54 protein-coding genes and 2 pseudogenes (1 of these 56 cut by a window edge) are annotated in these 56,197 nt (G+C 64.9%); 9 read left to right on the forward strand and 47 right to left on the reverse strand.

Annotated elements, in window-relative coordinates:
- Positions 1 to 32: 32 nt before the first annotated feature.
- The 13 genes from DAT37_RS39195 to DAT37_RS39255 all read right to left on the reverse strand — a co-directional run bounded on the left by DAT37_RS39195 (position 33) and on the right by DAT37_RS39255 (position 17,079).
- Complete coding sequence (locus DAT37_RS39195) at positions 33 to 659, reverse strand: AAA family ATPase (protein ID WP_157978907.1); 627 nt, start codon at positions 657 to 659, stop codon at positions 33 to 35.
- A 401-nt stretch (positions 660 to 1,060) separates the two neighbouring features.
- Positions 1,061 to 2,179: a recombinase RecT gene (locus DAT37_RS39200; RefSeq protein ID WP_109530020.1), complete on the reverse strand. Its 1,119-nt coding sequence runs from the start codon at positions 2,177 to 2,179 to the stop codon at positions 1,061 to 1,063.
- A gap of 88 nt (positions 2,180 to 2,267) precedes the next feature.
- The gene (locus tag DAT37_RS39205; protein WP_157978908.1) at positions 2,268 to 3,128 is read right to left on the reverse strand and encodes a PD-(D/E)XK nuclease-like domain-containing protein; all 861 of its coding nucleotides are present in this window, start codon (positions 3,126 to 3,128) and stop codon (positions 2,268 to 2,270) included.
- A 150-nt stretch (positions 3,129 to 3,278) separates the two neighbouring features.
- Positions 3,279 to 3,929, reverse strand: coding sequence for a hypothetical protein (locus DAT37_RS39210; protein WP_109530022.1), 651 nt, complete (start codon positions 3,927 to 3,929; stop codon positions 3,279 to 3,281).
- A 501-nt stretch (positions 3,930 to 4,430) separates the two neighbouring features.
- Positions 4,431 to 5,369: a bifunctional DNA primase/polymerase gene (locus tag DAT37_RS39215; protein WP_109530023.1), complete on the reverse strand. Its 939-nt coding sequence runs from the start codon at positions 5,367 to 5,369 to the stop codon at positions 4,431 to 4,433.
- Positions 5,370 to 5,750: 381 nt separating this feature from the next.
- Positions 5,751 to 6,803 carry a DUF6744 family protein gene (locus DAT37_RS39220; protein ID WP_109530024.1) on the reverse strand — a complete coding sequence of 351 codons (1,053 nt, stop codon included), beginning with the start codon at positions 6,801 to 6,803 and terminating at the stop codon, positions 5,751 to 5,753.
- Between the two features lie 16 nt (positions 6,804 to 6,819).
- Positions 6,820 to 8,439, reverse strand: a complete 1,620-nt coding sequence (locus tag DAT37_RS39225; protein WP_109530025.1) for a VWA domain-containing protein — start codon at positions 8,437 to 8,439, stop codon at positions 6,820 to 6,822.
- Positions 8,436 to 9,662 carry an AAA family ATPase gene (locus DAT37_RS39230; RefSeq protein WP_198654669.1) on the reverse strand — a complete coding sequence of 409 codons (1,227 nt, stop codon included), beginning with the start codon at positions 9,660 to 9,662 and terminating at the stop codon, positions 8,436 to 8,438. The genes DAT37_RS39225 and DAT37_RS39230 overlap by 4 nt, the downstream gene beginning before the upstream one ends.
- 156 nt (positions 9,663 to 9,818) lie before the next feature.
- Positions 9,819 to 10,532, reverse strand: coding sequence for a deazapurine DNA modification protein DpdA family protein (locus tag DAT37_RS39235; RefSeq protein ID WP_157978909.1), 714 nt, complete (start codon positions 10,530 to 10,532; stop codon positions 9,819 to 9,821).
- 383 nt (positions 10,533 to 10,915) lie between these two features.
- Positions 10,916 to 11,134 carry a hypothetical protein gene (locus DAT37_RS39240; protein ID WP_109530028.1) on the reverse strand — a complete coding sequence of 73 codons (219 nt, stop codon included), beginning with the start codon at positions 11,132 to 11,134 and terminating at the stop codon, positions 10,916 to 10,918.
- Positions 11,135 to 11,147: 13 nt separating this feature from the next.
- Positions 11,148 to 11,564 carry a hypothetical protein gene (locus DAT37_RS39245; protein ID WP_109530029.1) on the reverse strand — a complete coding sequence of 139 codons (417 nt, stop codon included), beginning with the start codon at positions 11,562 to 11,564 and terminating at the stop codon, positions 11,148 to 11,150.
- A gap of 319 nt (positions 11,565 to 11,883) precedes the next feature.
- A complete protein-coding gene (locus DAT37_RS44550; protein WP_157978910.1) occupies positions 11,884 to 13,452 on the reverse strand; it encodes a peptidoglycan recognition protein family protein in 1,569 nt (522 codons plus the stop codon).
- A gap of 141 nt (positions 13,453 to 13,593) precedes the next feature.
- Positions 13,594 to 17,079 carry a hypothetical protein gene (locus DAT37_RS39255; RefSeq protein ID WP_157978911.1) on the reverse strand — a complete coding sequence of 1,162 codons (3,486 nt, stop codon included), beginning with the start codon at positions 17,077 to 17,079 and terminating at the stop codon, positions 13,594 to 13,596.
- Between the two features lie 539 nt (positions 17,080 to 17,618).
- On the opposite strand from DAT37_RS39255, the pseudogene DAT37_RS39260 reads away from it, so the two are divergent.
- Positions 17,619 to 17,971, forward strand: a pseudogene (locus DAT37_RS39260) (integrase core domain-containing protein); the annotation flags it as partial.
- A gap of 23 nt (positions 17,972 to 17,994) precedes the next feature.
- On the opposite strand, the gene DAT37_RS39265 reads toward DAT37_RS39260, so the two are convergent.
- A complete protein-coding gene (locus tag DAT37_RS39265; protein ID WP_109530032.1) occupies positions 17,995 to 18,249 on the reverse strand; it encodes a hypothetical protein in 255 nt (84 codons plus the stop codon).
- A 257-nt stretch (positions 18,250 to 18,506) separates the two neighbouring features.
- On the opposite strand from DAT37_RS39265, the gene DAT37_RS39270 reads away from it, so the two are divergent.
- Positions 18,507 to 19,826: an alpha/beta fold hydrolase gene (locus tag DAT37_RS39270; RefSeq protein WP_157978912.1), complete on the forward strand. Its 1,320-nt coding sequence runs from the start codon at positions 18,507 to 18,509 to the stop codon at positions 19,824 to 19,826.
- Between the two features lie 48 nt (positions 19,827 to 19,874).
- On the opposite strand, the gene DAT37_RS39275 is transcribed toward DAT37_RS39270, so the two are convergent.
- From DAT37_RS39275 to DAT37_RS44560, 4 genes are all read right to left on the reverse strand, one after another.
- Positions 19,875 to 20,255, reverse strand: coding sequence for a hypothetical protein (locus DAT37_RS39275; protein ID WP_157978913.1), 381 nt, complete (start codon positions 20,253 to 20,255; stop codon positions 19,875 to 19,877).
- Positions 20,256 to 20,272: 17 nt separating this feature from the next.
- On the reverse strand, positions 20,273 to 20,464 hold the full coding sequence (locus DAT37_RS45120; RefSeq protein ID WP_109530035.1) for a hypothetical protein: 192 nt from the start codon (positions 20,462 to 20,464) through the stop codon (positions 20,273 to 20,275).
- A 49-nt stretch (positions 20,465 to 20,513) separates the two neighbouring features.
- On the reverse strand, positions 20,514 to 20,975 hold the full coding sequence (locus DAT37_RS45125) for a hypothetical protein (RefSeq protein WP_109530036.1): 462 nt from the start codon (positions 20,973 to 20,975) through the stop codon (positions 20,514 to 20,516).
- A gap of 759 nt (positions 20,976 to 21,734) precedes the next feature.
- Positions 21,735 to 22,337 carry a hypothetical protein gene (locus tag DAT37_RS44560; RefSeq protein WP_157978914.1) on the reverse strand — a complete coding sequence of 201 codons (603 nt, stop codon included), beginning with the start codon at positions 22,335 to 22,337 and terminating at the stop codon, positions 21,735 to 21,737.
- Between the two features lie 32 nt (positions 22,338 to 22,369).
- On the opposite strand from DAT37_RS44560, the gene DAT37_RS44565 reads away from it, so the two are divergent.
- Complete coding sequence (locus DAT37_RS44565; protein ID WP_157978915.1) at positions 22,370 to 22,576, forward strand: hypothetical protein; 207 nt, start codon at positions 22,370 to 22,372, stop codon at positions 22,574 to 22,576.
- Between the two features lie 1,098 nt (positions 22,577 to 23,674).
- Here DAT37_RS44565 and DAT37_RS39300 read toward each other — a convergent pair.
- From DAT37_RS39300 to DAT37_RS39315, 5 genes are all read right to left on the reverse strand, one after another.
- Positions 23,675 to 25,711 carry a hypothetical protein gene (locus DAT37_RS39300; RefSeq protein ID WP_109530039.1) on the reverse strand — a complete coding sequence of 679 codons (2,037 nt, stop codon included), beginning with the start codon at positions 25,709 to 25,711 and terminating at the stop codon, positions 23,675 to 23,677.
- Positions 25,712 to 26,470: 759 nt separating this feature from the next.
- The gene (locus DAT37_RS44570) at positions 26,471 to 26,728 is read right to left on the reverse strand and encodes a hypothetical protein (protein ID WP_157978916.1); all 258 of its coding nucleotides are present in this window, start codon (positions 26,726 to 26,728) and stop codon (positions 26,471 to 26,473) included.
- Between the two features lie 319 nt (positions 26,729 to 27,047).
- Positions 27,048 to 27,239: a hypothetical protein gene (locus tag DAT37_RS39305; RefSeq protein WP_109530040.1), complete on the reverse strand. Its 192-nt coding sequence runs from the start codon at positions 27,237 to 27,239 to the stop codon at positions 27,048 to 27,050.
- Between the two features lie 37 nt (positions 27,240 to 27,276).
- The gene (locus DAT37_RS39310) at positions 27,277 to 29,619 is read right to left on the reverse strand and encodes a hypothetical protein (protein WP_109530041.1); all 2,343 of its coding nucleotides are present in this window, start codon (positions 29,617 to 29,619) and stop codon (positions 27,277 to 27,279) included.
- A gap of 28 nt (positions 29,620 to 29,647) precedes the next feature.
- Positions 29,648 to 30,472: a class I SAM-dependent methyltransferase gene (locus tag DAT37_RS39315; RefSeq protein WP_157978917.1), complete on the reverse strand. Its 825-nt coding sequence runs from the start codon at positions 30,470 to 30,472 to the stop codon at positions 29,648 to 29,650.
- 129 nt (positions 30,473 to 30,601) lie between these two features.
- Between DAT37_RS39315 and DAT37_RS39320 the strand changes: the two genes are divergently transcribed.
- Positions 30,602 to 31,666, forward strand: a complete 1,065-nt coding sequence (locus DAT37_RS39320) for an IS630 family transposase (protein WP_198654670.1) — start codon at positions 30,602 to 30,604, stop codon at positions 31,664 to 31,666.
- Between the two features lie 53 nt (positions 31,667 to 31,719).
- Here the strand turns inward: DAT37_RS39320 and DAT37_RS44575 are convergent, their stop codons facing one another.
- The 4 genes from DAT37_RS44575 to DAT37_RS39335 form a co-directional block, all read right to left on the reverse strand.
- Positions 31,720 to 31,890, reverse strand: a complete 171-nt coding sequence (locus DAT37_RS44575) for a hypothetical protein (RefSeq protein ID WP_157978918.1) — start codon at positions 31,888 to 31,890, stop codon at positions 31,720 to 31,722.
- Positions 31,891 to 31,941: 51 nt separating this feature from the next.
- Positions 31,942 to 32,694 (reverse strand): hypothetical protein, encoded by a 753-nt coding sequence (locus tag DAT37_RS39325; protein WP_157978919.1) that lies wholly within the window; start codon positions 32,692 to 32,694, stop codon positions 31,942 to 31,944.
- A 101-nt stretch (positions 32,695 to 32,795) separates the two neighbouring features.
- Positions 32,796 to 33,551 carry a hypothetical protein gene (locus DAT37_RS39330; RefSeq protein WP_109530045.1) on the reverse strand — a complete coding sequence of 252 codons (756 nt, stop codon included), beginning with the start codon at positions 33,549 to 33,551 and terminating at the stop codon, positions 32,796 to 32,798.
- Positions 33,552 to 34,005: 454 nt separating this feature from the next.
- Positions 34,006 to 35,082 carry a Fic/DOC family protein gene (locus tag DAT37_RS39335; protein WP_157978920.1) on the reverse strand — a complete coding sequence of 359 codons (1,077 nt, stop codon included), beginning with the start codon at positions 35,080 to 35,082 and terminating at the stop codon, positions 34,006 to 34,008.
- An 85-nt stretch (positions 35,083 to 35,167) separates the two neighbouring features.
- Between DAT37_RS39335 and DAT37_RS39340 the strand changes: the two genes are divergently transcribed.
- Positions 35,168 to 36,145: a tyrosine-type recombinase/integrase gene (locus DAT37_RS39340; protein ID WP_109530047.1), complete on the forward strand. Its 978-nt coding sequence runs from the start codon at positions 35,168 to 35,170 to the stop codon at positions 36,143 to 36,145.
- Positions 36,146 to 36,186: 41 nt separating this feature from the next.
- On the opposite strand, the gene DAT37_RS39345 is transcribed toward DAT37_RS39340, so the two are convergent.
- The 8 genes and pseudogenes from DAT37_RS39345 to DAT37_RS39380 form a co-directional block, all read right to left on the reverse strand.
- Positions 36,187 to 36,423: an antitoxin VbhA family protein gene (locus DAT37_RS39345; protein WP_109530048.1), complete on the reverse strand. Its 237-nt coding sequence runs from the start codon at positions 36,421 to 36,423 to the stop codon at positions 36,187 to 36,189.
- Between the two features lie 164 nt (positions 36,424 to 36,587).
- Positions 36,588 to 37,448 carry an ATP-grasp domain-containing protein gene (locus DAT37_RS39350; protein ID WP_232840281.1) on the reverse strand — a complete coding sequence of 287 codons (861 nt, stop codon included), beginning with the start codon at positions 37,446 to 37,448 and terminating at the stop codon, positions 36,588 to 36,590.
- Positions 37,449 to 37,450: 2 nt separating this feature from the next.
- Entirely contained in the window at positions 37,451 to 37,981 is a 531-nt protein-coding gene (locus DAT37_RS39355) for a hypothetical protein (protein ID WP_109530050.1), read from the reverse strand.
- A 63-nt stretch (positions 37,982 to 38,044) separates the two neighbouring features.
- Positions 38,045 to 39,040, reverse strand: coding sequence for a hypothetical protein (locus DAT37_RS39360; protein ID WP_109530051.1), 996 nt, complete (start codon positions 39,038 to 39,040; stop codon positions 38,045 to 38,047).
- Positions 39,041 to 39,147: 107 nt separating this feature from the next.
- On the reverse strand, positions 39,148 to 39,963 hold the full coding sequence (locus tag DAT37_RS39365) for a protein phosphatase 2C domain-containing protein (protein WP_109530052.1): 816 nt from the start codon (positions 39,961 to 39,963) through the stop codon (positions 39,148 to 39,150).
- A gap of 139 nt (positions 39,964 to 40,102) precedes the next feature.
- Positions 40,103 to 40,612 carry a TIGR04338 family metallohydrolase gene (locus DAT37_RS39370; RefSeq protein WP_109530053.1) on the reverse strand — a complete coding sequence of 170 codons (510 nt, stop codon included), beginning with the start codon at positions 40,610 to 40,612 and terminating at the stop codon, positions 40,103 to 40,105.
- Positions 40,609 to 41,389: pseudogene (locus DAT37_RS39375) on the reverse strand (DUF2786 domain-containing protein). Before DAT37_RS39375 ends, DAT37_RS39370 begins: the two are co-directional and overlap by 4 nt.
- Complete coding sequence (locus DAT37_RS39380) at positions 41,386 to 42,057, reverse strand: hypothetical protein (RefSeq protein WP_157978921.1); 672 nt, start codon at positions 42,055 to 42,057, stop codon at positions 41,386 to 41,388. The pseudogene DAT37_RS39375 and the gene DAT37_RS39380 overlap by 4 nt, the downstream one beginning before the upstream one ends.
- 353 nt (positions 42,058 to 42,410) lie before the next feature.
- On the opposite strand from DAT37_RS39380, the gene DAT37_RS39385 reads away from it, so the two are divergent.
- Positions 42,411 to 43,187 carry a hypothetical protein gene (locus DAT37_RS39385; protein WP_157978922.1) on the forward strand — a complete coding sequence of 259 codons (777 nt, stop codon included), beginning with the start codon at positions 42,411 to 42,413 and terminating at the stop codon, positions 43,185 to 43,187.
- On the opposite strand, the gene DAT37_RS44580 is transcribed toward DAT37_RS39385, so the two are convergent.
- From DAT37_RS44580 to DAT37_RS39420, 7 genes are all read right to left on the reverse strand, one after another.
- Positions 43,184 to 43,456 (reverse strand): hypothetical protein, encoded by a 273-nt coding sequence (locus DAT37_RS44580; protein WP_157978923.1) that lies wholly within the window; start codon positions 43,454 to 43,456, stop codon positions 43,184 to 43,186. The two genes, DAT37_RS39385 and DAT37_RS44580, sit on opposite strands and share 4 nt — an antisense overlap.
- A gap of 188 nt (positions 43,457 to 43,644) precedes the next feature.
- Positions 43,645 to 44,442 (reverse strand): hypothetical protein, encoded by a 798-nt coding sequence (locus DAT37_RS39395; RefSeq protein ID WP_109530057.1) that lies wholly within the window; start codon positions 44,440 to 44,442, stop codon positions 43,645 to 43,647.
- Positions 44,415 to 44,765 (reverse strand): hypothetical protein, encoded by a 351-nt coding sequence (locus DAT37_RS39400; protein WP_109530058.1) that lies wholly within the window; start codon positions 44,763 to 44,765, stop codon positions 44,415 to 44,417. The genes DAT37_RS39395 and DAT37_RS39400 overlap by 28 nt, the downstream gene beginning before the upstream one ends.
- A complete protein-coding gene (locus DAT37_RS39405) occupies positions 44,752 to 45,234 on the reverse strand; it encodes a macro domain-containing protein (RefSeq protein ID WP_109530059.1) in 483 nt (160 codons plus the stop codon). Before DAT37_RS39405 ends, DAT37_RS39400 begins: the two co-directional genes overlap by 14 nt.
- 46 nt (positions 45,235 to 45,280) lie before the next feature.
- A complete protein-coding gene (locus DAT37_RS39410) occupies positions 45,281 to 45,508 on the reverse strand; it encodes a hypothetical protein (RefSeq protein ID WP_109530060.1) in 228 nt (75 codons plus the stop codon).
- Between the two features lie 274 nt (positions 45,509 to 45,782).
- Complete coding sequence (locus DAT37_RS39415; RefSeq protein WP_109530061.1) at positions 45,783 to 46,781, reverse strand: nuclease-related domain-containing protein; 999 nt, start codon at positions 46,779 to 46,781, stop codon at positions 45,783 to 45,785.
- 172 nt (positions 46,782 to 46,953) lie between these two features.
- Positions 46,954 to 47,370: a hypothetical protein gene (locus tag DAT37_RS39420; protein ID WP_109530062.1), complete on the reverse strand. Its 417-nt coding sequence runs from the start codon at positions 47,368 to 47,370 to the stop codon at positions 46,954 to 46,956.
- A 157-nt stretch (positions 47,371 to 47,527) separates the two neighbouring features.
- Here DAT37_RS39420 and DAT37_RS44585 point away from each other — a divergent pair, with 157 nt between their 5' ends.
- On the forward strand, positions 47,528 to 47,668 hold the full coding sequence (locus tag DAT37_RS44585; protein WP_157978925.1) for a hypothetical protein: 141 nt from the start codon (positions 47,528 to 47,530) through the stop codon (positions 47,666 to 47,668).
- 95 nt (positions 47,669 to 47,763) lie between these two features.
- Positions 47,764 to 49,278, forward strand: a complete 1,515-nt coding sequence (locus DAT37_RS39425) for a carboxylesterase/lipase family protein (RefSeq protein WP_109530063.1) — start codon at positions 47,764 to 47,766, stop codon at positions 49,276 to 49,278.
- Between the two features lie 370 nt (positions 49,279 to 49,648).
- Here the strand turns inward: DAT37_RS39425 and DAT37_RS39430 are convergent, their stop codons facing one another.
- The 3 genes from DAT37_RS39430 to DAT37_RS39440 all read right to left on the reverse strand — a co-directional run bounded on the left by DAT37_RS39430 (position 49,649) and on the right by DAT37_RS39440 (position 51,776).
- Positions 49,649 to 50,650 carry a hypothetical protein gene (locus tag DAT37_RS39430; protein ID WP_109530064.1) on the reverse strand — a complete coding sequence of 334 codons (1,002 nt, stop codon included), beginning with the start codon at positions 50,648 to 50,650 and terminating at the stop codon, positions 49,649 to 49,651.
- 60 nt (positions 50,651 to 50,710) lie between these two features.
- Positions 50,711 to 51,172 carry a hypothetical protein gene (locus tag DAT37_RS39435; protein ID WP_109530065.1) on the reverse strand — a complete coding sequence of 154 codons (462 nt, stop codon included), beginning with the start codon at positions 51,170 to 51,172 and terminating at the stop codon, positions 50,711 to 50,713.
- A gap of 169 nt (positions 51,173 to 51,341) precedes the next feature.
- A complete protein-coding gene (locus DAT37_RS39440) occupies positions 51,342 to 51,776 on the reverse strand; it encodes a DUF3085 domain-containing protein (RefSeq protein WP_157978926.1) in 435 nt (144 codons plus the stop codon).
- Positions 51,777 to 52,313: 537 nt separating this feature from the next.
- Here DAT37_RS39440 and DAT37_RS39445 point away from each other — a divergent pair.
- Positions 52,314 to 55,121: a VWD domain-containing protein gene (locus tag DAT37_RS39445; protein ID WP_109530067.1), complete on the forward strand. Its 2,808-nt coding sequence runs from the start codon at positions 52,314 to 52,316 to the stop codon at positions 55,119 to 55,121.
- Between the two features lie 54 nt (positions 55,122 to 55,175).
- Here DAT37_RS39445 and DAT37_RS39450 read toward each other — a convergent pair whose 3' ends face one another.
- Together DAT37_RS39450 and DAT37_RS39455 are read right to left on the reverse strand one after the other, a co-directional pair.
- Positions 55,176 to 55,379, reverse strand: coding sequence for a hypothetical protein (locus tag DAT37_RS39450; RefSeq protein ID WP_332873391.1), 204 nt, complete (start codon positions 55,377 to 55,379; stop codon positions 55,176 to 55,178).
- 278 nt (positions 55,380 to 55,657) lie between these two features.
- Positions 55,658 to 56,197 carry the 3' portion of a DUF6461 domain-containing protein gene (locus tag DAT37_RS39455; RefSeq protein ID WP_232840279.1) on the reverse strand. The gene runs 138 nt beyond the window's last position, so 540 of the gene's 678 nt are visible here — the last part of the coding sequence; its start codon lies off the right edge, out of view; it ends in the stop codon at positions 55,658 to 55,660.

A 56,197-nucleotide genomic window follows, 5' to 3' on the forward strand; every position in this document is an offset into this window, starting at 1 on the left:
TTCGGTCCTCCCTGGCTCGGATAGAGCCAGGGTCACCGACCAGATGGTCCGTTTTGAGTTGCCACGCGGTGGTCATTTTTCACGTTCCGCCGACATTGCTGGGAATACTTCACAACACGCTCGCCATCGTCGTGTGAACCTGAGGCGGAGCCAGGTCGGTGATGCCTGACGTGATTGGCCCTCGGCAGTGGCGCAGGCGGTGGAACACCGATGATGTAGTCCGCCGGTGGGTACCACGTACCGGGACGGTGAGCGTGATAGGTCTGGCGGATGACCTCGGCATCGACATGGTGCCCACCGAGTCTTACGCGGTGTGCCACTGCGGCGATGCACGCCTCGAGTGGAGCGTGGACGTCGACGATCACGCATTCGGTTCCGCGGCTGTGGGCCAGGTGCTGCCAGCGCTGCACATGTCGCGGTCGAAGGTTGGTAGCGTCGATGATCACACGATCGCCCCTGTCGAGAAGGGCGATGCACTCAGCCATCTCCCGTTCGCTGACCGCAGCCTCCTCTTCTTCGCTGAGTAGGCCTTGGCGGTGAAAGTACTTCTCGCGGATCAGGTCGCGCGACACGATAGAGGTGGTGAGGTCGAGCGCGGCGAGTTGGGCAGCGAGCCTGGACTTGCCGGCTCCCATGAGTCCCCGCAGGACAATGATCATCGGCGCTTTCGATGACCTCGGCGCAGTACTCATCGCAGAGACCCCATTCTCTTCAAGTGGTAGTGCCCAGGCAGTGGGCCTCGGACACAATCAGCGTGGTCGGCGCGCGGTAACCGAAGAAGGGCTCCGCTCGATCTCTCGCCAGTGAATCCCGCTCGATAGCAACCGATTCCGCATTCGCTGGATCTGGCTACCGCGCGATGGTTCTTGCCCGCACGCCAGCGCCTCGGGTGTCCGGCACCCGCAGCCATCTGCCGTTGGTAGGTGCGCCGGATGTCGTGGATGCCGCCGAAAGGCTGGGCCGACCGACTGCAGGAGCTGGACGCCGACAAACTGACACGACGGAGCCGAAATCGTTCGAATGGCGATTCCTCCGACGTCCACCTTGGCGGGCGGTACGGTCAGGGTTTGGTGTTGTCGCCGGATATGTCGGTGGGCAGGTTGGATCGCAGGGTCTCCAGCTCTTGGGCGGTGAGCTCGTCGAGATGACCGATCTGGCGGCCCAGTTGTTCTGTGGCCCAGACGAGTACACCTGCCGCGTCGCGGCGAAGGGCGGCGGCCGCATCGACGACGAATGCCTCTATCGCGTCGTGATCGGCGGCGGCTGGGGTACGTCTGCGAGTGGCGGTGGGGCGTGGTGGCCGCCTCGCTGAGGTGGTGGCCTGGGCGGATTTCGCTTCCGGGGCGGGAACTCCCGACGCGCCGGGCTCGGAGATGACCGGCTGTTCGTTGCGTGCGGTGTCGGCCGGTTCCGCGGTGGTGTCGGTGGGCACCGCCCTGTCGGTGGGCGTGCTCGGCTTTCCGAGCAGGTGGGTGACGCTGCGGGACGGGGCTTGCTGTGCGGCAGGTGCGGAGTCGCTGGGGTTGGTGCTGGTGTGCTCGTTGGTGATGTCGGCGCTGTCGGCGAGGCTCAGCCATCCGAGTTCGTCGGGGAACAACCGTCGCCAAGCGTCGGCTTCGGCGCATTTGGCCAGCATGTGGCGCGGCATCCTGGCCCAGCCTCGGGTGGGAGCACCGCTCTGGGTGAATTTGGCGAACTCGTCGAAGTGGACGATCCCGTCGACGGTTTCGCGGCGATTGTCCGGGTGGATGGCGGTGATCGTGTAGTGCGCGGCGACCGGATCCGTGGCGTGGGGCCAGGCGGCGTCCCAGGTTCGGGATCGGTCGTCGTAGAACAGCGGTGGGGACGTCTCCAGGATCACACCGCGCTTCTGTGCGGCGCGGGCACCCAGGATCCGGAATCCGTGGATGGAGGTCTCCACAGACCATCGTTCTTCGAACTCGGTGCCCCTGGCGTTGACGACTGGTTCGCGGCGTAGCAGCAATCGGATCTGTTCGCGGAACGGATCGAGGTTGCAGGTGACCGCGCTGTGGAAGAACAGGTTCAGCGCGGCGGTGGGCGGGGTGGTTGTCCAGCGTGAGATCAGCGCGAGCGCGGAGATCTGTGTATCGGTGAACCGTTCCTGCTCGGGGGCGATGGCCAGCGGAGAGAGCGGCGGGGGGCTCTGGGGTGCGGACATGCGTTGTCGGCTCCTTTTCTGGGAGACAGGTTCGAGTCCTGTTCAGCGACTCCGGCGTTGGGTGCCGCCGGGATCCGCTGTGGGCGGGTCAGTGGCGGTATCGCCGATTCGAGGTGCGGGGGAGGTGAATGCGGTGGACGCCGTCGCCGTGGGCGGGCCAGTCGTTGGATCGCAGGCAGCGGTCGTAGAGATCGATCGCGCGCCGGTTCTCCCGGGCGGCGTCGATGAAGTCGTCCACGTCGCCGGGATGCAGTTCGGAGACGCTGACCACGTGCGGTGGGTGTTTGTCGACGGCGGCGAACAGGAACCGGCGTACCCGTAGCCCCAACGCGGTCATGACGCGGGTGTACCAGTCCCTTTGCAGGTGGTAGCCGTAGCGCAGGACCGACCACGCGAATTCGCCGGGGTCGGCGTTGTCGGTGGTTTTCAGGTCCACGACATCGACTTCTTCGTCGTCGTCGGTGGGGTGCAGCCAGTCCGGGCGGGTCCGCAGCATCAGGCCGGTGGCCGGGTCGGGTGAGTAGAACGACGCCTCAGCCCAGCCGCGGGCCAGCAGCGGCACCAGCGCCGGATGCGCGCGGACCTCGGCGGCCATGGCTTTGGCTTTGGCGAAACTGCCGGGCAACAACGGGATCCGGCCGGCGAGGCGGTGTTCGAGCCGTTTCTGTTTGGCCAGGTTTGTCATCCAGTTCTGGAACTTGAGTTCCACCACCAGCGGTCCCGATCCCAGGCCGATGCTGTGTACGGCACGTCCGAATTCGAGGGCGTCGGTGTCGGGGGACCCGTACAGCTGTTCGTGGCGGAACTGGCGGGGGGTGATCCCTGACCAGGACAGTCGCCGCGCCAACGAGCTCGACAGACAAAAGTCGTCGTGGCGGTGATAGACGTGATCGGGCAGGTATAGGTGGATTCCTTGGGTCGGGGTAGCGGTATGCAGGACGGGAATCACGACCTCCGTGGTGTGGCTGCGGGCGAGCACGGTCGGTGGACGCCGGGTGTGAGCCCGATGAAGCGATCGGTAGCCGCGAATTCGTCGTCGCAGCAGAGAGTTTCGGAGACACCCTTGGCGTCACGGCCCTGGCTCAACTCGCGATGCAGGTCAGGGCCGGGTGGATGCCGCCGCGTCGGTTCCGTCGAGGCAGGTGGTGGCGCTGTCGAGGTGCCATTGACGGTGGAACTCGCGGGCGAACGTGTCCAGCGCGGTGGGTTCGTGGGTCTGTAGCGCGTCGAAGCGGGTATGGAACGCTGCGATCACGGCCTCGGAAAATGGCTGGCAGCGCGCCAGTTCGCGTTGGGTGCGGTCGTACAGTTCGGTGCGATGTCCAGGGAGCAAGTCTTCGCGTCGTCCGACGCAGTACTCGCACTGTGCGGCAGCCCCGCGCAGTGGAGTCGGCCAGGTTGTCGGTGGTACGCCGAGATTGCCGCTGGCCAAGGGCCGCTCGCTGTGACCGTGCACAGCGACGGCCAGGTTTGTCAGCCGGTCGCCGAGCCGTTGTCGTACCCGACGGGGCAGGGTCCGGATCACCAAACTCAAGACCGGCCCCAGGTGGGCGGCGGCCGCGCCTATCTGGTCGGCGACGAGGTCCCTGGCCCCGAAGTCGATCATGTAGGTCCGACCGTCCGGAGCGGTGACGTGGAAAATTTTGGCCCTCGAGTCGTGCGCCTCGAACATGTCGAGGGCTCTCAACGCCGCGTCGACGGGGTCTGCGCCATCGGCCTGAATGACCCAGCGGATGTCGTACTCTTCCACGGTTGACGCCTCCTCAGCGGGATAGTGGGTTCTCGACCCGAGCGGTCGAGTAGTGGATGCCGCCCAGTGGCAGTGACCGGTGGTGACCACCGAGGGGCTGCGCGGGTCGATGGCGCAGTGGCCAGAGCGCACGCGTCAGCGGCACAACCCCTGGTCGAGGCGCGAATCACAGCGGATCTGGTGAAATACCTTGCACGCTGAACCGTTCGAGACGGTGATGGTCGTGATCGCGCGACCAGCGTGTTCGCTGCGTTGGTGGAAGCGGCTGATCGCCCGAGCACCAAAGTCTCGGAGAGTTCTAGCAGGCCGAGAGGATGTGGCGGCCCTCGAGCAGCGGGGGACCGGCATGATCGTGAGGATGTCGCGCGGTTCAAAACCCATCATGGACAGAAGTCGGCGAGGGCCATACCGGCCCAGGTCGGGTCGGCGTCCGAACGCCGGTGTCGTCCTGTCCTGGTGCGGCGGCACGATCCGCGGTGGTTCGGCCCCGACGGATCCCGATCACCCACCACGCAGTCTGATCTGGCGGTTCTGTTCGCTGCCGAAATCGAGTCCGCGCGTAATGGTGCGGACAGCCTCGTCCTCGGTGAAGTCACCGTTGCCGATGTGGGTGCTGGCGGCTTCGTAGAGCACGTCATAGGCGGTTCGGTAGTCGAGGATCGGGTGACCGAGTGGGAGTCCGTGCTGGTCGAGGATGTCGGCGCCGACGAGAATTCCGAGCGAGGCGGCGGCTGACACCAGGGTGTCGTTGCGTTGGCCGCGTGGTGCGTGACGGACACGATCGCCCTGAATCCGCAGTGCGACTTTGACGTAATTGTGGGTCCGGTCGATATCCACGTGCGCAGGCGGACGGGGCGTAGAGGGCGGTGGCGTGAGGGCGGTGACGAGCCAGGTAGGCAGAGGTTGAGGTGTGCGCGGATCTTGGACGGTGTAGCCGCCGTTGTCGAGTATCGATCCGGCGGCGACGATGTAGCCGCCGGTCCCGCGGGTGTCGATGCGCCACCCGAGCGTGCCGGAGGTATTGGGCAACTGAATCGCCGGTGGGGCCTGGAAATACAGATGCAATCCAGTCGACGGGGTTGCCACAGTGTAAGTATCGCCAGGGTAGGGGTGCCCGGCCTGTTCGGCGACCGCGGCGAGGACCTCGCGGCCGTGAGACAGGCCGGTCCAGGGCTCGGGGGCGGGTTCGTCGTGGTCGGGATCGAGGTCGATGACATAGAGCCCGCTGGGCGCGCAGGCGATCCCGATGTTGAACGGATGTTGACGCCACATCCAACGGATCCGGCGTGGGTCGGCGGTGGCATGGCTGTGCCAATCACCTTTGTATGCAGGCGTTTTCGCGAGTGGCCGCAGCGGGAAAACGTGATGTCCGCGTTCGGCGGCGGTCAGAGCGGCCTGCATCAGTGCGGTGCTGGGGCGGCCGCGTCGCGAGGCGCCCATCTCGCCAGGGTAGCGCGAGTTCGGGCGTGCCTGGGATCGGTTGGATGCGGGGCCGGTGCCCGCGCGGCGCGTGGACGGGGACCTCGAGGAGGAAGGTGTGCACATGGGTGGCGGGTCGTCGAATCGAGAAGGCGATCGCGGGCGGGGTGTGGTGGGGCACTGATCGCAAACGGGTGTCGGAGGTTGCCAGGCGGAGGCGCAGCCTCGCTTCGGATGTGCTGCGAGGCTGGTGCGGTGGCGTGGGCGCGGTGAGTCGTGCCAGGGGTGCAACTGCGATGTCGGCCCCGCGTTTCGATGAAATCCGTGGTGTGGCACGGTCACGAAATTGCCGGGCGGGGAATGCAGTGGACGTGATTTGGCAGTTCCATCCGGCCCGGAGGGTCATTGCGATTTCAGCAGGGCGTCGAGCTGGGTGTGGACCAGATCGAACGAGGAGCTGGTCTCGTCGAGGCTGTTCTGCAACCTCCTGGAGTAGCTGGCGGTCTGGGCCTTGAGGCTGAGGAAGCGGTCGAGGAGCGCTTTGGTCTTGTTGGCGCTGGCTCCGTTTCGGCGTGCGGTGGCGATATCGAGCGACAGTTTCTGCAAGGCGTCACGGGAGGCGTCGATGAACGCACGAATGATCAACTGCCGCATCTCGGCTTGGTCGGGCAGAGGGATGCGGGCGAACATGCTCTGGCCGCCGACACCGGCGACGAACCGGTGCAAGCCCTCGAGTGTGTGTGCGTGGTCGGCGGTGACGAAATAGACACCGCCGGTGGGGCGCACGGGGACCGCTTCGAGACGGCGCATGTAGTCCAGCAGCATCGATCTGATCCGGTCGGCGCCGAGGTAGGTGCACTGCCACCGATACCGCTGCTGCACGGTGTCGACCAAGGCGTACACGCGCCGTTTCTCAGCGTCGGACAGTGCGGCGACCGCGGGGTCGTCGAGGCGGATCACCAGTTGGCCGGAACCGTGTTCGCCGGTGCTGCGTTCGAAGGTGACGTCGCCGAGGTGTTCGTCGTAGCTCAGTGTGGTGGCCTTTTCGTCGCGTTCCTCGCGCACAATGTGGCGGACGATGCGGTCGGAGCCTCGGCGGACCGGACGGATCATCAGCCTCGCCGACCGCACGGGCCCGCCCGGTGTCTGCGTCGACGGGCCGGACGCGGTGTCGGTGTCGAGGTGGTCGAGGTTGTAGGTGTCGCGGACGCCGTCGCTGCCGGTGACGCGCAGGAACGCGTCATCGGCGCGGAGCGGGCCGGGCAGTATGGTGGTGTCGAGCCGTAGCTGCTGGAACTGTCGGGTGGCCTCGTCGAGGGTGATCTCGCCGCCGTAGACGCTGTAGACGATGACGTAGCCCAGCACGGGACCCTCGCCGGTCTTGTCGGCGTAGGTGGACAGCAGTTCGCGGGCGGCGGTTTCGGTCGCGGGGGAGTCCGGCGCGAGAGTGGTCATGGGGAGTCCTTGAGGGTCAGACGAGGGTGAATAGGTCCTCGGCGGCGGTAGGTGCGAGGTCGTCGACGTGGGTGAGGTGGTCGGCCAGACTGGTCAGCGCCGCGGTCGCAGCGGCGGCGATGGCGATGACGAACACCCGGAATCCCAGGCGGGCCTTACGGTCTCGCCATCCAGACAGCCAGTCGCCGTCGAGGTAGTCGTCGCCATCGGTGATCAGCACGATGTCGCCGCGGGCGGTGCCGTCCCGGTTGTACTGCTCAGCGAGGATGTCGGTGGCCTGGTCGAGCGGGGCCTGGAAGTCGGTGCCGCCGTCGGCGAAACTGTCCGCGAACGCCAACACCTGCTCCAGCGGGGGATCTTCGGCGGCGGGGAACCGGAAGATTTCGATCTCGTCGGCGGCGGCGAACAGGACCGCCACGAAGTCGCGGCGCTGGCGGCGGGCCTGGTCGAGCAGCGCCAGACCGCACGCCTTGGCCCAGGCCTCCCGGGTCACCGAAACACCACCGGGACCGGAGTGTGTGTCGGTCATCGAGTGGGAGCAGTCGATGAGCGCGATGATCGCGCCGCGGCCTTCGGGCTGCTCACCGACGGTCTGGTAGATCATGAGTTCCCGCTCGATGAACCTGGCGGCGAACAACGCACGCAGGGCGGGCACCGCCAGCGCGGCCAGTTCGGAGGGAACCAGTCGCGAGATGTCGTCGCCGAGTGTCACACCGATGACTTCGTCGTGGCCGTGGGTGCTTCGGCGGGCGTACTTCCCGGCGGCCATGAGCCGGAATCGGCCGATCAGGTCGGCGAATCCGCCGAGCCGTCCATCGCGCAGCCGTTTCGCGAGCGCGGTGCGTTCGGTGAAGGACATGCCGCGCAACTGTTCGGGCGTGATGTTCCACGCCGCCATGAGCGCCCGCTCGGCACCGACGTCGTCGGCAGCCGTGGCCGTGGTGGCGCGTAGACGCGGCCGCAGCGCGGAGGCGGCGTCGTCGGCCGCCTTGTGCGCGGCCGCTGTCGCGTCCGCTGCCGCGGTGTCGGCCGCCGCGGCGTCATCGAGCATCTGGTCGAGGGCGCTGACCTGGTCGCCATCGACGAGATCGCTCGGATCGCGGCCACCGACCGCAGCGTGCAAGGCCGCCGCCACCGCGTCGGCGGCGGTCTGCGCGTTCTGAGTGGACTGGTCCGCATCGTCGGCGGCCTGCTGGGCGGTGTCGTTGTGCTCGAACCATTCCCGCAGAGTGCTCGCCTGCGCCATCACCGCCATCACCGCGGCATAGCGGTCACCGACAGTGTGGCGGCGTAGGTTTCGGAACTCCGGTGTGTCGGCGAGGGCGGACACGACCGCGCGATTGGGCAGCCGCGAGACCGCGACGTCGGTGACGTCGCGGATGCGGGGCTGGGCCTTGAAGGCCAGCAGGAACAGATCGTGCAGCAGATCGCCCGCGTGGGCGTGAACGTGGGCGATTTCTTCCTTGAGCGCGGTCAGGGCCGTGGCTTCGTCCCGGGTCTGGGCCCAGGTGTCCTCGTCGAGGCGATCACCGGCAACGACATGTCGATGCTGAGGCGCGGGTTCGCCGAGGCCGAGCCACCGTGGCGCGCGCGCACTCAACTGTGCGACCGTGGTCGGCGCCTGGGATGCGGTCACGGCTGCCCCCCACCCGAGGAAGTGCCCGCGTTGAGCAGATCGCTGGTCATCCGGCCGTGCAACTCGTCACGGACGGAGGCGACTCGGTCGATCGTGGCGGTCGATCGCCCGGCGGCGATCGCGCGGGCACGCACGTCGGCCAACGTGTCCTTGAGGGTGTTGAGTTTCTGGTTGCCTTCCTTGATCACCCACAGATACAGCTGATCCGGAGGAAGTGACTGCTTCTGCTGATCGTAATCGCGGGCGATCGCGGCGATCGCCTCCTCCGCGGTGAGCGCCGCACGTTCGTCGGGATTGACCAGTTTCAATACCTGGTCGGCGACTTTCGGTCGTTCGGTCAGGGTCGACCACAGCACGTGCGCGAGGATCGCCAGATCGGTGTCGTCGACGTCGGCGCGTCCGGCCAGCCACGCCGAGGCTCGCAGCAAGGCGACGCTCTGCTTCCAGCGTCGATCCGACACCACCACGCCCTCGGCGCGCAGCGTGGCGCGCAAGGTCGCGATCGTGGAGAGAATGCCGTCGGGGATCCGCACGGCGGGAACCTCGCTGGCGACCGCGTGCTGCAACGCGCCCAGCTCCACGGTGGTCGCGGGGGTGTTCACGGAGGTGTCGGTCTTGAGCAGGTCGAGGAAGTTGGACTCTTCTGCCAGGTAGCCGAGTTCGATCCGGACGCTGAGCCGGTCCCAGATCGCGGCGGTTTCTTCCCCGTCGGGCAGTTCGTTGGAGGCGGTGACCGCGCTGATCAGCGGGCACGTGATCGGGTCGCCGCCGGCTTCGGGGTAGTAGCGGCGTTCGTTGAGCCAGGCCAGGGTCTCGTTGAGCGCTCCGACACCGCATTTGAAGATCTCGTCGACGAAGGCGATGTGGGCGGTGGTGGCGCGACCGTCGAAGACCTGCCGGTACTGGCCCTGGGTGAGGGCGGCGACGTCGACGGGTCCGAACATTTTGGTCGGGGAGGTGAACTTCGACAGCTGGATCTCCCAGCGGCGGGCACCGGTGATCCGTTCGGTCAACGCACGGCACAGCTGGGACTTGCCGGTGCCGGGCGGCCCGAGCAGGAACGAATGCTGACCGGCGAGCATGGCCACGACGATCGCGCGGATCGCCTCTCCGCGTTCGAAGAAGTCCTTCGACAGCTCGGACACGATGGCGCGCATCGCGACATCGGTGCTGGCGGGGACCGGGGATCCGGTCGATGGCGGTGGTGAAACAGCAACAGTCATGACGACTCCGGGATGTTGTGACGGGATACGGGGAACAAGAGATCGCCGCGGTGGGCGTGGTGTGCGTGGTGCGGTCGGTGAGATCGTGTGCGGCGGCTACCGGCGGCAGTGGCGGCATGCACCGATGTAGCGAAATGGCCTGTGACGTAGGGGAGTTCACAGATTCAGGGCGAGCTGGATGCCCTGGGGGTGGTGTCGGTGAGCGTGGTAGGCGGCGATCACCTGCGCGCGCCAGCGCAGCGCGTAGGTCGCGCAGTTTCCGCAGTGGCGGTGGTGACAGCCGGGCAGCGGTGGCGCGTGTACCGCTGCCTTGGACCAGGCCATCGAATCGCTCGAGCGGATCAGGGAGCCGTAGCTTGCGATACCGGCCAGCTTGACCCCGAAGGCATGAATTTTCAGGGCGGGTGCCGCGTCGACGATCTCGGCGAAGATCCGCGCGGCCTCCGCCGACGCCTGCCGACGACAGATCGACCCGACCCCGACCAGAGGTTCGGCGGCCAGGTCGAATCCTGCTGCTGTGTAGAGGTCGATGCAGCGTAGGTAGTCATCGACGGTCCAGCCCTGCAATACCGGCATGAACGGTAACTCGGGCGCCAGCTCACGCAGGCGCGCGAAGTTGTCGACGGTGCGGTGTTGATGCCCGCGCACTGTCAGCCCGGTACCGGCGAAAACGACGCGGCCGATGCGCCCGCCCGCCAGTGCTTGGGGCTCACAGCACCAGTCTTGCGGGGAAATTGCTGAAAGAAGACCGATTTCGTCGCTGTAGCGGCGGGCGTGGTCGGCGTATTCGGCGGGTGTGGGCGCGTGGTTCCAGTTGCCGTGGCGTTGGATCTGGGTGAACGCGCCGTTCCCCAGAATTTGAAGTCTCACGAGACATCTCAAGCAGGGGATGTACTACGGTGGGCTCCGACCATAAGAAACGAACAACAGTTACCGGCCACATGGATCGTTGGGTTTCCTTACCCTGCAGGCGTTTCGTGAGCGATGGTCACCGACCGAGTTCGAGCAACAGCTACAACTCGCATAGCCGGTTGACCTGTCACCGGGGCCCAGTCATTACCTCCTGATGCAACTGCAGAGCCCGCAACGGATCCGATCTCCTAGCCACGTTGGCGATCTCGTCGAGCAAGGTCATCACAGCTCGGTACCGACGTTCTAGACGTCGACACCGGGGTTGGTGTCGACGTCGTCCACCGCGTCCCACTCGTCGGTCAGGGCATCGATTCGAGCAGCCAAATCGTCTGCGTCGGAGCCTAGTTCAGGGCGGCAAGCCCGCTCGTGGTGGCGGCGTGGCCGAAGCAGATGCGCGGCATGAGCTGGTGGGCGCTGTTGGGCAGCAGCTTGGGCTCCAGCGCAGCCTCCGGTCCGCTCACGGGGCCGAGTACGAAACTGTCAGCGAATGAGGCTGCCTGCCAACGGTTCTGAGTGTCGCTGGCCCGTACGGCCCACAGCTTGCCGTCCTCGCGCCGCACCGGTGTTGCGCCTCTAACCAGCGCGCCCCACGGCCCGGGCCTGGATGCCAGAGGGTTTGCAGCCACGGGTGTGCTCGCTTTTGTAGATCCGGATTCGCCGGTTGAATGTCTGCTGTACCCACGCGGCGGCGGCATCGACGTAGGACTGGAAGCCGTCGGCCACCCCGTCGATCCACTGTTTCTTCCATGCCTGGTTGAAGTCCTGCGCGTCGTCGAGGCCGCCTTCGAGGCGCGACGCCCACCAGAGCGGTGCCTCGTAACGCGAGTCGGGGAGGTGGGCGTTCATCAGTGTGTGCAGGCGTGGCACGCTGGTGCTGAAGCCACTGACCACGACACGGCCGACTGTCGGTGCGGGCCGGTGCATTGTGGCCTCGGCACCGCGTGGAATGTCCCGGGGAATCCACAGGCAGAGCTCTCTGAGCAGGCGCATCAGCGTCGCCGGAGCCTCGAATGGCTCGAAATGGCTCGACGGGGCGACTGGGATTGCGTGTGAGCCGATTCCTCTGGCGGACATCAATGGTGAAGGCTTGGCGCGACTGCAAGCACGTACATGATCCCGTGCCGCAGACCACCAGGGGAGGCAGAGGCTACATGTGGATACGGCTCTTACACAATGTTCAACCCCAGGACACGATGATGGAGGAGGCGGCGTCCTCGTCGCGAAAGCCAGCAAAGATGTTGGCGCCCAACAGGAGAACCGGCCGTGCAGCGGCACGACTGTACCGAATGTGGCGTCGACGAAGGCGAAATTATGGATTTGCGACAGCGCCGATTAATGGCTCGTCCAACTCTAGGACGTCCCCGAATAACTTGTGGATCGGAGTCGGTGGCGGCTTTGTTCCTTCGCGATTCGAAAGCATCTTACTCGTGAGCCGAATCTTGCCGACTTCTGCGGCGGTTCTGCTGGATGTCAAGAAGGTGATCATTAGCTGCAAAATCGCCTCAATAGGTACCTTCTTTACGAACTTCAGGTAGAGGTAAAGTCCCTGCAAACCCCCATCAACATGACCTCCTGCGAGCAAGTGCGTCAACACTCCCGGATCCAGCAGATCAAAAAAGAAGTGCCTTCCTTCACGTCGCTCTTCCCATCCATGTTCGAAAATGTAGAACAGCTTTCCGTCGACTCTCACCAGGGGTTTCCAGAAAGACTCGGTGGTCAAATCATCCACTCCTCGCACCAGCTTTTTGCCAACCATTTCACTAACAAGTGTGGCGAGATTTTCAAATTTAGATGACTTTGCGAACTTGATTAGAAGGTTTTCGCCGTGAATTTCGACTACTTTCTTGCCGGTAGGTCCGGCCAGCACTTTCAGTGCATCGAAGTTCAGGAGCCTGTCTTTTCGTACAGCAAGCTCATAATACCCGCCTAATGGCTCGGTCGAGAATTCGAGTGGTATGAAGAGCTTGGAGAGTCCGGAAAGTTTCGTCTTGAGATAGATGCCGCGGGTGCTCTCCGTCAGGTTGAACACAGGCCGCCTGTTTTCATCGAAAGCTTCGATCGGTGCGTTTACGAACTCGATGCCGATCGATCTCGGATTCGTCGATTCACCGTGCGGCACATTTGTGGCGATATCTACGAATTGTATTATGCTACCTTTGCCATCGGTGCTCAAGTTATTCACGCAGAAATGTGGAATGGGAAAGAACGATCCGCCTGTACTTGTACGTTCTTCCCGTACATTCGGAATTGACATGTCGGAGAACGCCGCCGTCTCATGAAGCAGGATCTGCGTGGGCATCCCCCCACTCCTAATTCCAATGCTAGCATTATACTTGCCCATTCCCGGCTCGTCTTTCCAATTGCTAAAGTTGAGCGATGGTGATGCGATATTGTATTCCTCGGTGAAGGCAACCAGTCTATCTTTTTTTACTGGGTCATAGTCATGAAGCCTCGCTGCTACTGTTGCCTGTGCAGGATCATAGGGCTTATAAAACTTTCGAATCACTCGATTCGTCGCCGACTCCCAGCGAAGTGTGTACTGACTAAAATACGATATGGAATCGGCCGTGCTCGCTTGATATTGCCGTGTGTCCGCGATAGGAAAGTCTTGCACTCCTGACTGTGCACGTACCATGGAAATAAATTCTCTAGCGATCGCGCCATGTACCTCAAACGTGTCCTTCGTCTGTTTGTTGTGAAAAAAGACGACGTAATGAACGTCGCTTGAGTTCCCCTGGTTTGGGTATGTCTGGACCTTGAAATTCCCAAAAGGCGACAGAACGCTAATCACAGTGTCGTCGTCATGCGCCGCGCCACCGAAGAACGAGGATTCCTTACTGGAGAAGGCACCCGCGACGGATGAGTCGTAGGTGTCCATCGCGCGTGGCTGGGGAACCGTCGGCACGCTCGGTGGAGCTGGCGGAGCGATTGTTGGCTGCCGAGAAGTACTATCTGCCACGTCTACCCCTCATTCAGAAACGCGCGTGGGCGGGGAATGCTGTGATCGGTGCGCCATCTGTCACGAGAGTTGGCCAGTCTTTGGGTCGTATGTTACCTCGACGGCCACAACCTGGTCCGTGGGTAACACTTCAATCCACTGATCAAAAACTTGGTATGGCGCCGCTGGGCGGAAGCCACCGTCGAGCGGGTCGAAGCCGTTTTCGAAAACCTTGTCGGCGGCGAGGGTGTTATTGAGCTCGGTGTTCTCTTTCTTCAGCTTCTCGGCAAGCTCGTCCAAGACCTGGCCGTACGTCCACGGTGTGTTGCCATCAGAATGCTTTCCTGCCCATCGTTGCGGATCACCGGGCTCAAGTTTGTAGCTCTGTTCCAGCCCCACCTTGCCTTCGTTTTCGTCACGTTTCAGTAGTGCCAACGCCTCAACCTCTTGCCCTGGACGAATAGGCAGGACCGCTTTTACCCACGCCGCGTTGAGGAATTGATTGCGTCGTGCGTCGCCGTCGATCTGAATCAGCCAGCCGAGTGAGCTGCCGAGAGGAGCGGGGTGGCTATCCTCGGTGATCGGGTAGTTCAGTCGCCATTCGTCTCCTACCGTCATGTCGCCGGCCGCCGTTGCGGCTTTCGCAAGGAATCTGTTCTTAGAAGGGTGCGTGTAGCTGCTGGTGACCGCACCGTCAGTCAGCGGTTCCCCCTTGATCTCTTGATCACTGGGTGGGTGTGTGGCCGGGACCGGATATCGACCCTGATAGTCGTTCTTAGTAGGGTCGTCTGGGCCGATCGGCGGGATTTTTCCGGGGCGCCAATAGTCGGGGGCCACGAAGTAGAGCATCTCGTCCACGTCGAAGATCTCTCGTAGGTATTCCGCTTTCAGCTGCGCCGAATTTGTAAAGTCGCCATGGAGTTTATTGATGAGGTGGCCGTAAACGAGATGGCGTTCTTCGGCTCGCAGATCAGCTGCTGGTCGTTGCGGAACGCTGCGCACGAGCTTCGAACGTTCACGTACCGCAGTCAGGTACGCTTTGCGGTTAAGTGCGTCAACCTGCTCCAGGTAGTCGTCGTAGGCAGCTTTGTTGGCCGCATTGCGATCATCGATCTCCTTCTTCTTTTCCGCAGTAGGTTGGAACCAAACCGCACCCGTCAAGACGAAGGTCACTACCTTGTCCCATTCTATTGCGCTATCGGTAACAACACCTAATTGGATTTTCTGTTTATCGGCGGTCCACCGCCATCCAAACGCCCAATGGCCGGTGAAATCCGTTCCTTGGGCAGAGACTTGGGAAAGCGGGAATACTTTTGCTGGATCATCCCATATTGGCTCAAACCCTGGTGGGCTGGGAGGTGGATCAGTCGTTCCAATGAGAATAAAGGGTCCAGGCTGAGGATCCTCGCCGTAATTCCACGACCCAGTTGGCTGAAATGAAACTGGCTGGTTATCTGGATATAGGATCGTGCCAGAGTTATCGGGCTTTTTAAGCGCGGACAAGTCAGGTGCCTCGACGATGTGGATTAGTTGCCCCAGCCCGAGGGCTTTGCCGGGATCCTCCATGAAGTCCTGCCAGACCATCGCTGTGCGCAGGTGCTGCAGTTGTACGCCGACCTTGCGCATCTTGCGGCGCAGATCGTAGTTGACCAGCCGGTTTGACGTGTTCTGGACGACGTAGCGGCGGCTGGTGGTGTCTGTGGTTTCGGTGACGGTCCGGAACGTCGTTTTGAAGTTCCGGCGGATCTGGCTGGTGACCTTGGCGCTTTGCGTGCGGGCATGTTTGTGGGTCACCTCGGAACTTTTCTTGCGTGAGGTATCGGAGCTGAAACTCGCGCTTGCTTCGGCATGGGCGATACCGACGAACTCAGCGCCGCCGGAGGCGCTGGCACCTAATTTGGTGTCGCTGCTGTTCTCTTCTTTAACGGCGTCAGCGATTTCGTCCTGCTCTGTCAGCGACTCCTCGGATGTCCGCGTGGACTCCTCGAATGTTTCTAGCGTCTTCTCGATGAGCGTCTTTCGGGTGCTGGACTCAATGACTTCAACCGTTCCGCCGGGACTAATCCACAGGTGACCAACTGGTGCACCGAGGAACGAGTCGAACTCGAAGAAGTACTGCCGGAACAGATCAACGAGCCCAACAGGCGACAGGACGGCCGCGACCGCAGTGCTTAAAGCGCGAAGGGGCAGGATCTCATCCGTTACGTCGCTCAGATCTGCGGATGGGTAATCATCAGCTTGAGCTCCGCCGAGCACCACCGGAGTCAGAAGGGCGATGTTGGATTTTCCAGCCCAGCCCCTTGCGAGTGGCTTGTAGACGCCGAACACTTCACTTGCATAGGGCAGTGTGCCGGTGAAGTACTTCAGCGGCCGCCCGTGAATTGGCGGTGGAGGATTGTCCTGCCACCACGCCCCCTGTACGGACTTGTCTTTCCCAGGCCACCACACCTCCATGTGGGTGGAATAGCGAGTTAGTGCCGCGATCCCGCCGTTCGGTGCGGCCGCCTGCGCAATCTGGTAGTGGTCTTGCCAGCCGGCTTCCTCGGTCCACGAGGCGTCCTGCACTCTCTCGTCGACATGCCACCACACCTCGATGTGGCTGGGATTGCGCGACAGAGCGGCAATGCTGCTCGATGTCGAGGCTTGGCCGGCTGGGGCCACTTCATAGGGCTTGCGCCAGCCGCCGGACTCTGTCCAGTGGGCGGCCTGCACCGTGCCGCCTTTCCCGATCCAGAGCACTTCCATGTTGGAGGCGCCACGGGATACCGCGGCAATGCTGCCCGTCTTTGAGGCAGTGTCCGTTGCCAAGGGGTTAGCGGCAACTGTCCAAGCATCCGTTTCCTCGGTCCAGTAGGCACCCTGTACGGAGTGATCGTTCTTGATCCACCACACCTCCATATGGGAGGCGTTAAGTGACAGCGCGGCGATCCCGCCCTGCTCTGAAACGTTGGCGGCTACCACGGTCTCTGGGTTCTCCCAGCCGCCCGCTCGGGTCCACCGGGCGGCCCGTACCGAACCGCTCTTCCCGACCCACAACACCTCCATATCGGTGGAGCTACGCGACACCGAGGCGATGCCACCCGAGGCGTTGTTTGTCCCCGCCACGGGAGCGGCGGGTCGCTGCCAGTCCTTTTCGGCCTCGGTCCACCAAGCCCCCTGCACCGAGCCGTCCTCGCCTATCCACCACACCTCCATGTGGTCGGAGCTCCGCGAGAGCGCGGTGATGCCACCCGTCTTCGAGGCCTTTTCCGACCCGGGTATCTGATACTGTTTCTGCCAATCTGACGCCTCGGTCCACCGGCGGCCATGTACCCACCCGTCGTCGCCGATCCACACCACCTCCATGTGGTCGGAGCTCCGCGATACAGCCGCGACAGCGCTGTTCGGCCCGGCGGCGGTGGGCGGAGACAGCTGACGCTGATGCCACGTCCGTGGTTCGTTACCTTCGCTTGCGCGCATTATCCTGGTTGCGATTTCGGCACCAGCATTTTTCGGCGGATTGATTGAGGACAGCAAACGCTTGACATCCTTCAGTAACCGGGCACTGCGCTGTTGAAACGTAGCCATCTCAAGCTCCCTCGGTCTCTGGTGTGACCAACACGGGAAGGCGCGGCCGGATCCGCGTCTGATCCAATGTCATGGCACATAGGACGCTTCCATGGTCGGGCTGGCTTGTATCGAGTATTCGGGTACTTGTTTTCAGCTACCATCTACGTTGGACTCCGATGACGGCGGATGGCCGTCATCGAGTCGCTCGGCACGGCCCGGTTGGACCTTACCGTTGCTTTTCGGCAATTACAGTCCGGAACCCCTGAAAGTTATAAACAGACACGACCATCCGGTCGCCTGCAACACCACTGTGGTGGTCCTGCCGCTGACCGCACCGGACCCTCAGCTTCGGGCGTGGACATGATTCGCCATCAACAGGGGTGCGACGATGATTACCCACCTCTGCTCGCCGACTCGGCTGCTGTTGGCTGATCTGCACCCCGCCGACAACCGTTTGCCTGGCGTATGTTGCCACTCGGGCGTGGTCCACCTTTGGTCGGCAGGCGATCGTTGGCCTCTCCCACGACGCCCTGTTCGGCGAGGTGCTCGACCCTGAGCTGGCCTTCGTGATCGACGCCTATGCGCGACGGATACTGGGCGGGCGCACGTCCATCGCGTTCAGTGAACGCCTCGCAGAGGTCGGGATCCAGCCCGCGTCGGCGCTGTGGGATCGAGCTACGACAACGCCCTCACTGAGACGATCAACGGCCCCTACCAGACCAAGCTGATCAAATCCCGCGGCCCGTGGCGCAAGGTCGATCACGTCGAATTCGCCACCGCGGAATGGGTCGACTGGTTCAAGCACCGCCGCCTCTATCGCTACTGCGGCGATATCCCACCTGCGGAGATGAAGGCTGCCCACTACGCTCAACACCCAGCCCAGCAAGCGACCGCGTTGTCACACCGATAGGTCTAGGGACCGACCGAGGCGGTTCAGACCGTAGTGTTGGTGTGATCAGGAAGTCGGTGCGGGGTGTCGACGAGTTTGGTGAGCGCGGCTTCGGGGAGGGACGACACGCCCGCGTTGGGGACGGAGTTTGCGCCGATCCAGCGGGCGGGGATGAGTTCGAGGTTGCCGGAGGCTGTATCGCTGTCTGCCCATTTACCGTTCTTGTGCAGGGTGCGGGCTTCATCGGCGATGATCTGGCAGGTCCAGTCTGTACCGTCTACAAGGGCCCAGGGCCTCATACACCTGGAGCCGCCATCCGTGTCATCGTGTCATCGTGTGAGAGCAGCGGCTACGCTCACGACCAGATCGGGCAAGCACACCGGTCACACGGAGCGAGGTGCATCAAACCCGGGGACGATTCAGGCGGGCCTGACAGCACTGTTGTCGGGTCGCTATTGGGACCTTATCGACGCAAGGAAGTTCTATTTCCTCCGGGCATGAAAGCCCTTGCGAAGAATCTGGTGGAAGTCCAATTCAGCCAAGGACGGTGGAACCGATGGCATCGAAAGCTCAGGTGGAACCAACCGCGAGGTGCGATCAAACCGGCATCAAGCGAACGGACTACCTGCTCGAATTTGAAGTACCAAACAATCTCATGCCTGACAACCAGTTCGCCGGAAAGAAGGCTCACCTACGGGTACATCGGGTTGGGCCCACCTATGCCGACGGAGACTGCAAGGCATCCAAGGCGATGGTGCTGATCCACGGAAGGACTGTCGGCGGATCCGTGAGCTTCGACCTCCAGCACCAGACCCCGGGATTCGCCGCGCTCAGCCTGCAGGAAGCACTCGCCTACGCCGGCATCGACACCTTCGCGCCCGACCTCCTCGGCTACGGACTCTCGACGCGGTTCAGCCTCGATGATCCAGCCAACGCGAGCCTGCCCGGCTTCACATCTGAGCCGGATGGATTGACCTGCTCGAATCCGGTTGGCTGCGACAGAACCCGGGGAATCTTCCCGCTCGGCCAGCAGACAACCCAACTCGCCACCAACCCGCTGGGAGGCTCCCTGAAGAAGCACACGAGCTCGACCCATTTCGCCAACACCAACGTCTGGGCTCGCGATATCAAACAGGTCATCGATGACGCCAAGGCGAAAACCGGATTGAACAAGGTCGCACTTCTCGGCTATTCGTTCGGGGGTCCGAGAGTCGGCCGGGTCTGGCACGAACTCGGAAACGACGCGAGCGCGGTGATCAGTCACCTAATTTTTCTCTCGACCGGATTCAACGCCCTATGGGCCGCCAACGGGGTCGTGGAGAACGAGGCGAACACAGAAGAGTCCGAGGCCGAGAAGACTGCAACGACCTTCCCGCTGACCCTCGCCCAACGATCAGGGTGGGACAAGTTGAAGGGCACCACCGACTGCCCCGGTCGTGAACCGCCTGGCGCCGCAAAGGCCTTTTTCGAACAGGCAATCGCACTCGACCCGATCGGCGCGAAGTGGGGAGGAACTGTTTCAAATGAGCCGACCGGCTTGCTTCGTGCACCGACGTTCACGAACACCGGATGGAACTCCGAGATAGCCAAGGCGATCAAGGTCCCGACGCTCATACTGCATGGCCAGGGTGACGCCACCCTCCCTGCCCTGAACGCGAAGAATCTCTACGACACGCTGACTGTCCAGCGAAAGGTCGCGGTCACGATCGAGTGTGCGGGTCATCTGATGCAATACGACACAGCCGCGACGTGGGAAGGACCTCATCAGGCCGTTGCCGATGCCATCATCGAATGGGTCGACAAGAAGCGATTCAACGGACAATCCGCAGGACGCTTCACGATCGATCGAAACGGGGTCACCAAGACGGAGCCGTGATCAATGCTGGATTAGGCCTCCCTGAAGTGGGACGCCGTCTCCGGCGCTTCACCGAACACTGCAGATTGGGCGTACCTCCTGGGCCAACTGGGCACGCAGAGCGTTGTTCTCGTGGTGAACGGCGGCAATCACGGCGGCGTCGAGCTGGCGCCGCAGGCGAGAGTTCTCAGTCCGTTCGGTGGCGAGTTCGGTACGCAGTGCGGATTCCTCGGTGTCGCGCTCGACCTCTTCTCGGCTGGGCTTGCTGGCTTGGGTTACCGCTGCATCCCATTCGCGCAGAATAGTTTTGGCCCGATGGAGGGTGGCGTGACTGATCTGGGCTTCGCGGACGAGGTCGGCTTTGGTGAGGCGGCCGTCGGAGCGTTCGGATCGCCCCGTGAGCAGGCGGTGCATCGCCGCACGCAGTGCAGTGGCCGTGCGTGCGGACACTTCGGTATCCGGGGCGGTCACTGCTCGGCCCGGCGCAGTGCGGTCAGGACATCGTCGAGTTCACGCTGCAGCTGTGCCCGTCGCGGGGGCGGCAGTTTCGGTGTGTCGAGCAAGGCGAGTAGGGTGTGTTCCTCGCTGCGCCAGATCGGTAGGTGTTCGGGGCCGATGATGCTGTTGGCGCAGCGTTCCGGTTGGCGTCGGTCCGCCAATGGCCCGCGGTGTCCCCGCGGGACGACGGCGTTCGCGAGGCATTTCGCGTCAGCGGGATTGGTCTCGTCGAGGACGCAGTGGTTGCGGGTGCCGAACCGGATGAGGGATCCGGGTTCGTCTGATCAGGTCGTATTCGACGCGTGCGTCACCATGCTGGGCAGCAGCGCGGGCAATGGCATCGAAGCTGGATCGGAGCTGGTCGGCGCCGGGCCCGTAACCGACGGTGTCACCGCGTCGGTGAGCTTGGTACAGCTCGCGCAGCCGGTCGAATCGGGCGTCGGCGAGAGCGTCGTCGAAGTAGCCCGCCCAGACAGGGTCTTTGGCGGCGTAGCCCTGGGGCGATCGGTTCGCCAGGGCGCGGGTGGCGGCGTGCTTGAGCTGGATCCCGAGTGCGATTTCCGAGCCGGCGTAGTCGCGGGTCAGCATGGCCATGGTGCGGCGGAACATGTGGGCGGTGACGTGATCGGCGGGGATCTCGTCCAGGCTGGTGTGGTGGCGGTGAGCGTTCACCCGCTTGGTGAATGCCTTGATCGCGTGGTGCTGTCGAAGGGCCGTTGGTGTCGGTGGCGCTGCGGACTCGACCGAATGTGAGGTCGGGATTCTCCGACAGTTCCGAGGCGACGAACAGCGCGCGTGCGACCGGCTCGATGATCCACCAGTGTCGCGTGGGGTTGCCGGGATCGCGTTTGCGTTTGGTGGATTTCACTGCTGGGGCACCGTAGTGGTCGACGACGCTGTTGTGGGTGATGGCGCGAATCTCGTTGTCGCGCATCATCGACATCGCGGCGACGAAGATGTAGCAGGCGTTGCGAAGGGACACGCATTCCAGCCACCTCTGCATTGGTTGCAGGTCCGGGTGCCAGGGTTCGGTGGGCCCATCGGTCCGCTGGACGTGGGCCAGGTCGGTGATGATGCCAGACTGTGTGGCACGCCCGTTGACGAGTTCGGCTTCGACGATTGTCCGGCGGGCTCGGCTGGCGGGGCGCTTGAGGTGGAAGATGCTGTCGTTTGCCCCGAGCATTGCGCTCAGCAGTGACCAGTGGACCTTGCCGGCCTTGTCCGCGCCGGTGCGGCCGGTATGGACGGGAACACGGTGATGGGGGTCCAAGAGCCAGCGAGCGAGCACCGCGTCAGCGTCGGCGGCCTGCAGTGGCCGACCGTTCTGCCGCAACCCGACCCAGATCGCGCGCGCCCGGAGGATATCGAGGCCGAAGACGTTGATGTAGGTCCAGGGCGCTTTGACCAGCGGGAACCACATTCGTGGTCGGATCACCGGAGTGGCGAGTTCGCCCGTGTCGCGCAGGCCGAGGACGTGGGAGGCGGGTCGATCCGGCCATGGGTCGGCGGCCAGCCCGCCGCAGGTGAGCACAGCCCGGAACCGGTGCAGTGCCTTGATGACCACGATGTGTTCGTTGACGCTGCCGAGCTTGAGCCTATCGGTCTGGTGATGGATGTAGCGGGGAAGTCCTCACGATCCCACCGGTGCAGGTCCTCGGGCAGTCCCTGGTCTCTGGCCCATGCTGCCAGTGCACGCAGGGTTCCGGCGCGCAGCGCGACGGTGCGTGGCTCACTGGGATCGGGTTTGAGGTGAATCCCGGCCTCCATCACGGCGGGATGGCGGGGGTTGAGCCAGATCATCGCCATTTCCCGCGCTCGCAGGTTCCATGCCGGTGACAGGCCGACGAAACTCACCCGGTAGTTGGCGGCCTTCTGGTTCACGGGCCGTTCGACCACACCATCGAGATCCCACACGACGGCCTGCCTGAATCGCGGGGGTCGCGCATCGGGGAGCAGCGGGTGGGACTGGATGACCTCTTCTTCACCGCCGAATCGTGCCGAGTCCGCGGGATTTCGAAACGGATGCACGGTCATCGGTCGAACTCCGTGTTCGAGGACAGTGGCAGGTGCAAGCCGGCCTCGCCGAGCGCGATCTGCTTGCGCGCCACCGCGATCTCCGCCTCACTGCGTTCGGCCAAGACCGCGGCGAGGTTGGCGGCGCTCTGACCCCAGAGTGCGTGGAAGTGCTGCGGGCCCAGGCGATTCCGAAGCCGGTGCAGGTGTCGGACAGCAGCAATAGCTGCGTCAGGTTCGACGGCAGGATCAGGGCATGACGGCATTCGAGGCAGCGCAGCGGCGCGACCGGGCACACCTGTCCGGACCGCCCGAACGGGGACTCGAACGGGTCTCGGCAGCTGCTGACGCCCATATCCATTGCGCCCGAGCGTAATTCGTTGATCTGGTCTGTGGTCAGCCCCAGGACCGCTGGGGCGTCCGGATGTTCCAATGTGGGTTCGGCGTCGGTTGTGAGCACATCGGCCCGGTGATCGCCTCGGAGAACCAGCGCTGACGAACAGATCCGCTCGCCGATTGATCAGCGTCCGTTGAGCCGCGGCCACCACGTGGGCGCGTTCCATCCGCATGTACGTCAGCACCATCTCGACAGCCGACCGCGGGACATAAACATCTCGCGGTCGCTGGTATTTCGCACACGCCACCAGCCGGAAAACGCCACCCTTCGGGTCGACCGCCCGGTTCGCTACCGGTCCAATCGGAGCTCGGGCAGAAGGACCGTGGACCACTCGCCGAGCCGCATACCCGTCAGCAGAGCCGGCTCGACACCAGCCCGGCTGCGGTGCGGCGATCGGCCTCGAAACGACGGATCCACCGTCGCATCCGGCCGCATGCCGGCCAACCCGACCTCACGGAAGTAGAGAACTGTTCCAGCGTCATGTGCCGGATCCGCATGGCACGGGGGGATGCTGTTGCGGAAGGTATCCCGGCCAACCAGCTGCCGCCACGGAGACCGCGGGATGCGCGACGGGCCGGTGAAGAACAACTCCACATGACCTCCGATATCCGGATCAATCGCCAGCTCACCGAGACCTGCGGTGTGCCAGTCGAACCGGCGAAGAATCTAGCCCAGCCTAGTCTACTGAGGCATGTTTGAACCAGCTGGAGAAGCGCCCGAGTCCAGCATCCACGGCGACAACGCGGCGCGCAGGCTTCGATGCGTGTGTAGATGATGGTCGGAGATACACTGTGGCACAGCGTGATTCCAGAGCCAGTGCGGCCTGTGGCTGCCCATGAGGAAGGTCCAGTCGCTCTGGTCGGTGGATTCTGTTTCGGCTGCGGCGTAACGGGATTCGGGTGGGTTGGGCGGTGCGGGCGTTGCGTCGCGGCTGCCGTGACGCAACGCCCGCGATCCTGGCTCAGGCAGCGGCCTGTTCGGGTATGTCGGTGACCGTGGCGGGGTCCTCGGAGCCGAGTTCGCCCTCGCCGCCCTCGCCGCTCTCGACGTCGGGCTCGTCGGACTCCTGGACGGATTCGATTTCGGACTCGTCTTCGGTCTCGTCCGTGTCATCGGCGTCGGCCACGGGTTCGGTGACGCCGTCGTAGACCTGATCGGCGGTCAGTTCGCCGGTCAGGATGCGCTCGAACGGACTTACCGGGTAACCGTGGCTGGCGAGCAAATCGATGTAGGGCTTCCACAACGGGTTGCGGGGCTGGCGCCACCCCCGCGCTTTGGCGTCGCTGACGTCGGGGTTGGACAGGATGTCGATCTCGAGGGCGGCGACCACCCGCAGCGCGGTGTAGAGCAGTCCGGCGTTGTCGCGCGCCGTCACGCCGGCGTCCGCGGGCACGATGTGGTTGCCGAGATCGTCGGCAAGATACCGGGCGTGGTAGCGGTCGATGAGTTCGGCGTGTTCCATGGTGAGCCCGATCAACGCGCCCATACCGGCGACGATGACCTTCTTGTTGGTGAACCAGTGATTGGAAACCCAGTCACGCCGGACCTTCGCCGCGGCCACAGACTTGGTGTTCAGTACCCGGGTCCGGTCGTGGTGGCGCTTGCGCTCGGCCTCCTGCCTCTCCTTACGTTCCATACGCTGCGCGATCGACTCCGTCCGCCCGGTGCTGCGGTCGGCATCGCTGCCGTTGTCGGACTCGGTGTCGTCGGGCAGTTCGGCCGGGTCGATGAAGAGTCCGGCGGTGTCGAGGTCGATGCAGTAGTAGGTCGGGTCGAATTCCTCGGACTCCTGCACATCGCGGATGTGCACTTTGCCGACGACGGCGAATTCGATGTCGGGGTAGTCGCGGGTGTAGGGATCGATGCTGTCGGGGTCGACGGCTTCGCCGGTCTCGACGTGCACGATCCGCTGGGTGAGCACGACCGCGAAGGCTTGCGGGTGCGCCGTCAGTTCGGCTTCGCCCGGCCGGTCAGCGGTCGCGGTCAGCAGGTAGTCCAGCGGCAACCAATTGTCGGTGTCGTCGGGCAGTTCGGCGTAGACGGCGAATCCGCGTTCGGTGTAGGAGTTCGCGGTGGCCTCGTAGGCAGCGGCGACCCGTACACGGGTGGCCTCGGCTTCCTCGGCGGCCAGGCGGTCGGCTTCGGCGGCCTCGTCTTCCGCGATCATCTGGGCGTAGACGTGGTCGAACAGGCCGTCGAGTTCGGCCTGGGCCAACAGTGCGGTGCGGTGCGGGTCGTCGGCGAAGCGGTCGGCGGCGGCCGCGTGGAAGATGTCGAACTGGTGGGCGTTGACCGCTGCGGTCGCGGTCTCGGAGGTCGCGACCTTGCGGTACGCGGTGGCTTCCTTGGCGGTCAGTCCGAGGGTCTGTCGGACGTCCTTGACCGTCGCTTTGACGGCGAACAGGGCGGCGGCCGCGGCGAGGCGGTCGGCGTCGTTCTGGGTGAAGCGGTACTTGCCGGTGGCGAACTGCATGCGCACCCTGTCGATTACGCGCTGCTTCTCGCTGAGTTCGGCGTCGGGGGGCAGGACGATGATCCACGCCTTGCGGACCTCGGCGTCGGGGTCCTGGTCGCGGGCGATCGCTGCGGCTCGTTGCAGCGCGCGGGTGCGGTGCCAGCCGTCCTCGACGACCAAGCCCTTGTCGTCGACGGTGGCGATGATCGGCACGTAGTTGCCGTGCGCGGCCAGATCGGCGTCGAAGTCGGCGTCGTCGGGCTTCTCGGGCCGGTTCGGGCCCCGGATGAGCAGGTCCGGATCGGCGAAGTAGGTCGGGTAGGACACTTCGAGCTCGGCGAGCACGTCGCGCGCCGACCGCGGTTCACCCTCGTGGGAGCCGGGTTCCGCGTCCTGCTCGGCGATCTCGTCGACGGTGGTGGCGGTGTCGAACGGAGAGTCGGCGGGGGGCTCGGAGGACCGTTCGCCGAGGTCGTCGGTGTCGATGACCGGGTCGCACGGCGGTTCCGTCCCCGAGGCAGTGTCTTCGATGAAGGTGGTCATAGTTCCTCATTTCCTTCTATTCGGAATCATTTGGGCGGGATGCGGGACAGTGGACGGCATCCGACGGCGTTGTCGGGAAGATCCGCGCTCAGGCGCTGTCGGATGCACGGCGCGTCTCGACCGCTTGGACATGCGAGTGGCAGAACGCGAGGTGTCAGGTCGGTCGCGTGGACGGTCGATGCGGGGGTGTGCGCCGATGACGCGGTTTGCGGGTGGTCGCGACCGGATCAGATGGCGCGGGTTCCGGCCGTGGCAGTGGCGGGCAGGCCGAGACCGGCGATGAGATCACCGATGAGATGGGTCCGTTCGAGGCCGTCGTCGGGGCATCGAGGCGAGTACACGCAGCCGCTCTGACGACGACCTCGGTGGCGATCTGCTCAGGGCTGTCTGGGGTGCGGGCCCGGCGAGCTGTTCGCGGTCGGCACACCGTTGCCATTGCGTCCCTTTGGCCTGAGGCGTTTCGCCGATCCAGGTCGGCTCGTGCGTGGACCCAACCGGCGCGCGGAGCCCGACAGACCCCGAATTCGACGACGGACACGCGCGAGCACTTTCAACGTGCTGGGTTGCTGCTCGTCCCCGACGGGGATCTCGTGGCGCTGGACCTGCGGGAAGCGCATCAGTTCAACGGTGGTGTCGAGAGATTCGCTCTTGTCTGTAGGCGTCGTCGTAGGAATAGATGCCTGTGCGCCGTGCACGTCGGTCGCGAGCCATCGATGCAGGGCAGGCGATTCGCCGAAAGGGTCTCTGGCGGAGATTTTTTCAGAGTTCGATCGTGGCTTCGCGGACCGCTTCGACCGGAGTCGCCTCGTCGTCGTAGAGGTCACGCCAAGCGATGTCGGGCAGGTCGAAGATCGACACGCCATAGTTGAGTCCGCAGTGCTGCTCGCAGGCCAGCAACCAGCATCCGAAATCCGGGTCGGCTCCGGCGTGGTCCCGGACATAGGAGGCTTGCGGGCTGGCAAGAGCTCGCCGCAATTCCTCGGCGGCTGAGTCGGTTTGGGAAGCAATCCAGGACATCGCTACAGCACTCCTGTCATGGCGGATAGAGATGGATGAGTCGGCGGCTCGCACAAGGGTGCGTGTGGAGTAGTCCTGTGGATGCTTAGGAATGCGGCCGACTGGTTCAGGGAGTCGACTTCGGTGGCGCCATGGCTGGCTGTCGCACCGCGTTATGTCAGTCACAGGCTTCGACGGTCTGGGTTGCGCCGTTCACAGTGACGACGGAGGACACCGATTTCCAAGTGCAGGGTGGCGTATTCGGACTTACCTCGCCGTCTGCGAAGCATCGGTCCGAGGTTGCCTGGAACCGACCACGCAGATCGTGTGGTTGAGCGTGTCAGGCGCGGGCGGTGTGGACTTCGGTGGCGCTGTCGTTGACGGTGACTAGCGCGGTCATCGATCTGGCGGCGTCGACGACGATCTCGATGTCGGCGGTGTTCTCCTCGATGCAGATCTCGCTGGCGCCGCCGCCGCTGTCGTGGACGGTGACGACGATCTTGGTGCTGTTCTCGACGTTGATGGTGATCATTCGCCGCGGCCTCTCCGGAAGGGCGTGTGCTGTCGAATCACGGGCGTAGTTCGAGGTCGAGGTGGTCGTTGCCCCCTTCGAGGTTCACGACCTCGAGGAAGTGCAGATGTCTGCGGCGGGTGTCGGAGACCAGTACGCCGTCGCTGTGGAGCAACAGCCGGGTTCCGTTGCTGAACACGAATTCGGTGTCGTATTCGCTGCCTCCCCCCGGCGTGACGGACTCGACCCGGACCGCGGGGCATCCCGCGTCCCGCCAGGCGCTGTTGATCTTGTCGACCTCGGGAAGGAAGCTGTCGCGTTCACATGTGAGCGCGTGCTCGCGCGCCGCGATGAGCTCCTCCGCGCTGGGCCGCGGGGTGGCGGTCCACAATCTCGATGCTGAGGTGTCCTGCCAGGCTTGGCCACCGCTGAACGCAGCTTCTCTGCGTATCTGGGCGGCGATGTCTCCGACGGTGGGTACACGGTCGGCATGCAGCGGCTGCGGCACTGGAGTGGTGCCCGCGGTCCTGCGTTGGTGGTCGCTCAACGCACGTGTGAACCGCATGGCCTGGGCGAGGGCGGCGTCGAGTCGGACGGTGACGGCTTCGAGCAGAGCCAATACCCGTTCCGGGCCATCCATGGTGGCGGTGAAGTCGACCAGGTCGTGAAGGTCTTCGACGCCGAGGTCGGCGACTTCGAAACTGCCGTCGATCATCATCGACAGGGTCAGGTCGCCGTTGTAGACCGAAGTGTTGGCGTTGTCGCAGCTGAAGTGCGCCAGGACTTCGATCGCGACAGCGTCGAGATCGACACGCCAAGGACTGGATCGGCCGCCGGAGACGCTCTCGATCAGGTCGTAGAGCAGCGCGAGCCCGCTGATGTCGCCGTCGGGTTGCCATTGCTGCAGGGCCGCGGCGATCTGGGTGGTTTTGCCGTCCTCGCGCAGTTCGGCGCGTACGTGCTCGTGGTCAAAGTGAAGAAACGGCATCAAATAGCTCCTCGGGACGACATAACCGGACCTGGGCCTGGGGGCGATGGGTGAGCAGCATGGCGCTTCGCCCTGGTCGCTGTGCAGGGCCTGGTCAGGGGCCGCAGTGATGGTGGATGTATGCGCTGTGCGCGGCCTTGCTCGCCGATACAAGTGGTCGGCGGCTTGTACGTCGCGTTCGCGCAATGTGTCGGACGCGTGTGCGACCCAATGGTTTTCGAACGTGTCGCGCTGTTTGTCGGCCACATTTGCGGGCGCGGCGACGAAGAAGCATTCGACTTGGGGATAGGTCTTCGAATCAGGTGGGCGTTGGGCCAGCCACAAGCGGGTGTGCGCTCGGGTATCGGTCACGGGCGTGACGTTGACCTTGCGGGCCAGCCAACGTAGGACTCGTCCGGTTTCGTCGGGTGTGCCGCGATGGACGGTGTGAACCGAACGCCACGCTACGGCGGGTCCGAAGTAGACCCTCCGTACCCGATACAGCGCCCACGGGCTGTGGAGGATCGTGTGAGTTGCCAGATCCAGGATCGCCCGTGCGCCCGCGGCCCGCAGGCGCTCATCGAGTGTTTCGTCGGGACCGAAAAGCCCGGACTTCGAATTGAGGGCAACTGCACAGTATTCGTCCACGAGATGCCGAGCGGCCTGTTCGGGCGCGGCCAACATCCGCGAAAGATGTTCGGACCATTCGCGTTTGGACACGTAACAGCATTCCGCACACAGAGACTTGGGCCACCAGACGCCGAAGATGTCATAGAGATACTCGCGGCAGTCCTGTCGCGTCCAGCCCGCCTCGTGGACCGGATAGGTCATCGTCCGGTGACCGCCCAATGCGAGAACGGGCTCGTTCTCGATTCTTTTCGATTCGTCGGCGTTGTATCCGATGACGTGGAAATATGGCCGGGTGCCGAGTTCGCGGTTACGCCATGTATCCATCGGCCAGCCTTTGAATTTCAAGGTGCATTTTCGTGTTCCGCTGCGTTGCGGCATTGTTCCGGTGACGCGGTTTTCCTTGCTGAGTGCGTAGAAGCCGTGTTCGTCGGCGTCGCAATGCATGCGGTAGGGCTGACGGGTGTCTTGTAGGACGACGATTCCGTCTTCGTTCTCCGGGCCCGCGCGAGCTACTTCGACAAGTCGGATATTGTGTGCGCGCAGCAACGGAAGTACGTGGCATTCGACCAGTTCGATCAAGGATTCGAATTCGTCGCCGGTTTGGGCGGTAACGAGAATGAGGTTCGAGAGATCGGGCAACAGTGCGGGGTGTCGAGATGCTGGATCGAGGATCGTTCGCACGACCCATGCTGTGGAATCAGCGCCCATTCCGTAGGACGCCACCACTGGCACCGTCCCGTCGAGGGAAGGCGTGGTGGGGTCGACGGGAAGGGTGATTTCGAACAGTCCGTCGAAGTCGGTCATTGCTCATCCCGGATGTATCGGTAATTTCTTAGGGCGCAACCCTTTCGGGTGCGGCGCGGGGCTGCTGATATGCGGTGGGTCGACGGGCGTGGAGGAACACGCTGTCGACCTGTGTGCCGGAGGTAGCGAATGCGTTGGACGGCAGTTCCTCGTAATCGCCGTGTGCGGTGATGAGTTCACGCATCGCGCGGTATTTGCGGTCGGTTCGGAAGGTGTAGTTTCCGGGGGCGATGGCCAGGAGCTGTCCGCCGTCGATCAGCAGGTCCCATGCGGCGTCCAGGTGATCCATCCACGCTGTCGGCCGTCCTGGAAGCGCGAAGGGAGGGTTCATCACCACGACCGCGAACTGCCGAGATGCGGTTGCGGCGAACTGTTCGAAACTCGACACCACGACCGTTACCCGAGGGTCGCGCCCGATCGCGGCGGCGCGTTCGTGATCAGGTTCCACGGCTGTGACGTGCACGTCAGGGTTTGCTTCGAGGATCGCCCGTACGAGCGCACCATCGCCTGCGGAGGGCTCGAGGACATGCGCGCCTGCGTCGAGACCGGCGATGTCGGAGTGCCCGCCTGAGGTGACGTGCCTGGCCAGTCCCTCGGGCGTGGCGAAGAATGCCTCCAGAACTTTTCTGTCGGTGTTGGGTATCTTGCCGCTCGCCCGAGCGGCTGCGATGATCTCGGCGGGGTCGTCGTCGGGGAAAACATGGGCCCGTTCTCGGCGGCTCCAACGTCCGCCCATGGCCTCGATGATCCTGTTGACTTTCTTGTAATCTCCTGTGCTCAACTGCTCCGGGAGAAACAGTCTGTTTTCCACGATTCGTGACTCGGCCAGGATGTTGAGCGCGAACTCGGGCACTGTCACGGATGTTCTGACAGCCATGGGGGATCGCCTTTCGAGCGGATTTGACAGCGACAAGGAGGAGGTTCTCTAGCGGGTCGCTTCTGAAGTTGTTGGGCAGTTATGGGTTCTGGTTGAATCTCTCGGGTGCGTGCTGCTGCTCTGGAGTTGCGTGAAGGTGATCGGAAGATCCTCGAGGGTTGGATCCGGTCGCAGTCGATGAAGGCCGGGCTGGTGTTGAGGGCTCGGATCATCGTGCTGGCCGCCGACGGTGTCGCGCATGCCGAGATCGCGCGCCGGTTCGACATCTCACGGCAGACGGTGATCAACTGGCGGGCTCGTTACCAGGTCGCCGGTGTCGATGGGTTACGAGACGAGGAACGTTCGGGGCGGCCCCGAACGTTGGACCGCGACAAGTTGATCACCACGACCTTGACCCCACCACCGAAGAAATACGGTGTGACACATTGGAGTTCGCGTCTGCTTGCCGGTCATCTCGGGATCGCGCACGGCACGGTGTCGAAGGTGTGGCGCGAATACGGACTACAGCCGTGGCGGGCTGAGTCCTTCAAGTTCTCCACCGATCCGGAACTGGCCGGCAAGGTCACCGACATCGTCGGGCTCTACCTGAACCCACCCGAGAACGCGATCGTGCTCTGCGTCGACGAGAAATCCCAGATCCAAGCACTCGACCGGACCGCGCCCACGTTGCCGATGCAGATCGGGATCCCCGAACGACAGACCCACGACTACATCCGCCACGGCACCACCACCCTGTTCGCCGCCCTCGAAATCGCCACCGGCAAAGTCACCGGCCTGTGCAAGCCGCGTCACCGCCACCAGGAATTCCTCGCCTTCCTCAAACACCTCGCCCGCGCCTACCCCGGCCGCGAACTCCATCTGGTGATGGACAACTACGCCGCCCACAAGAAAGCCGAAGTCCGCGACTGGCTCACCGAGAACCCACGTATCCGTGTGCATTACACCCCGACCTCGGCCTCATGGATGAACCTGGTCGAGGTCTGGTTCGGCATCATCGAACGCCAAGCCATCCACCGCGGCACCTTCCGCAACGTCCGCGAACTCACCACCGCCATCCGCGCGTTCATCAACGGCTGGAACCCCCGAGCACACCCCTTCGTCTGGACCAAGACCGCCGAGGAGATCCTCACCAAGGCCCAACGTCCAAAGACTTCAAATACGGACCACTAGATCGCGTACAGGGCGTATGAGATTCGGGTTGGACCAAGTCCGAATGGCGGCGATCAGGATCCGGTTTCGATGATGATTTCCAGGTCTGCGACGGGTATCGCGATCTCGGTGTCGCCGCCGCCGTGCTTGTGATGCACGTCGACGTAGCAGGCCCGGCACACGATGCCGGACAGTGAATCGATGCTGCCTTTGCCGCTGGCGTGGCAGCAGGGCGTCAGGACCATGCTGCTGTCGGTGCCGAACTTTGGGCATCGAGGCCGAGGATTTCATCGACGCTATCGAAGGTCGCGGGCAGTTTCAGTTTCGTCTTCTTTCGCACCTTCAATTTCTTTCTGGGAGTCTGAGATTGAGCCCGGGACGAATGGGCAGGGGGCCTTGGTCGGCCGGGTGGGGAGTGAGGCGATCGCGTTGGTGTAGGCGATGTCGAAACGGCGGTCTACGTGGTTGGTGACGACGTGGTCGGTGCCGAGTTCGTAGACCCCGACCGCCCAGTTGCCGTCGATCTGTTCGGTGTGGCTGCCGTTCAGGCAGCCATGGCCGTTGGTGGCGTGGATTTCGTGTTTGTCGTCGAGGGGCGCCACCAGTCGGGCGCTGTGACCGTCGTCGGTCCAGGAGATGTGTGGTGTGTGCCCGTGGGCGCGCAGGAACTCGAGTTCGCGGGTGTACAGCTGGCCCAGTTCGCGTAGGTAGTCCACGCGGGTGGGACGATTCAGCGCGCGGGTCTGGAAGTAGCCGAGCAACGCGTGCAGGGCGTTTCGGGCGTCGTCGTGGTATCGGTGCGGGTCAGCCTGCGCGCGGATGATGCTCGCCGCGTCGAGCAGCCACTGGGTGTCTTGGACCAGCCGAACGGAATCGGCGACGTCGACCCCGCCGCCCCAGTTCTCGAGCGGTGTGCCGATTTGCGCGAACGCCGCAGCGAGGACACGGGATTCGGATTCGGTGAGGGCGTGGTCTTCGTCTCGGCAGGCCGCGAGAATGCGGGCGAACGCGGTATCGAAAGCTTCGAGATCGTCGAGAGAATCAGGCATCGTCAGGGGCCTCTGCAGTGTCGGTGGCCGGGATGGATCGGTGCGGACGGCGACACACCCCGGGAGGCGGCGCCTGGCGCGTGTGTGATCGAACGCGTCGGTCAAAACGACAGGGACTTGACGACTTCCAGGCGGTAGCCGATGGCGGTCATCTGGATGTGCAGCGCAGCCCTTTGTTCGGCTGTGGCGGGTGGCTGTTGTTCGATCCACAGGCGATGCACGGCACGCTCGCGTCCGCTGGCGGTGCGGATTTTGTAGCCGGGCTTGGCGTCGGTGCCGTCGGGCAGGACTGCGCCGACTTCGTTGTGGGCGGAGTCCCACACGAAGTACGCGGGAGTCGAGGGTGGAGGTGGTTGGTTGGGGGCGACGATGGAGTACGGCATCTGCGCGCGGCCGCGGTCTTCGGAGGCGTTGTTCCAGCCCTGCCCGTAGAAGGCGACGAGCTTGTGTACGTCGTCGGGGTCGGCGGCGAGGATGCGCTGTGCCACATCGGGGTTGGACAGCGGCGAGGGGTGCAGGACACCGGAGTCGAATGCTGCCCGGCCCAGTGCCTCCCATTCCTGTTCCTCGGCTGCGGGGTCTGCTGCGGCAGGTTCGGCCGCGGGCGGGCTTGGCGGGTCTGATGGGCGGTTGGTGGCGAGCAGTTCGGCGAATTCGGCGGCCTGCGCGGCGGGAACGGCGAACTGGAAGGGGTCGCGGCGGACGTCGACGAGGACGGTGATGCTGGCCAGTTGGGCCGTGATCGTTTGGTCGCCGGGGGTGTAGGGCGCGTCGAGTAGTGCTGCTACGGCGGCGGCGTGCCCGGCGGAGCCAGCGGTGGATCGGTGGCGTGATGTCGGTGGATCGATGGGTTCCATACGGCGTTCCTGACCGCGGTCGTTCGGAGGATCGCCGAGGACTCGCGTGTGTTCGAGGGACAGGGGAAGTGCGCAAGGGCGCAACGAGGCAGCGCGGCGGCATTCACCGACGAGCGCGCGGCTGGGCGCACACGCCTGCTGACTCTCGGTGGGCGCGGAAAGACCGACGGCACGCGGGCCCCGCCGTTTCGCGGGGCAGCGGTCAGGCGTCGAGGCGGTGTGGGTTGTGAGGGCTCTCGCGGTCGCCCAGGTCGAAGACCGACCCGGACACAGGTTCGAACCGGCTCGGGCGTCGGTAGACGGGCACTCGGGCGGTTGCGGTGCACTGCCCGGCGATCGGCGTCGGTGACCGTCATCTAGTCGAATCTTCGAAATCCCCTATGAACGAGAGATGCTCGGGAATTGCGTCGGCAGACAACCGGATCGACGCACAGCCGTCTCGTGTCGTGTGGGCTCAGTCGCCGATCTCGGGTACGTGTTCGGTTCGGGCGGCGGTTTCGGTGGCAGCGGGGGTGTGGTCGAGCAGGGGGGCAGGTGACGGCGATGTGAGCCCGGCGGCGTCGATCGCCTCGCCGATCTGCTGGCCTACCGTGTTCTCGCGGCTGCTTTCGATAGTGACGGCGATGTCGCCGCCTCCGAGGTGGTTCATCTCGATGCCGATACCGGCGCGTTGGACGGTCATCGCGGCGATGACGGACGCCAGCGGGCTGTAGTCCACCGGCAGCACATCGGGTTGCGGGTGTGCGTCGTAGTGGGCCAGACGCCACGCGGTGGGGTTGACGAGGTTGTAGTCGAGTTCGAATCGGGTCTGCGAGATCAATCGATCCAGGAACAGCCTGGTAGCGCGGCCATTGCCCTCGCGGAACGGGTGCGCCCAGTTCAGTGCCATCGATGTCTTCGCGACGTTGTCGACGAATTCGGACTCGTCGAGCTGTGCCCAGTCGATCGACCGAGCACTCGAGGTGATTCCGTCGACGAATTCGGCCAAATGTTCCGGCATGAGGAAGTTTTGGCCGTGGCGGCTCATGTCCACGTCCCGCAGCTGGCCCGCCCACGGATAGACCTTGGCGAACAGGTGAGCGTGGATCGCCTGCAACTCGGTGCGATCGCCGGTGTGTGCGATGTCGACCAGTCCGCAGGCGATTTCGAGCGAACGTCGCGCGGTCTCGTGGTATTCGCGTCGTCGGAGTTCTGCGGGGTCGCGGGTGCGGTAGATGTTGGCCAGGATCGGTGTGCCGTCGACCGATTTCCACAGCAGCGAGTCCCAGCGTTCGTCGGCGCTCATCCGTGTACGGTCGAGCACGTCCTCGGGCGGGGAAGCGTGCGGGCCTACGACCCGGATGCTCTGTTCTGGCTCGTCGACCATGTGGACCCGAATCTGTTGTGGCCGGGCATAACCCATCGAGTCTGCCCAAACATCGGCAGCGCGGCCACCACCGGCTGAGCGCGGGAGGGTCTGGACGGTTTCACCGCTGACGGCGGGTTCGGGCTCGTCCGCCTTCTTGTGTTGATTAGTAGCCACCCGATGCACGATTTTTTGCTACTAATCGGTGCTCGAGTTTGTCGGTCAGTGCTGTCATGCTGGGGGAGACGAACAGCATGGAGGTGGCTGGGCGATGGCGGATGCCGAGGTGGTGTTCTCGCTGGACAGGTCGGGATTGGCCGCGGGTGAGGACGGGTGGGTGCAGCAGCGGCAGTGGTTCGCGCGCTGGCTCGAGGGCAGGCTGTTCGCGCGCCGGTCGGTGGAGAGCTATGTGGAGCGCGCCGGCGCGTTCGCTCGATGGCTGTGGGCCAATCCCGACCACGGGCGGGAGTTGGACACCGCGCTCGGTCGTGACGCGGCGGTCGCGGCGTTCGTGTCGCAACTGCGCGCGACCTCGACGGTGAATGTCTCGTTGGCCGCGTTGAACCTGTACTTCACCTGGCAGGGCTTGGATGAGCCCACGGTGGATTCGGTGAGCGTGGTACGGCGTGTCCTGGAGCCGTTGACCCCGTTGCAGCGCAGCCGTTGTCTGGATGTGGCGGCGCTAAGGCGTTCGCGTGACTACGCGTTGTTCGTGATGGCGTTGTCGACCGGGCTTCGGGAATCGGAGCTGGCCGGTTTGGAGCTGGAGAAGGTGGAGTTGACCGCGCACGAGGGAACGGTGCGTGCGCCGGGTCCTGGTGGGGTGGAGCGGGTGTTGCCGTTGGACGAGAGCGCGCGGCGGGTGCAGTTGTGTTGGCTGGCCGAGCGGGGTCGGCTGCTGGGCACCAGGCAGCGTCGTGGGTATTTCCTTCGCGCCGGGCTCGGTGGGACGATCTCGCCGCGGCGGGTGGATGGGATCGTGCGCTCGATCGGCGCGGAGGCGGGTGTGGCGGATCTGTCGCCGGGCAGAGTGCGGAATAGTTTCGAGCAGGAGCTGCTCGATCAGGGCCGCGACGAGGGGGAGATCGACGATCTGATGGGACGTCTTCGCACGGACTCGGTGCGAGCCCGCGCGCTACACGCCACCGCAGCGCCCGACGCGGCCGCCAAGAGACCTCCATCGCCGCAGCGCGGACGTGGCCCTCGGGTGCCCGTAGTCGTCGGAGATCAGCTGTCGATCGAGTTTTGAACGCCCACAACTGAATTGACTGGCAGGCGATTTTGAGCTTTTCAGCCGGTGGTCGAGGATCTGTGGGCGCGCGCGGCGGCGCGTTCGTTATAGGTCGCTTCGTCGATCTTTCCGGTGATCCAGTCGACGAGGTCGGAGACCAGGTCGCGGTCGGGTTCCATGCCGTCGAGGGCGTGGCTGCCCAGGGTTTGGTCCAATGCCTGTTGTTGGGCGGGGGTGAGTTCGGCATAGAGGTCGGGATACGTCTGTTGCCATTTGGTCGAGCGTTGGTCGGGCATGCGGCTCCGGTGCGGGCGGGTACCTCGAGGGGTGCCGGGTGGATGGGTCACCCTCGAGTCTGCCGTGTGCGGGGCGTGGTGGACCAGCATGGGGAGGGCTCGCTGCGTCGGAAGGTTCGCCATGGCGGTGTCGCGGTCGGTGTCGGGTCGAGTGCGTGTGGTGTTCACAGCGGGGTCCGGGCGTGATGGCGGGAGGGATCGAGAGGGTTTCGTCGAGCTCCGTTCCAGGCCAATGACAGACAGGCGTCGGCGAGCAGGTCGAGGCTGTCGGGTACGTGTCGGAAGCTGGGGAAGTCGTTGATGTCGACGATGGTCGGGCCCTCTGGACCCGTGACGATGTCGATGCGGTACAGGTCCAGACCGTAGATGTCGCCGACGCGGAGTGCGAGGTCGCTGATCTCGGCGTTCAGTGGTACCGGGCGGTCGACGGTGATATCGGTGGCCAGCGGGGGACTGCGTTCGGTACCGAACAGGCGTCCGTTGATGGCGTAGACCTTCAGGTCCACGCCGCGGTTGCGGATGTAGGGCTGGCCCAGGAGCAGATTTTCGCTGGTGTGGTGGGTGCGAAGGTTGTCGGGGTCTTCGGGTCCGTTGACCATCTGTACGAACTGTCCGTCGCTGCCGTCGGCGGGTTTGACGACGAGCGGGAAGTGGTGTGCGGGGACAGTGGCGAAGGTCGCGGCGTCGGTGGCGGCCCAGGTGGGCGGGACGGGCAGCTGGTGGTGTCGGGCGAGTAGGTGGGCGCGGGCCTTGTCCCGGACGCCGCGGATGGCGCGCGCGTCGTTGATGGTGGTCAGTCCGGCGTGCGCGGCGGCTTCCAGGAGCCCGAGTCCGGGGCCGCCCGCGACTGTTTTCAGGATCCAGGCGTCGTGGTTGCCGCTGGTGATGAGGTCGGCGAGATCGAGCAGTTGTGTGCCCGGAGCGACGATGTCGACGTGGTGTCCTCTGTGGCGTAGGCGGTGTGCCAGCGCCATCGGCAGGCTGTGGTGCCGGTAGCGTTGCTCGAGCAGCAGGCACAGTCGCATGGTCACGGCGGCGGACTCCTCAGAGTGTGGATGGTGGCGAGCCGGACCCGGGTGGTGTCCGGCGGTGGGTGGGCGAGTTGGGCGTTGTGCAGGCGTTGTGGGGTGTGCCAGTCGGTGAGGATCAGCTCGTATAGCGCGTGCAGCGCCGCGGTGGCCGTGGTGGGCAACGCAGTGATCGTGTGCGCCCAGGGGTCGGTGACAAGAGGTTGTGGTGTCGTCTGGGATGGCTTGGTCCCGTTGCGGGGCGGGCGGCGCCCGGGAGTCAGCCACAGGTAGGCGGGTCCGGCGTAGATACGGGTGTCGGGCAGGCTCAGCACGGTGGCGTGGGCGGTGTCGGTGGTGGCGGTGTCGGGGATGGTCGGGGCGAGACGTACATGTAGGAACCACACCGGGTTTCGTGTAGCAGGTGGGTGCAGGTAGTCGTAGCCGAGGCTGATCGATCCGGTGACTGGTCCTCGGGCACGGAGGACGGGGTCACCGCGGATGTCGAACAGGGTTGTGGTGGACAGGGTTTGCGGTTCGGAGGGGGACATGGGTCTGAGGGGAGGAATCGGTGCGCACAGGGCACCCGTCGGTCGGTGAGATGTCGGAGACACTCAGCCGGAGGCTGCGGGGCCGATGGTGTAGTCGATGTCGATGCGGAAGGGGTCGTCGCGCTGGCGGATGGCCTGGGGCGCGGCGGGGTCGTCGATGAGAAAGTCGAGTCTGGTGCGGGTCGAGCCGGGAAGGATCGCTTGCAGGGCTCGGGGGGCCAAGGCTGGTGAGACCGTCCAGTGGTGGGGCTCCTCGACGTCGACGGCTCGACCGTGCTCCTGTGTCTGCGCCTGATAGCGGGCGGTCACGGTGACTGCGGGCAAGGCCGGGGCGGGCTCGGTGTATTGCCAGTGTCCTCCGGTGATGGCGGCGACGAATTGGTGTCGGCGTGCGCAGCGGGGCCAGATCACATCGGAGGTGTCCGTGGCCCACAGCAGTGCGACCGCGGCCGACCATGCCTGAGTCTGGGTGAGTTTTCCGGATTCGGCGTCGGTGAGGGTCGCGTCGAGTTGCCACCAGAGCGGGTAGTTGGGTTCGTTGCTGCCCGGGGCCATGTGGCGGACGCTGGGGATCTGGGTGGCCATCTGGTCGAGCAGGGTCCGCAGTTCCCGTAGCGCGGGAGCGGCCTCGAAGGTTTCGGTGTTGCGCAGTGATTCGAGGATGGTCGCGTTCAGAGCGACCAGGAACGATCTGTCCGCGACGGACTCGGTCACGGCGATATCGACGGTGCGGGTCAGTGACAGGGAGATGGCATACCAGCTGTGCTGCTGCTCGCGCCACCGTAACGCTATCGGCACGATGACCGCGATAGCGGCGTCGATCAGCGTGAGGTACCCGGTGAGGACGCCGGCGCCGACCGTGGCGGTGACGAGGTCGTGGGCGGCCCGGCGGGCGAGGTCGCGACGCACCTGTGTCAGGCAGGTCAGGCAGGTGAGGTCGGTGCGGGAGGAGGCGTAGGTCGGTCGGGCCTCGATGACAGGTAGTTCGCACAAGGTGCGCTGCCCGGAGTAGGTGGCGTGACAGTCGGTGCTGCTGGTCTCGGACCAGCACAGTTGCATGGGGTCGTCCTTTGATCGGGTTTCCTGGGGGCATCGCCGAGTCCGCTCCCCGGGTCGCGGCGGTAGATAGACGGCGCGCGCCGATGTCGGGGTTGTTGTCGCGGTGATCAGTCGGTGTCGTGCAGGGCGATCCTGCGCGTGAACGGACCCGGCGTCGGATCGTCGAGCGGCAGGCGAAGTACGAGCGCGGCGGGGCTGTCGGCGCGGGTTCGCGCGACGCGTTCGGCCCACCGGGTCAGCCAGTGCGCGGCGCGGCACGCTGTGGACGCTGTGGCCAGCGCGTGGGCGATGGCCCGCGGGGGCAGGAATTCGTGGACACCCGCGGTGGTGAGTACGACGTGCGTGGGCCGTCGCCAGGGGTGTGCGGCGCGGCACCAGTGCCGGTTCTCGGGTGCGTCGTTTCCGGACAGCGACGGTGACCCGGTTTCGGTGAGGTGGTGATCGGTGGTGTGCTGGAGCAGTTCGCCGGTGTCGAAATACAGCCAGGCGCGGGAATTTCCGAGCCAGCCGAGGTGGACGTCACCGCTTGGCGTGACGAGCGCGACGACGAGGGCGGTGTCGGGGCGACGGTGGACGCATTCACGGTCTTGGAAGGCTGACAGCGCGTGTTGTTGTGTCCCGGTGGCGAATTCGGTGTGCAGGGGCAAGGCGACTCTTGCCAGTTCGAACAGATACGCGGGGTCGTCGCGGTGGTCGAACGCGGCCCTGTACGCGGTGACCGCGCGCACGCCGGCCTGGGCGATGACCTCGGATCCCTTGGTCGAGTTCGACGCGGCCGCCACGGCCGCGACCACGTACGCGTCGCCGGGGCCGTAGCGGTGTCCGGTGGCGCCGCGCTGCGCGGGGTGGGGGGCGGGCAGGGGAGCGGCACCGACATCGAATTCTGTACGGGAGCCGCGATAGCTTTGGCGGACCGAAGACATGAGTGTGCTCCTCCCATAACGGGATCGATGACATGCGGGTGACTCGTTGGCAGCGTGGGCGGGTGGGCCCGGGCGGCGTGGTGAGTCGCGGATCGTTGTGCGGCAGTGCTGTTCTGGTCCGGTGGTGATCGGGTGCGATCTAGTCGATGTGGGCTCCGGCGTCGGCGAGGCAGGCGCGCATGAGCCACGCGGTCTCGGTGCCGAGGGCGATCTCGAGCAGGTGGCACAGGATCGCGGTGAAGGCCGCGCCGTGGCCCGGTTCGCCCGCGAAAGGTTGCAGGTGATGGGCTAGTTCGTGCAGGATCACCAGCTCCCGCAACAGTGCGCGGTTGTGCAAGGGAATGGCGATGGTCGCGGTGGCGGGTTCGTAGTGCGCGCGGGTCGGACCGCGGCGGTCGCGGACGGTGACCGCGACCGCGGCACGGTCGTATCGGGTGCGGACCGCGGGCAGGGCCAGGACGGTGTCGGCGTAGGTCTTGATCGACTCGAGCGACACCACCCGCCGCTCCTCGGGCAGGGTGAGGCGGGATCCGAAGATCTCGACTTGGCGGCCGGGTGTCCGGGCGGCCAGGTCGAAAATGGACCGCACCATCTGCTCGGCGGCGTGGACCCGGCTGCGTTGCGTGTCGCGGGTGGCGTGGCGGGTCATGAACGCAGCCGCGGGTGTGGTGCGGGAAGGGCAGGTTGGTCGGTGAGGCGGGCACGCTGCCCGGCTTGGCGCCCGGCAATGATCGCCTTGGGTGCGGGGCGACGCCGCCGCTTGCCGGGATTCCGGCGGCCGCGTGCGCGACTGTTCACGCGGTAGAAGTCAGAGACTTCGAGTTGTTTGTCGCGCAGTACCAGCGCTGTGGAGGGCCCGGATGCGCTCGCGTCGGTGGTCGCGATCAATGTGTGCGCGGGCGGCGTCGCGGGCCGCGGTGAGGCGTTCGCCGATCTTGGCGGCGAACGCGTTCTGGAACGCGATCCGCGCGGTGGTCCCGTGGACCGGTGTCCCGATCTTGGGTTTGGTGCGGTGTAGGCGCGAGCGCAGGTAGGCGCGTGAGGCGCGCACCATCTGCGTGAGCAGCCGCGTATAGAGCAGTTCGACCGCGGCGATGTCGGTTTCCATGCCGAACGCCATCACCCAGGTCGAATCACGGGCGATGTCCACACGCACGTCGTTGGCACCGGAGATCGCGAGGAACAACCCCACGTAGGTGGCCAGGCCCCGGGTGCCGCGTTCACCGATGGTGATCTGACGCGCGATCGGTGTACTGCGGGTGGCGCCGGGGTCGGTGGCTCGTGCCAGGGCGAGGTCGATCGAGTGGCGCGTGGCGAGTTCCTGCGCGTGGACGAGGAACACGTGTGCTTCGTGGGGATTGTCGGTGCCCTCGCACTGGCGCAGCAGCGCGGCGATGCGCTGCAGGTAGCGGTCGGAGGTAGTCACGGTCGATCACCGCCGAACATCGCCGAGGTCATGAGGAGCAGTTGCAGCGGGTCGGTGCCGCTGGCGGGGTCCGCGGACGCGCGGATCTGGCGGACTCGATGCAGCAGTGAGGGTGTGTGCACGTCGATGCCGGTGATCTCGGGGTTGGTGTCGGTCGCGGCGATGGTGAGGACGCGGTATTCGGTCAGCGGCAACTGGATGGCGTACCAGGCCTCGATCGGTCGCGGTGGCCGCGGTTCACTCGGTGGTGTCCGTGACCAGAGTCGGCAGTCGCATCGGGGATCGTCGCATTCGGTGCTGCGTGACTCCGGATGCGGGTTGTATCGGTGGATCCGTCCGGCCAGCACCGGGCAGGCCTGTGTGCTGTATTCGGCGCAGGCGGGATGGAGGCCGGGCTCGGAAGCGACTCCGAGGGCATAGTCGTCGGGGCGCAGGAAGACCACGACCTGGTCGGTGAGCGGGGTACCGCAGACCTGGCACAGTCGACGATTGAGGATTTCGCGCAGACGTCGCGCGTCGATGCGACCCCATACCGGCCGATAGGAGCGATCGCGGTGGGCCAAGGTGATGTAGGGCACGGCCATCCCGTGCGACTGGGGTGCGTCGGTGAGAGCAGCAGGAACAGCGGAACGGCTTTCGCTCGCGGGTGGCGGGGTGCGGTCGGTCAACGAGACTCCATGGGCGGCGGCGGTGAGCAGGTCACCGGAATCGATCTCGATTCCCGCCGTATGGACGGGCGGGAAACGACTGGGAGGAGAGCAGTCGTCTGCTCGATGTTGTGGCGTGCTGCGGCGGATGGTCACGCCGCCTGATGGCTTCGGTCCCTGTGGTCGACCGCAGGCGATGGCTGCCGATGTCGATCCGATGGGTCGTGTGCGTGGGGTGGCTATGGTGGTGGCGTGAGCTCTGGAACGGGTGAATTGCCGCGAGTGTCAGCGGGATCGAGGTCGCAGGTTGCCGCCGAGGTGCTGGGGGCGATATCGGATCACGAGCTCGTGGATGGGTCTGTGACTTCGCCGCGGTGCCACGCCCGAGCGGGCTGGTGGCGCGGGATCTGTTGAGTCAATGGCAGTTTCGGTTGGATCGGGTCCCGTTCGGGGCTCTGGCCACGGTGGCGGATCTGTGGGATGTGGCCGCGCAGACGCACGGGGCGGCAGAGGCCGACCCGCCTATTTCCGATGCGGTGGTCGCGGCGTTGTTCGATATCAGCGGGCCGATCACACGTTTGGGACCGGATCGCACCCGCGACGCGGTTCAGCAGTTGGGTGTGGCTCGTGCGACGGTCGAGTTGGCGTGGCGGATGGCTTCTGCCGAGAGCGCATTGTGCCTGGACGGTGATACCCGACCGTGGCTCGGCATCGAAGAGATGATCGCGGTCCTGACCGACCATCCGGCTCAGCAATGGGGCCCGCGCGAGATGATGGTGATGACAGCCGCGCTGCACATGCATCTGGCACTGATCGGTGATGCTCTGCTGCGCATCAGCGAATGGCCCGCCCCGGCACTGTCGTGGCACCAGCAGCCGGACATGCTGGTCGCCACGCAAGAACTGCTGACCTCACCGGATCCGCTGCAGGCGTCGGTCCGGGCCGTCGACGACCCGGACCGCGAACTGGTTGTCGCGTTGTTTCCCACCGAAGTGCCGCGGCCGCGGCAGTGGTGGGACTGGGAGGTAGGCCAGAGGACCAGCACCGGTTTCGAGTCGGCCGCGACCGGACGGAAGCCATCGCTGCTCGCTGCACGATTCGCCGCGCAGGGCTGGATCGCCGAGATATCCGGCCGGGCGGACGCGTTCTAGCCAGTGGCCTGCGGCGAGGGCTGTCCGTCGGTGAACAGTTCCTTGTATTTGAGGTCGAGCACAGCCCCGCCCGCAGTTTCTCCGTAGGTCATGAACTCCGTCGTGAGAATTTTCCTGGCCAAGGTCTCGACCTGCCTGATCGCGGCGTCGGCATCACTGCCGTGGAGAACGCGGATATGAGGGATCAGATGAGTTATCCACACCGCGAGCGGAGCCGGTTCCTCGAGGGTGATGGTGATATTTGTGGGACCGAGGGTGTAGGAGAGCATCGGAGCTTCCTGGTGGCTGGTTGGGAGGGCGCCGCGTTCGGGGTCGGACGCGGTTGTAGAAGCAGAACTCTCGACATGCTCGACGGGTGCCGTCGTTCGATGACGCTGCTGCGGGTCGCGGGAGTCGGGCTGCAGGAAGGACCGGGCACGGTTCGGGTCGGTGTCTGCAATTCGCTGCGGAGTCGGGATCATTCGAGGTGGGTTCGGGCGCGTTCGACAGCATCGCGCAGCGCCTGATCGCGCAAGGGGTGCCGGTCGGCGAGTTCGGCGGCGGTGGTAGCGAACGAGACGACGTCCCACGCATCCAATGCCGACAGAGTCTCTGGTAAGGCGTCGGCGAATTCGGCCAGCCTGTGCAGGGTTTCGACCTGCGAACTGCTCAGGATGTCATCGACGTCGCCATATTCGCGGTACAGCTCGACTGCGGCGGTGATGAGCAAGCCCAAGTCGGCGACGATCGCCGCGACGGCGTCGTCGGGTGCGGAGTTGGCGGCGTGCCAGCCGTCGGTGAACAGGCTCATGATCTGTACTGCTCCGCCGCCGACGGGCAGTCCCCGCAGCGCCTCGCGCACTCGGGCATCGGTGGCCGGGATCAGGGGTTGTCCGGCCGCGTGTGCCTCGCGGCCGATCCGGCGCCAGTCGACAGGGTCGCCGTGGGGCGTCCATGGCGGGGCCGGGTGGTGGGTGCACGGGCAGCCGAATGTGCCGCAACGGACCGGGTCGGCACCGATAGCGCGTTCTGCGGGATGCCCGCACGCGCACAGCGGAGTCGGTGAATGATCGTGCGGGATAGGGGTGTCGGCGCGGAGGTGGTTGTCGGCGTCGGACCACTGCCGTGGCAGCATCTTGCCGGTCAACCACGCGGGTTGTGCCGCGGTGATCGGGACGCCGCAGGTGGCGCACAGGGGCGGGGGCTGGTGTGGGTTCGCCATGATGGGGTGTCCCTCGGTGAGGTTGGTCAGCGTGCCGATCGGCGCACTCGCCACCAGCTCGGGCCCAACGCGGTAGCGAGTTCGGCGAGGTGGTCGATGAATGCGTCGGCGGCGGGGCCCTCGACGGTGATCGTGGTGTAGTCGCCTCCGCCGCCGATGGAGCGTGTGTGGGCGCCGTCGGCGCCGCGCCATGCCACGGTCCGCAACTGTTCGAGGCGGGCGGTTTCGTCGTCGGTTTCGGGATAGCCGTGTTCGATGGTGAGGTGGCGTTCGCCGCGCATGACGGCCTCGGCTTCACCGAGCAGCGCCGCGGCGGCTTGCCGGCGCAGCAGCTCCTCGATCGGGGTGCGGGGTTGTTCGCTTTCAGGGCAGGTCATAGACGGTCACCGCGATCCCGCGCCGACACAAATGGGTGTCGATGAGTGGTGCGATCTGTTCCCAGCGGCCTCCGGCGAGACCGGCGCCGATACGGGGCGTATGGACCGAGGCACCCGCCGCGATCGCGTGGTCGGCGAGCTTGGTCAGACACCGGGCGACGGCGTCGTAACGGATCGGCGGTGTCGATGTTCGGTTGTCGGCGATACCGTGCTGGCCGATCATGTTCACCACCGACACGTTCTCCTCGACCGGGACGAGTTGGATCTCGCCGAGCTCGAACGGTTGCTCACGGGATCTGTGCCACTGCCGGTAGGCGTGTTCGGGTCCTGGCCAGCGGTCGCTGACCGCGCGAACGAAACCGCGACCCCACCGACCGGCGTTATTGCACATGTGAACCACCAGGAGTGGTCCTTCGCCTTCGGGGGCGGTCGCGTCACCGGTCGTGTATCGGATCTCGGTGCCGGGCATGTGTTTCTCCTCGATCGATCGGATGCGGCCCGACGTAGATAACTCCTCAGGTGCCGTCGGTGCCGCAATCACTGCACAGTAGGAGGTTGCCGTCGAGGTACCAGTCCCCGCGCACGCAGACGCAGTCCTTCGGTTCGCGGGGCCACTGACGGCCCGCGAAAATCGCGCGCCCGACCTGAAGATGACCGCCGGTAGCGCAGTCTCGGGCCGGTGCGAGCGTCCAGTGGCCGCCGATGCCGGAAATGTCGGGGAGTTCGGTGACCGGATAACTCATGGCCGGAACCTTTCTGAGGGAAGCGCAGGTCAGGACCGACCCGATCGCAGGGACGAAGACCGAGATCGCCGGTGTTGACCGCGTGCGTCGGGGTGACGGTGAGTGGGTATTCCTTTCGCGAATCAGTCAGTGCTGCAACAGTTGTCGAACGACGACCGTGCGTCAGGTCGAGTCTGGGCCCGCGGATCGGAGTGCTGAGGGGCAGGCGCGGTGGTGAGCGCGCAACGGCGATTTTGACGGCGGCCCGAGAGCAGCGGGTGGACACGCTCCGGTCTCAGCGGGCCGCGTGATCGGTGCCAGGTACCGGATTGAGCACCGAGGTCGGTGTCGGCGCGTTCGGTGTCGGTGTCGGCGCCGATGTGGCGCTGAAATGGACGACCAGCCACCACACCACTGACACGACCGCCACGATCGTGACGACGGCCAGCACCTGCTGCAGATGATGCCGCCGGGGACGCTTGCGGTAGCGCAGGCGAGAGGGTGTCCATCGAGGCGTGCGGCGCGACCGGTGGGAGAAGTCGCGGTGCGGACCCGAACGGACTTCGCGGACACCCGCTGCGGGACGGGATCGGTGGGCGCCGAAGGTAGACCTGCGCGGGGGCGGCCACGGCACTGTTCGGGGGCGCGGCGGGGTGGGCTGTGACGGGCCGGAAGGGAACCCTTCGGCGATCAGTTGGCTGATGGTCACTGATCGGCCCAGATTCAGGCTGTTGATCAGGGAGAAGGCCTGTTCGGCGGTCCAGGGGACGCCTTTGCTGGCGTGGGCGGAAAGGGCCGCGCGCAGGGCGGATTCGCCGAGAACAACCTCGAAGCCGTCGGGCATCACACCAGCCCGCAACGTCACGGCGGACCACTGCGGAGCGACCAGAGCGACGACTGCCTCGACGAAGGGGCGGCCCGGATTGTGTTCAAGGGCAGCGTGTTTCGTTTTCAATGCCGCGGAGAGGGTTTGGTTGACGGGATTGGCGGCGGAGGCGAGGGTGTGGACCGGGTCGAGGTCGGATTGATCGTGGCTCCAGGGGCCGTTGCTCTCGGCGATGATCGTGCCGGTCCTGATGTCGGGGTGGAGTCCTTTCACCTCGACCGCGATGATCGCTCGGGGCATGAGGACCAGGACGTCGACCTGCTGGCTTCGCCCGGTGCTCGGGTCGGCGATGTGGCAGCCAGCGATCGCCACTCCCGCCACGTACTCGTCGGCTGTCGAGCTGCTCAGCCACCCGCGGACTCGGGTTTCGCTGTAGGAGCCTGCGGGTGTGGCTTCGATGACGAGCATGATCGCTCCTGGAAAATCGTGGGGGGAGAACGTCCCCGCGTCATGGAAAAGAGGCCGCAGGATCTATGCGCGGGCGGTCTACGGCGGCTGTTGGGTTGCAGTCGTCGCTGCCCGTGGACCGGCCGCCGGCCGGGTCGGTCAGATTTCGGTGCAGTCTGCGGGGCCGTGAGATTCAGGTCCTGTGTGCCAGCGCGTCGGCTCTTTGCGCGCGCAGCGCTCGGGCTGCGGCGGCTGGTGAGCGCAGCGCCTCGCGGAAGTGGCTGACCTCGGTTCGCCACATGTCCAGACAGTCATCGCAGGCCATCTCCCGGCGAGTGCCGAAGTCGCGGTATCTGCGGCGGCCTGCGCACACATCGCAATGCGCGCGCCAGAATCGGCACAGGGGACAGGCAGCGTAGAGGCCCTCGCTGGCGCAGTGCGCGCACAGGCAGCGATCCCCGCGTTCGTAGACCGCCGATGGTGGCGGGGTATCGGGCAGCGGCTGATAGTGCGGGGATCGGCGGTCGAAAAGTGTGTGGAACTGGTAGCCGCCGAAGTTCACGGCACGATCGGCCCAGTCACCGGGTAGTTCGTCCCAGGCAGTAGTCATTGTGGCTCCGTGGGGGCTGCAGGTGGGAAAGTCGAAGAGGCCGGGGTTGAGGAACATCCAGGAGGAAGGTCACGCTAAGCAGATAGGGGGAATCCTGTTGCTGGGCTGGGTGATTTCATGTCGGCGTGATTTATGAGGGCTCGCTCAGCAGTACCCGGTGATCGAGACCGACGCCGCGCGGCTCTCGCCGTTCATCCGCACCCACATCGGCATCGACGGCCACTACAGCTTCCACCTGCCCGACTTCGATGGAACACATCGGCCGCTGCGCGATCCGGACACTCCCGAAGACGACTGACCGAGCGATATTGCCCGGCGGCCCGCGAATTACGCTGAGTAGCCTACGGTTTCGGCTGATCATCATCGTCCGGTACCCAGAGAAGCGAGCATCGCGTGGACATCGAACCCGAAATCCGCACCGTGACCGGGGTTGTGCGCGGCAGATGGGAAGGCCCTGTCGCGGTGTTCCGGGGCATCCGCTACGCCGAACCGCCGGTCGGCGCAAGACGGTTCGCCGCCCCTGTTCCTGCGCAGCGGTGGGATGGCATCCGAGACGCACGCCGGTTCGGACCACCGGTTCCCCAACCCGGCAACACCGGTTCGGTGATGTCGTCGGTGTCCGGGCGCACCGAGGACGGATCCGAGGACTGCTTGACCCTCAATGTCTGGTCACCCGGCCTCGGTGCCGCGAGACTGCCGGTGATGGTGTGGATCCAGGGCGGCACCTATCTGGAGAACAACACCGCCAACCCGCACCTGGACGCCGTGACACTCGCCGGGGCGGGCGTGGTGGTGGTCAGCATGAACTATCGCGTCGGTGTCGACGGTTTCGCCCGCATCACCGGCGCTCCCGACAACCGCGGCATCCTCGACCAGATCGCCGCATTGGGCTGGGTCCAGGACAACATCGCCGCATTCGGCGGCGAGCCCTCCAACGTCACCGTGTTCGGCCAATCCGCCGGCGGGGCATCCATCGCCGCCCTGCTCGTCATGCCGAGCGCGGCTGGGCTGTTTCGACGCGCGATCAGCCAGTCCATGCCCGGCACCTACTTCACCCCACGGCTCGCCGCCGCGATCTCGGCCATGATCGCCGCCGGGCTCGGCGTCCAAGCCACGATCGCCGACTTCAGCCGGCTGCCACCGCGTGCCCTGACGGACGCGACCACTGCGGTGATCGCGAAGATGCCCGAGTTCGTCGATATCTGGGGTCCGATGACGTTCACGCCCACCCCGTTCTCGCCCATCGTCGATGGCGAGGTCCTGCCGAGCGCGCCGTGGAGTGCGGTCGCCGACGGCGCCGCGCGTGGGGTCGACCTGCTCATCGGCCACACCCGAGACGAGTTCCGGCTCTACACATCCCGGCCCGGCAGCGAACCGACCCCAGCGCACATGACCGCGGCATTCCACCACCTCGCACCGAACGCGGACGGTGACAGGCTCTACCGCACCGCCTACCCGGACGCCACCCCCAGCCAGCGATTCGAAGTACTCGCCACCGACTGGCTGTTCCGGATGCCGAGCCTGCACCTGGCCGACGCCGCCCACGCCGGCGGTGGACCCGTGTGGCTTTACGATCTGGCCTGGAGCTTCAATTCCGAACAGGGCGCCTCGCACAGCCTGGACGTGCTGCTGCTGTTCGGCACCCTCAGCCCCGCCGAGGTCCGCGCCCACCGGGCTGCCCATCCGAACGCCGCGAGCGAAATCGACCAGGTCGGCCAGTACATGCGTGCCGACTGGGTGAACTTCGCTACCACCGGTAACCCAGGCTGGGCACCCTACGATCCGCGGGCACGAACCACGCGCGTCTACGACGCTGAACCGATCACCCAGCCCTACCCCGAAGAAGCTTCGCGGCGTATCTGGTCAGCCCACCGATTCGACACCCTGGACCTTATGCACCGCAGATAGTTTCCCGAGTCGCCGCCGCGGGGACGCCATCGCGCCCGGACGACTCAACAGTTACCGCACATAGTGCGTCACTATCTGCGGTAACTCCTTAGCGTGACTTTTCTCGCAGAGTCCGGACCCCAGAGGCGGACAGGGTCTGGGCGGGGTTGGTGGCGCGCCCACACCAGTGGAGTTCGGGACGGTCTCCAACGACCGAACCAGGGACTGGGTCTGCGGTGATCTACGCGCGGGCCGTCTACGGCGGCCGCCGGGTTGCAGTCGTCGCTGCCCGTGGATCGTCACCGGCCTCGTTCCACACCCGCTCCAATCCGCGTCTCGGTGCCGCAATGGGCTGTCGACGCGTGTGTTCGGGCCGGGTTCCGACGTGCTGTCAGGGGTGGCGGGCGGGGATGGTCCACGGTTGGTAGGTCTGGTCGATGAAATGTTCGAGGTGTACGGATCCGGGATCGCGCTGATGCGGTGCCAGGGTGATTCCGTAGACCTTCTCGGCGTAGGCGGCGACGGCCTCGGTGGCGCGGCGCAGCAGGCCGGGCAGCGTCTCGACAATGTGGGCGAAGACGGCGGTGGCGCTGTCGATGTAGAAGTGTCCGGAGTCCGACAGCCGTGGATAGTTCAACGGGTCGATCAAGGATCGGTGCAGTCGGGCGATGGCGATCACGATCTGGTCGCCACCAGCGGGGGTGCACTCGGGCAGCATTTTCTCCACGCGGTCTCGGTGAGCGCGGCATTGCGGTTTGCCGGTGCGGAGATCCGCGATGGTGTATCCCCACGGATGTTGGGGTGTGAGGGTGGGCAAGCCCAGAGCGGAATGTAGTTTCGCGGCGATCACGGCGAGGATGTCACTGTAGCGTTCCACCGAGCGTGCGCGCTCGCTGATCTCGTTGGCCGCGCGGACTTCTGCCGGGTTGTCGGCGGTCATGACCTCGGCGATACGGTGCAGCGCGAACGCGGTTAACCCCAACGCCTGGTCGATACTGTCGAAATCGGGTGTCACGGCAGGTGCGGCGGTCAGGCGTAGCGCCGCCTCGCGCGCGGCGGTGTCCAGCAGATCGGCTCCGTCTTCGAGCAGCAGGACCGCGCAGGCGTGGTCATCGGCCGGTGCCAGCCGCCATCCGCGCGGCATCGTGTCGTCGGCGCGGGCGTGCCACATCTCCCAGAGACGGCCCTGCGGATCTCGGCACTGGTAGTAGGTGGTCCTGGCTTGGCTGCGCACCTGCCAGTCCGGCAGCAGCGGACCGGCGTTCGGGAGTCGGGGAGCGGGTTTGGCAGGCATGACTTTCGCTTGTCGTAGACCGCGAGGAGCGACGCCGAGCGCGCCGGACACCGCGATGATGTGGGTGTGGTGATCACCGAGCACGTCCCGGTAGGGCATTGACGGCGGTGGTGCACGGCTGGTTGTGCAGGCACGGCCCGCGGCCGGATTCGGGCTGTGTCAGCGGTTGCTGATGTCGGCGTATCCGAGCGCGAGGTTCAGTGCTTGCAGGCTTGTGTTCAGGTCGGCGGCGATACCGCGCCACAGCCCTGTGGTGGTGTACTCGCCGCGACCCTGTTCGCGGCCGTCGGCGTGCAGGAAACGCGGCCCGCGAGCACCATCGGGACTGGCGTGGTAGCGGGCGCTGGCCAGGCACAGCGGTGTGGACCGTCCTTCGAGGATGACCACGACACCGTCGAGGCGTCCTTCGCTGGCCGTGTCCTCACGAACGAGTCGTACCTCGGGATCGTGGCCGGGGAACCCGGACACCGCCACGGTGGCAGCCAGTGCCTCGATGAGAGGTCCGGTGATCTCGCGCCATGCAACACCCCAAGGCTGGTTCGTCCCGGGAATGGGATACTGTTTCTCGAAATCGGTGATGCAGGAGTTGGTTTCAGGCTCGTCGAGGAAGAGTTCGAGCATCGGGATGCTTTCTGTCGGAGGGTCGGCTATCGCCTTGCCCGGACGGGATCCGTGGACACCTGGTCGAGTGCCGCGCATGTAATTGCGCGGCAATGCCTGACCGTTGTCGGCGTGGGCGAGGTTGTCGCCGGTCGGACTCGATCGGCGACAACGGTCAGGCGATCGGTCCTCAGGTGGTGGGACCGGTGTCGGAAAAAGAGGTTTCGAAACGGTCGGCGAAGACGGTGAAGACCATCCACCCGTCCCGCGCGGCGTAGTCACGGATCAGCGCGATGATCGTGGTCCCGTCCAGGGTGGGTTCGGTGAGCGAGAGGGCCTCGACGAAGTCGTCGCCCAGAAGGGTGCCGCCGTACCAGTGGGTGCCGGGCTCGTGGCCGTGAGCGTAGACGACGCGGGCTTGACCTGGAGCTCCCCCCGACTCCGGAGGCTGGCGGGGCTTGCCGTTGCTCAAGACATAGACACCCCGATCCTTGACCCAGAAAAGTGCCGGCCCGGTCGGCCCAGGAGCAGCGAACGGGGTCGGCGCGTGCTCGGGCGCGGTCATCGCGTGCTCTGCGAGCGGGGCCACGTCTGCGAGTCGGAACCACAGATCGACAAGACTCACCAGGGTCTCCTGATTCGTTGAACGGCTGATGCGGGTGCCGGGCACCGAGGTGGTGGTGACCGTCGGGCACGGACGAACGCGAGCGGGACAGGTCGGCGATGGTTCATCGGATCCGGCTGGATCGGGCGGGTAGGTTTCGGGTGGCGGCAGGTGTAGGTGGCCCACTGCGGACGTCGACCACGAATTCGGCGATCGAGAGGTCAGGCCGGAACAGGTGACCGGTCTCGCGCTCGATGGCGGCGATCTCGTCTGCGGCGGCAGGGTTCGCGCGTACCGCGATCTCCAGGTCACCTCTATTGGCAAATATGCAGAAAGTGCATGAAAGGCTTAACTGGATCAAGCCAGGGGCGACGAGTCGAGTCGAAGTTGTGTGCGGTCGGTGACGTGGTTGACCGCCACATTTGCACAGCTGAGGTGGCGGTTCTCTGATTTGCGCACGGGACTTCGGAAAGTCGCGTGTACCGAACCGTCGAATGAGTCTTGTCACCGTACAATTGGCCGCGAGCACCGGTTGACGTGCGAGGGGAGTTCCGCGCTATGGGGGATCAGAACTGGGCGTTCGCGCGACGGATAGGTCGCCGCTGGCGCTACGCTATTTTCGTCATCGGCCTCGCTCTGGGCGTGTCGGCTGTCACGGGAGTTGGTCAGGCTGTAGCGGACGAGCCTGGTTTGAAATTGTCGATAACCAGCGACAGCGAGTTCATCTCCGGCCAGTCGGTTTCGATGGTCGCTACCGTCCTGAACAGCACGGGCTCGGCATGCCGGCTGGCATCGGTCGCTGAAGGCACCGTCACGCTCGAGCTCGAGCGTGACGGCCGTCCTGTTCTGCCGGAGTTGGCCACCGCCACCTACCCTGAGGGCTACGACGCGGTCCTGGACACAGCGTCCGGAGACGTCGCGCCCGGGTCCACGATCAGCTTCCCGCTCGTTGTGGGCCCCGGCTCGCACGATGCGATGTTGCGCTCGGTGACTCCGCTGTCCGGTGGAAGCTCGGTCGCCGAACTGTGGCCTGTGACCGAGCCCGGTCACTATGTGCTGCGGGTGTCCTACCAGATGCCGCGCGGCGCACAGGGCCTGTGTGGGTCGGATACGGGTATCGTCGAGGTCCCTTTCGCCGTGGGTCCGGCTCGTGGCGCCGGGGATGGTGCAGGGTCCACGCGCTGGGTCGTCGTGGCCTTGGCGGCAGCCGTTATCGCTGCGGCGCTGCTGATCTCGATCGTCGTCTATCGACGCCGTCTGGCACGCGTCACCGGCCGGGCGCTGACACTGCTCGTCGTCGTGGTGATTGCCGTCGGCGCGTTCGGGGGCCAGGGGCCGCCGCAGGCCCGGGCCACCATCGATGCCTTCGACTTCGACGACACACGCTATCTGGGCTTCAAGGAAGCAGTGCAGGACTGTCTGAACAAGATCGAGATCATTTTCTCGGCGGATGCTCTGGGCGTGCTCGGACCGCTTCGTAAACCAGGATTCTCGGTCGAAATATTTCCAAACCGCCAAGGCGTCTCAGAAGCAACGCACTACACCAACAAGACGCGGATCGTCTGGGATTGGAAGGACACCAAACCATTCAAATCCGACCCCACTGTAGCCAATAATCCGTGCGCCACTCTCTACCACGAGCTTGTTCACGCCTACGACAACGCCCTCGGTACGCTTGATGTCCGGCAGTGCGTGTTCGGCGGTGGAACTGTGGGTCGGATCCGCTTGGGACCAGAGATCGCGGAAGTTCATGCTGTGCGGGCCGAAAACCAGTTTCGCGTGAGTGTCGGTCTTCCTGAGCGGCACAACTACGGCGGCTACCCACTACCTCCCGGCCGCCATCCAGACATCGCCGCGGTTCTTGAGGCGTGCCAAGTGCAGAGCGGACCACCGAAACCCCCCCACCCCACGACATCGGGCAGCGAAGAAAACCCCAGTGTGGGCACCTCCGACGGTGATCCTCACCTGGTCACCTTCGACGGGCACCATTTCGACTTCCAGGCAGTCGGTGAATTCGTCCTGGCTCGCTCACCCGACTTCGAAGTCCAAGTCCGCCAATCACCGGTTCACGGATCCCGCGTCGTATCGATCAACACCGATGCCGCAATTCGCGCCGGCCGAGACCACCTGACATTCACCGTCGACGGCGGCCGACTGAAGTACCGCACCGAGGAAGGATCCAACCTTCACACCGGGACGACGACCCTGCCACACGGCACGGTGATCACCGCGAACGAAACGGGTTCCTACACGGTGCGATCCGCCGATGGAAACCGCGTTGACATCCTGCCCACCACCAGCCGGGCGCTGCGGGTGCTGATCTATCCCGATAAACGCTACCGGGGTCAATTCAGCGGGCTGCTGGGCAACTTCGACGGCGACTCGCGCGACGATCTGCCCTCTGAACAAACCTACGCCGACATCTACGGCCCCGCGGTGGCCGACAAATGGCGCGTCACACGAGCGACGTCACTGCTGTACTACCCGCAAGGCACAAGCACAGAAACCTTCACCGACCGGACGTTCCCCGACAAGGCCGTCACCATCGACGACCTTGACCCCCAACGCGCGGAAACCACCCGCAGAATCTGCGCAGCGCTGGGCATCACCGACGATCAGACACTGAAGAACTGCATCCTCGACGTGACCCTGACCGGGCAAATCGCCTACGGCACTTCATCGGCCGACACCGCAGCGACACGAGCGGCCGCCATTACCCCCAACTCCTCCTCCACCGTGCCCCCGACGCCCACTTCGAAGCCCGGCGACGCGCTGCGCGACGGCTCGATCGTCTCGGGATTCATCACCGATCCCAGCCACAGCGCCACCTACCGCCTCGATCTCGGCGCCGCCGAGACCTTTCATGTCGCCGACTGGCGGGGCCCGACCGACCAATGCGACCAAACCTTCACCATCAATCTGATCGACCACTCCACGTCCAACTTCCCCTGCCCCGGCCAGGAAGTCACCTTGGCCAACCCTGGACCAGCTGGCGGGCTTGAAATCGCCAGCCGCGGAGGCACGGGCCCTTATTCGTTCACCATCGTCACCGACAAGATCAGAAACTTCCACCTCACACTAGGGATCCCGGTAACAGGCTCCCTCGATGTCCGCGGACGCATAGACCGCTACGAACTACCCGCCGGCACCATCCGAATCTCCTCGGCGGGCGCCCCCCGATGCGACGACCCGATGTTTTTCGCGAACCTCTACGACCTCACCGCCGATGATCCCCTGGAGCTCAGCAACTTCCTCTGTCTCGCTTCAACGCAGCCGTATGTCCTGCCTGATCCCACCCACCGGTACGCCATCGCCGTCTCTTCAGGCGAACTGAAAACCGGACCCTACACACTCACCATCAATTGATGAGGTTCGAGGACGTCGCGATCATCCGATGGCGCGGTCGACACCGGATCCCGTTCACGAGTGCTCACTTTCCCTGAAGACGGGAATACCGAGGCCGGTCGTTGCTGCTCCGGCAGACCGTTGCTGCATGCGGTCCAGGCCGGCGAGTTTGGCGCCCGCGGCGTGGAGGCTCACTTTCAGACCTTCGACCTCGCCTGTCCATCCGTTGGCGCGGGCTTCATCGATGCGGTCTCGCAAGTTCGCCGCGATCTCGGCCAAACGATCTCGCGCGCGGGGGTCGACTTGAAGGCTCGGGCATCTTATGCACGCTTCTCTGAACTAACTGACCATGCCCATTCTCGGTGTCGCCCGAACGCACGCTCATGCCGAATACAGGATGGTTTTGAAACCCGCCAGTATCGAGAATCGAACGATTTCGCGGGCACCATCAGGTGGATGTAGAGCGGCCCGAGATGCTCTACGACTTCACCGGCTGTACCAGCAAGCGCATCGGGCCTACAGGTGGTGTGGTCGGGAGGTGACTATTTCGGCTTGTACTACCGGCGGTGGGCGATAGGTCCGACGAGCAGGGGCTGGTCCAGCATGTCTACGGTGAACGACACTCCAGTGACCTTCGCCGCCAGGGCGAAGGCTCTCGGCACGCCGGTGCTGACGCTGATGTCCCAGGCGTCCGAATTGCTCTCGGGTTCATCTTCATCGGCGTCATAAATATAGTCATCTTCGGTCATATCCAGCTCCATGCCCAGCTCGCGCATGTAGTCGTTGAGCCGGTCGGGGTCGGCACCCCAACGAATATGTGGATACCACAGGCGATGCCCGGTCACGATCGTCCCGTCGATCGCGTACTCGAGGCTGTGCACGGCGTAGTCGTGTCGAGTGATCGCCAGGACCTCACAGTCTCGCGATAGTTCCGCCAGCATCTTGTGGTCGGTCATCCACCACCCGTACGGTTCGATGGCCACGCTCCATGCACCGGCCCGAAACACGCCCACGTGACCGGCGCCGTCTCCGCCGCCAGTCTTGCCGAGGAACTCTTCGAAGTCCGACTCCTGGCCGGAGTCGTCGCCATTGCTGAA

The organism is Nocardia aurea (assembly GCF_003123685.1).
Lineage (GTDB): Bacteria > Actinomycetota > Actinomycetes > Mycobacteriales > Mycobacteriaceae > Nocardia > Nocardia aurea.

What these genes read in the sequence shown, in the direction of transcription:
- DAT37_RS39330 (WP_109530045.1), bottom strand. Translation starts at nt 33,551, where the DNA reads ATGGAACCCATCGATCCACCGACATCACGCCACCGATCCACCGCTGGC.
- DAT37_RS39230 (WP_198654669.1), bottom strand. Translation starts at nt 9,662, where the DNA reads ATGACTGTTGCTGTTTCACCACCGCCATCGACCGGATCCCCGGTCCCC.
- DAT37_RS39200 (WP_109530020.1), bottom strand. Translation starts at nt 2,179, where the DNA reads ATGTCCGCACCCCAGAGCCCCCCGCCGCTCTCTCCGCTGGCCATCGCC.
- DAT37_RS39355 (WP_109530050.1), bottom strand. Translation starts at nt 37,981, where the DNA reads ATGTCCCCCTCCGAACCGCAAACCCTGTCCACCACAACCCTGTTCGAC.
- DAT37_RS39430 (WP_109530064.1), bottom strand. Translation starts at nt 50,650, where the DNA reads ATGCCCTACCGGGACGTGCTCGGTGATCACCACACCCACATCATCGCG.
- DAT37_RS39340 (WP_109530047.1), top strand. Translation starts at nt 35,168, where the DNA reads ATGGCGGATGCCGAGGTGGTGTTCTCGCTGGACAGGTCGGGATTGGCC.
- DAT37_RS39245 (WP_109530029.1), bottom strand. Translation starts at nt 11,564, where the DNA reads ATGCGCCTGCTCAGAGAGCTCTGCCTGTGGATTCCCCGGGACATTCCA.
- DAT37_RS39345 (WP_109530048.1), bottom strand. Translation starts at nt 36,423, where the DNA reads ATGCCCGACCAACGCTCGACCAAATGGCAACAGACGTATCCCGACCTC.
- DAT37_RS39420 (WP_109530062.1), bottom strand. Translation starts at nt 47,370, where the DNA reads ATGACTACTGCCTGGGACGAACTACCCGGTGACTGGGCCGATCGTGCC.
- DAT37_RS39350 (WP_232840281.1), bottom strand. Translation starts at nt 37,448, where the DNA reads ATGCGACTGTGCCTGCTGCTCGAGCAACGCTACCGGCACCACAGCCTG.
- DAT37_RS39310 (WP_109530041.1), bottom strand. Translation starts at nt 29,619, where the DNA reads ATGACCGACTTCGACGGACTGTTCGAAATCACCCTTCCCGTCGACCCC.
- DAT37_RS44550 (WP_157978910.1), bottom strand. Translation starts at nt 13,452, where the DNA reads ATGGACACCTACGACTCATCCGTCGCGGGTGCCTTCTCCAGTAAGGAA.
- DAT37_RS39370 (WP_109530053.1), bottom strand. Translation starts at nt 40,612, where the DNA reads ATGACCCGCCACGCCACCCGCGACACGCAACGCAGCCGGGTCCACGCC.
- DAT37_RS39195 (WP_157978907.1), bottom strand. Translation starts at nt 659, where the DNA reads ATGATCATTGTCCTGCGGGGACTCATGGGAGCCGGCAAGTCCAGGCTC.
- DAT37_RS39220 (WP_109530024.1), bottom strand. Translation starts at nt 6,803, where the DNA reads ATGACCACTCTCGCGCCGGACTCCCCCGCGACCGAAACCGCCGCCCGC.
- DAT37_RS39415 (WP_109530061.1), bottom strand. Translation starts at nt 46,781, where the DNA reads ATGCTCGTCATCGAAGCCACACCCGCAGGCTCCTACAGCGAAACCCGA.
- DAT37_RS39265 (WP_109530032.1), bottom strand. Translation starts at nt 18,249, where the DNA reads ATGAGGCCCTGGGCCCTTGTAGACGGTACAGACTGGACCTGCCAGATC.
- DAT37_RS44575 (WP_157978918.1), bottom strand. Translation starts at nt 31,890, where the DNA reads ATGGTCCTGACGCCCTGCTGCCACGCCAGCGGCAAAGGCAGCATCGAT.
- DAT37_RS44560 (WP_157978914.1), bottom strand. Translation starts at nt 22,337, where the DNA reads ATGACCGTGCATCCGTTTCGAAATCCCGCGGACTCGGCACGATTCGGC.
- DAT37_RS39325 (WP_157978919.1), bottom strand. Translation starts at nt 32,694, where the DNA reads ATGCCTGATTCTCTCGACGATCTCGAAGCTTTCGATACCGCGTTCGCC.
- DAT37_RS39405 (WP_109530059.1), bottom strand. Translation starts at nt 45,234, where the DNA reads ATGCCCGGCACCGAGATCCGATACACGACCGGTGACGCGACCGCCCCC.
- DAT37_RS39410 (WP_109530060.1), bottom strand. Translation starts at nt 45,508, where the DNA reads ATGAGTTATCCGGTCACCGAACTCCCCGACATTTCCGGCATCGGCGGC.
- DAT37_RS39255 (WP_157978911.1), bottom strand. Translation starts at nt 17,079, where the DNA reads ATGGCTACGTTTCAACAGCGCAGTGCCCGGTTACTGAAGGATGTCAAG.
- DAT37_RS39215 (WP_109530023.1), bottom strand. Translation starts at nt 5,369, where the DNA reads ATGGGCGCCTCGCGACGCGGCCGCCCCAGCACCGCACTGATGCAGGCC.
- DAT37_RS44580 (WP_157978923.1), bottom strand. Translation starts at nt 43,456, where the DNA reads ATGCTCTCCTACACCCTCGGTCCCACAAATATCACCATCACCCTCGAG.
- DAT37_RS39305 (WP_109530040.1), bottom strand. Translation starts at nt 27,239, where the DNA reads ATGATCACCATCAACGTCGAGAACAGCACCAAGATCGTCGTCACCGTC.
- DAT37_RS39365 (WP_109530052.1), bottom strand. Translation starts at nt 39,963, where the DNA reads ATGTCTTCGGTCCGCCAAAGCTATCGCGGCTCCCGTACAGAATTCGAT.
- DAT37_RS39270 (WP_157978912.1), top strand. Translation starts at nt 18,507, where the DNA reads ATGGCATCGAAAGCTCAGGTGGAACCAACCGCGAGGTGCGATCAAACC.
- DAT37_RS39445 (WP_109530067.1), top strand. Translation starts at nt 52,314, where the DNA reads ATGGGGGATCAGAACTGGGCGTTCGCGCGACGGATAGGTCGCCGCTGG.
- DAT37_RS44570 (WP_157978916.1), bottom strand. Translation starts at nt 26,728, where the DNA reads ATGTCCTGGATTGCTTCCCAAACCGACTCAGCCGCCGAGGAATTGCGG.
- DAT37_RS39435 (WP_109530065.1), bottom strand. Translation starts at nt 51,172, where the DNA reads ATGCTCGAACTCTTCCTCGACGAGCCTGAAACCAACTCCTGCATCACC.
- DAT37_RS39360 (WP_109530051.1), bottom strand. Translation starts at nt 39,040, where the DNA reads ATGCAACTGTGCTGGTCCGAGACCAGCAGCACCGACTGTCACGCCACC.
- DAT37_RS39300 (WP_109530039.1), bottom strand. Translation starts at nt 25,711, where the DNA reads ATGACCACCTTCATCGAAGACACTGCCTCGGGGACGGAACCGCCGTGC.
- DAT37_RS39400 (WP_109530058.1), bottom strand. Translation starts at nt 44,765, where the DNA reads ATGACCTGCCCTGAAAGCGAACAACCCCGCACCCCGATCGAGGAGCTG.